We start from the raw sequence: 57,671 nt of genomic DNA, 5'->3' as shown, positions 1-57,671 counted from the left end.
ACCTGTTGGAAACTATTAAGGATGAAGATACTGCCATAAAAATTCAAACCAGTGATGCGGTGTTTAGGATTCAAAAGGACATGAGATTTGTTAAAGATGGTAAACCTTATAAGCTGTTTCAATCGGCTTTAATAAGTGTCAGGGGTAGGAAATCTAAGGAAGAACCTGGGTTTTATATAGAAATAGGGGCTCGGTACATAAAAGTAGCCTTAGGTTGCTTTAAGATTAAACCAGCTCAAATGAAAAGGCTCGCACTTGAAATGCACAAAATTGATGCTTTGACAGAACAGCCTCATTTTAAAAGCACCTTTGGAGCAATTATTAAAGGGAATAACAGTATGGTTTTTCAAACCCTATTGCCTGTACATATTATTGACAACGAAGGGTTGGACGAATTGTTACTCACCTACTGGCGTATGTCGAGAGCTGTGATAGATACTTTTAAAACTATTTTAAATAAATAATCATGAATGCGTTTAAAAAAATAAGAAATTCCGCAAACATGTTTGCCATTAAATGGGGCAGGTTTGTTATCAAACATAAATGGTATGTGTTAATTACATCCATTGCTCTAACTATAGCTATGGGGTTACAAGGAACGATGAAATTTGATGGCGATTATCATGTTTTCTTTAGTGAGTCTAATCCTGAGTTGGAAGCATTTGATGCATTGCAGGATAAGTACACCAAAGATGATAATGTTCTTTTAGTATTGTCTCCAAAAAACAAAAATGTATTTACCAGGGAGAACTTAATGGCGATAGAAGCCCTGACCAATAATGCCTGGAATACCCCATATTCTTCGAGGGTAGATGCCATAACAAATTTTCAGCACACCAGGGCCGAGAGTGATGACCTTTATGTTGATGATTTGTCATACGATTCTCAGAGCAAAAGTAAATTGGAGATACAGGCGATAAGGGATATAGCTTTAAAAGAGCCCATGTTGGTCAATAGAATTATCAACGAATCGGGTAGTGTTACCGCAGTTAATATTACGGTTAGGCTTCCTGGTAAGGACAGTGCTAAAGAAGTTCCCGAGGTTATGAGTTTTGTTAGGAAGATGGTAGATGAATTTCAAGAGGCCTATCCTCAGTTCGATATACATACTTCCGGTATGGTGCCTTTAAATACTGCTTTTTTTGAAGCTTCACTGAAAGATATGGGCTTAACGGGTATCATGCTGCTCATTGTTATAATAACGACTTTCCTGTTAACAAGAAGTTTGCAAAGTACATTCGCTACCCTGTTGGTGGTCTTGTTTTCCATAATAAGTACATTAGGCTTTGTGGGTATTATGGGCATAAAATTAACGCCGCCTTCATCGGTATTTCCTACCATGATTTTAACCCTGGCAGTGGCAGATAGTATACATATACTTATGACCATGCTTCAGAAAATTAAAAAGGATGGTCTGGATAAATACGATGCCTTAATAGAGTCTCTAAGGTTAAATTTTATGCCTGTTTTTATAACCAGTCTAACAACGGTTATAGGGTTTTTAACCATGAATTTTGGGGATGTACCACCCTTTTGGGATTTGGGAAATATAGTGGCTTTTGGTATGACGATGGCATTTCTGTTTTCTACTACTACATTGCCGGCACTTATGGCTATTTTGCCCTTTAAGAAAAGGATGGTAGAGGTAACCGGGAAGAATGGAGGTCGTGATCTTGATTGGTATACCGGTTTGTCCCGTTTGGTTATTGGCAGGCCTATAATGATTACGTTCATTTCATTTGGTCTTATTGGCAGTTTAACTTATCTGTCTACTAAAAATAGCTTTAACGATGAGTTCATTAATTACTTTGATAAATCGGTTGAATTTAGATCGGATACCGATTATATAAGTGAAAATTTAACCGGGGTATACAATGTAGAGTATTCCGTTGGTAGTGGAGAGAGCGGAGGCATAAATAGCCCGGAATACTTACAAAAGTTGAATGAATTTGAGAACTGGTTATATAGACAACCGGAAGTAATACATGTTAATGCCTTTAGTGAAGTGGCGAGACGCATTAATAGATCAATGCATGGTGATGATGAGGACTATTATAAAATTCCGGAATCACGAGAGGAAGCCGCTCAGTATTTATTACTTTATGAATTGTCCTTGCCTTTTGGACTGGATCTAAATAATCAGATTAATGTTGATAAATCTGAATCCAGAGTAACGGTTACGGTTAAAAACCTTGATAGCCCAGATATGATCGCATTTGCCAAAAGAGGAGAGGATTGGTTAAAGCAAAATACACCTAACGCCATGCATGCCATAGGGGTAAGCCCTATGCTCATGTTCTCTAAACTAGGGTTTAGGCAAGCCGAAAGTATGTTTAAAGGTAATATTGTAGCTCTACTACTAATTTCATTAGTGCTTATGTTGGCATTGAGGAATTTTAAACTTGGGGTCTTGAGTCTAATTCCTAATGTTGCGCCAGTACTGGTGGGCTTTGGTATCTGGGCATTGTACAAATCACAAATTAACACCGGAATGGTGATTGTGTTTGGAATGACACTTGGGATCATTGTGGATGATACCGTACACTTCATGAGTAAATTCCTAAGAGCCAGAAGAGAGTATGGGTATGGTCCTCAAAGGGCGGTCGAATATGCTTTTCAAACAGTAGGCAAAGCTTTGGTGACTACTACAGTGGTTTTACTCTCCGGATTCGCGGTATTATCGACATCGTCCTTTGCGCTAAATAGCTACATGGCCAGTATTACCCTAGTTATAATTATTGCAGCTTTAATAATTGATTTTCTCCTACTGCCTGCATTACTTATAATAGTGAGCCCCGTGAAAAAAGCAAAGAAGAAGTATACAGCACTTTTATATTACAGATAACAATTAAAAACGAAAAAAAAATGAAAAATGTTTTATTAACAGTAGTTCTATCGCTTGTCATTTATAATGCAATTCAAGCACAGGATAGAGGTTTAGAGATAGCAAAAGCAGCTGAAAGAGCTGATCTTGGATTTAGGAGTTCTACTTCCACATTAAAAATGGTCTTAAAGAATAAGAACGGACAGGTGAGTGAACGTGCTTTAGAAGTTAGTACCCTCGAGTTGGTTGAAGACGGAGATAAATCCTTAATTGTTTTTAGTAGTCCTAAAGATGTTAAGGGAACGTCTACCTTAACTTACACACATAAGGTAGGGGCAGACGACCAATGGTTGTATTTACCATCAATTAAAAGGGTGAAGCGTATTTCATCCAATAACAAATCAGGTCCCTTTGTAGGTAGCGAGTTTGCCTATGAAGATCTGTCATCCCAAGAAGTCGAGAAGTATACCTATAAATTTTTGAAAGAAGATGAGCATCTTTTGGTGGTTGAGCAATATCCGGTCGATCCAAAATCAGGTTATACCAGAAGAGTGGTCAACTATAATAAGGATGCCGGTTACCGTATAGAAAAAATTGAATTCTATGACCGAAAGAATGCGCTGTTAAAAACGCTAATCTATAGCAATTATAATATTTATAAAGGAAAATATTGGAGAGCATCTCGTCTTAATATGGTTAATCATCAAAGTAAAAAGGAAACCCTGTTGGAGTTTTTAAACTATGATTTTGATAGTAATTTAACTGATGAAGACTTTACCCAAAATGCTTTAAAAAGAAGTTAAAATCATGCTGCTCAGATTTTAATTAGTTGGTTGATTATTGAAATTGGGGACTGCAATTAAGTTCCCAATTTCTTGTAAATGTTTTTAAAATGCAATTCAGTTTAATAGTTATAATGATAGTCGCTTTTCTGAATTTGGGTCATGCTCAAAAAAGGAAGGGAATTGATTTGTCCAATCATACCTTAGATTTGGATGTTGAATTGGAAAACAGGTATTTTATGGAAGACCCTTCTTTCGATGGACAGAATAATTATTTTCCATCAGTTGCACTTAGGCCAAGATATACCTTTGAATGGAATGCCGATGATACTAGTTTAAATGTAGAAGGGTTTGTTAGATTTGACCGGGATAAAGAAAGGACACATTTCGATTTTAGGGAATTCTATTTTCTTAAGGTGAAAAGAAATTGGGAGTTGAGCATTGGCCTGAAGAAAGTATTCTGGGGCGTTACAGAAAGTAATCATCTGGTAGATATTATAAATCAAACCGATGCTATTGAGAGTTTTGATGGCGAAGAAAAACTGGGTCAACCCCTTTTGCAGTTTTCAATAAATACCAGGCAGGGTACTTTGGATTTTTTCTATTTGCCGTATCATAGAAAGCGAACCTTGCCAGGAGAGAAAGGACGATTTAGATTTCCAATAATCGTAAGTACTAATAATGTACTATATGAAAGCGCTGCTAAAGAATGGCATCAGGATATTGCCATAAGGTATAGTAACAGCTTTAATAGCTTAGATTTAGGAGTGTCTTATTTTTATGGTACGGGAAGGGAGCCTCTACTACAATTGAGTAGCGAAGTAGGCATTAGAGCAATTTATCCTATTATTCATCAAGTGGGTCTCGATCTGCAAATAACCAAAAATGCCTTCATGTGGAAATTGGAATCTATTTACAGATCTGGAAAGCTTCAAAGAGTCATGGCTTTAACGGCTGGTTTAGAGTATACTGTTAGTAATATAAAAAGTTTAGGGGTTGATATTGGTTTGATTTGTGAGTATCTTTTTGATGACCGGAATGAGTTTGCGTTAAATGCCTTGCAAAACGACATATTTGTGGGCTCAAGAATCGCATTTAATGATGTTCAGGATACCTCCATTTTGTTAGGAGTAATAAGCGATTTAGGAAAAAGTAGTAAAATAATAGGGGTTGAAGCCTCAAGAAGAATTGGAAGTACAATGAAGCTTGAATTAGAAGGGCGATTTTTTAGTAGTATTGCCGAAGATGAGACTTTTTTGTCGAATTTTAGAAATGATAGTTTTATAGGACTTACCATTATGAAGTATTTCTAAATCATTTAGCTCCTTTACTAAGGACTCATTTGGGAATTAAATTAAAAATATCTGGTTAGACGTTCAATTTTAAAATAGTATATATGAAAGATTTAGCACCAACCATTACAAGACAAAGACTCCTTATGGAAGGGTTTTTTAATGAAATAGTAGATAAATTATTAATTGAACACTATTTTAAAGAAATCACAAAAACATTGCATTTAAGAATGTATGGACAACCTATAATTTTTTCACCAGGCGGAGATGGCAAGGAGGAAAATCAAGGGTACGATGCTTTTGTGCCTTTAATTGATTCTGGAATTTCCTTGTATTATTGGTCATCGGAGAAATTTTTGTCAATAATTATATATACATGTAAGGGATTTGATAATAACATAGCTTTAAATGCTACAAAGGAATTTTTTGATATTAATAAAATGGAGTCAAAGGCATTTTAGTGCCATTTTGATTACGTGTTAGAGCTCGAGTACTTTTGTTGGGATAGAATACATTTTACAAGTTATAGAACTTTTGGTGTTTTGTAAATACCGGTGAATTATGGCTACTTGATGATAATTCTCAAGGTTTTCTTCTAATTGTTAACTCCCGAAGCAATTAAACATCTGAATACTACAAGAATAATTTTACTAATGATATTTTAATGTTTAGTTGTTTTGTCTTCATTGAAAATTAGCGCAGCTAAATGATATAAATCATTTCGTAAAATCATTTTAAGGATTAAATTACTTAGTCGAAGTTGGAAATTTGAAATAAGGATAGTACATAAACCTAGGAGTTTATCCTTAAGACAAAAATGGACTAGCTGTGTTGTTTTTTGAACTTTTCAGAAACCGGTGCATTGTTCTATTTACCATAAATTTTTAAATGCCAATTTCTTAAAACAATAATTTCACTTAACTTAAGAATAATGAAAAGTTTATTATTTATATGGATGTTAACATTAGTGGGTCTGGCTTCTTGGTCCCAAGCTGCAAATAACGAAAGCCAAATAAAAAGTATTGATGCCAAACTTTTTAAAGTTGAAGTAACAAATGGACAAATTATCAAAGAAAAGCCTGTTTTTAAAATAAGGTCAGATTACCCAATTAGAGAAAACTTTTTTACAGGAAAAATAGTGTATAATGAGCGTGGTTTGGCAACAGAAATATACTATCCTAACAATAAGGGAGCGTATTATTTAAAAGATAATTATTACTACGATGAAAATCAAAATGTAGTTAAGGCTGTGATGACAATGTTTGAATTAAATGATAGTATCGTATTAAAAATGACCTATGATTCTTTGGGACGTCTTGAAAAAACGAGATGGAATAAACGGTCTGTTCCAATCAAGGGATGGTTTAAAAAAATATTTTATAAATATTTAAGCAGGGATCTTACCGACGAAGATTATCACAGATATTATCTTTCAAATGATGATACAACAGCTGATTTGCAGCTCGCAGAATATGATAATATTGCACTTAAAAACAACCATCATTTTGAATTATTTGATGAAAGGGGTAGTTTATTGAAAGAGAAATATATGTATGTCGATACCACGCAAATAGGTCCTTTAGATCCTAAAACTATTGACACCATCGCTGTTCAATTGGAATATGAATATTTGGAAAATGGTCTATTGAAAAATAAAAAACAGATTTTAGAGAAAAGAGCGTTACAAAAGGGTATCCCACCAATGAAAATGTTTGATAAGAGCATGACGACTTGGAAGTATAAATATACAGAAGGAGATAAAATAAAAGAGGAAATTAAGATTGTGGAACAAATGCCAAGTAAAGCAGGGTTTTTGAAAATTAAAGGCAGTATAAAAACATTTAAGAGAGCGCATGAGTATGTGGATAACAATGAAAAGCATGTTATTTACGACTATGACGATAAGGGCGCTTTAGAGTATACTACCACTAAAATTTTTAATACAGATCATCAATTAATGGAAATGATAGTAGAAGGAGAGAAACGAAAATCTATAGACATCTATAATGAAAAAGGCAATCATATAAGCCATGCATTATTTAAAAAGGATAAAAAAGTATCAGAGTTTACAGCTCAATATACTTATGATCCCGAAGGAAATTGGATAACCTGTGTGCTTTCAGATAGCGAAAAAAATGAACCTCTTTATATGCTAATAGAAAGAACGATTGATTATTACTAATAAAGGAGTTTTACAGTTTTAATATGTCACCTTAGAATATATTTTAATCCTCTGTAGGTATTCTGTTTTAATAAATTATAGTCACTACTAATTTCAATCATTTCCTTCATCTCATTGAGCAGGCTTTCTATCTCATTTTTAGTGTAACCGTATTTATTAATACCATGCACTATTTTTTGAATGATTTGATAGTCGTTATGTTTATTTATTTCACAGTGAATGTGATCTAAATTATCAATGTTTGTTCTGGACTTAATAAATTCCGTTTCTTGGCTTGTACAGGTGTAGTTTGCCTTGGCACAATAGGTTAGAATAAATGCCTTTAGCCGGTTTTTATAGAATGCATTTTTAAAAGTTTTCATGATTAAGATGCTTTTAAAGTTTTGTTTACAGAATACAACCAGGCATCAAATAGCTTTTGGGCCCGTTGTTCTTTTTTCAACTCATTGATGAGATCTTCGCGTGATCCTGTTGTTCTGTGATAGACTACCTGCGCATTAGGTGTATCAAAAACGAATACATGTTTGCTGTCTAAAAAGTCCCTTATGTTATCCGATAATTTGTAATTTTTTGATTGTCTTGCTTTTTCACGCATAACAATGAGTTCGTCGATATAAATGTTTTCTAAATTCATAATGCATTGTTTAATGTTTATTTAATACTTTAAAAATGTAGGTGGTATAAAGGTTTGAATGCTTTATTCCCAGCACGAGATGAAGGGACGGGTAAACAAGGGGAAAGATTGTAACTAAGAAAGCGAATTAATGTTTCTTTTTAGAGGCTCTTCTGCTATTGCTCGAACTTACTTTATGTTTCATTAATGGACCGATCTTAAAGTTTCAGGAATATTAATTAGCCTCTAATAAGCGCTTTCCGGTAAAGGCATATTGTTCCCATTTGGGCAAAGGATGAAAAGGAGAGGCTTGCACATCTCTAAACAAGCGTTCTAAAATATTAGCACGATAGAAACTTTGCCCACCTATAGCTTCCATAGCATATGCTACTGTCTTTTTTGCCGCCTCACCAACGTTTGTTTTATGGGTTAAAATGTCTACAGTAGTGGATTCATTAGGACTAAAATCAAATTCGTTTGTAAGTGCATACATGGCTTTCCATTCCGTTTGAGCGCTTAACAAAGTATTATTTAAACGACCAATAAGCGTCGCTATATGATCTTGATTACGATGGTATTTTTTACCTTTTTCAATGGCAATCGCTTTTGCTTTCTCGGCTATGCCAACGTAGGTTGCCATTATTAAGGGCACGGCCACTGTTAAAACGACATGCCAAACGGGATGAAATTCATTTTTTGGTCTGGACAATGTGATGGCCGATTCAGGTACAAAAACATTGTCAAAAACAATAGAATTAGATCCTGTTCCCCGCATTCCCATAACGTCCCAATTGTCTAAAATTGAAACACCATTCGATGCCATTGGAACTGTAAAGTGTAGTACATCCCAGTCTGTATTATGGTTTAAATAGGTGCCGCTGGTAACAACAAGGTCACCTCCTGCAGATTGACTGGCAAAATGCTTGGTGCCTGAAAATAAATAACCGCCTTTGGTTTTTTTTAATTCGCCATTAGATCCTAACCAATCCCGTGCTCCCGTACTAATAAGTATAAGTTCATTTTTGGCTATGTTACGAAGTATTTCTTTACCAACGTTTTGGTGTTTGTATTTCCATACTGCGGCAGCAATTAAATGTTGGTGCATTGAAAAGGATAGAGCGGTAGAGCTACAGTAGTGAGCAATAGTCTTGATAATTTGACACATCTCAGAATGTGATAAACCGCCACCTCCTAATTCTTTGGGAATGGCAGCTGAAAAGAATTTGTGCTCCCTAAGTTGATTGTAGTTTTCTTTTACAAAGGAGCCTTCTAAATCATAATCTAGGGCACGTTGGGCAAAATCATTACCAATGTGCTTGGTTAATAGTTGCCAGTCGGAATGTTGAAGTGTTTGTGATGACATGATTTTTAAGATTAAATTATTACAGCAAATTTCGCTGAATCGTCATCATGATGCTTTGCTAAAAAGTTTAAAAGCTGGTTTTAAAAGTTCAGGGCTGTATAAATTACTAATTCAGGCTTTTAAATAGCTGCTGGGGCTCATTCCAAATTTATCTTTAAATGCTCTGCTAAAGTGCGAAACATCTTCAAAACCACATTCAAAGGCAACTTGAGTAATATTAGAATTGGAGTTTAGCAACAAGCCTGCAGCATGCTCCAGGCGTTTATTGGATAGCCATTTGCCAGGGGTGGTATTGTAATGGTTAAAGAAATCTCTTTTAAATTTCGAGAGACTGCGATGACACATTTTGGCAAACTCTTCTAACTTTAAATTGAACGTAAAATTGGTCTCCATGATATGGGTAAGTGACGGTTCGGGGTTAACAGTGACCGATTTTAAATAAGAGACCAAGAGATCGTTTTCACAATTATATAATATGTTTATCAAGAGCTCTTTTAATTTTAATCTAAGAATAGCTTCCGGCGGTTCCTTTTTATCCCTAAAATAAGGGTACATGGACCGAATAAAATCATTTATATAATCTTTCGGTAACAGTTTAGTGGCGGTAAATTGATGGACATCGATTTGGTTGTTAATCGGAACGTTATGGATAACATCTTTAAGAGCTTCACGAATAATGTCGTCTGGAAGGAAGAACCCGAACATGCAAAAATCATCATCGAAAAACTGACGAACAATAGCGGCTCCCTTTTTTACAAATATGGTTTGACCAGCCTCCATGAGCCACTCGTCTTCAATAGTACGCCAGGTCTTTTTGCCACTTAAAACATAGATAATATAATCAGACTGTGTGTAAATACCAACTTCTTCATCTACAACGCCACAGGTATATTCTACGCAAACAAGTTCGTCTAATGCGAACTTGTTAAAGACCAAACTTTCCTTTATGCTTTCAAATAAGTTATCCATTTATTATTTTAAGGGAGTTTAGGATAGTATTATTTTTGGGGATAATAAAGGGCTTTGAAACAAATTTAAGTATTAAATTTCATAAATAAAAAAGGTGTGTATGGAAAAGGAATGGACTACAATTGTATTAAAATTACCAGAATATATGATTTTTTTTCATATGTGAACGGGTATTTAGATCCCCGATTTAATGTATCCCCACCCTTTTTCTTGTTTCTTTACTATTTCGTCTATGGCGTTTTCAACAGTAAGAATACCATCTAAAAGTTGTTCTCTTTTAATATTGAATAGGGACATACTTACTTCACATGCCGTAAATGTAATGTTATCATTGTTTTGGTACTTTAATATTTGATCGGCAACAACCGATCGGTTTTTCATCATCATCGGAACTGCTTCTCCGTAAGCGATGACATCAAACTGAGTGTTCGGGTGACTTGCAGTCATAATTTTTAATGTGAGTAATACAGATTGATATACCTTAAAATTTGTGCTGGTTACATCAATAATAATTCTTTGGTTCGTGTCTTGTGCATTAGTGCTAAAAAGGGTAAAAGTTAAAATGATACCTGCTAAAATGTTTTTCATGACCTTAAAGTTTTAATGGTTCGATGCAAAGAAATAGCAAAGATGTACGGGGAATTTTGCTTAAAAGTTCATTGTTTTGATTTTGAAGTCATCATAGTAATATGATAGGTTCTCTTCAATATATTTAACAATACTTTTTGTGAAATAATTAAGCAAAGGATTTAACGATTTAAGGTATGCAAATCTATGTTGAGTACAGACTGCCGGAGACTAATGGGATTCCTGCATGCATGACAATGAGTTTAGCCTATCCTTTTGTATATGTGGTAAAAGCACAATAATAAATACATTAACATTATATAATTTGTAGGATGTGGGATATCCTTGTTTAGGCCTAGGCCACTGGCTTACCTGCGGGTTCTAGTAAAATACCGGAAGAATGTTTTAGACCTTTTTTCTGTAAATCCTGACAGTATACATTTAGTTTTTTTAAGGAGGTGTCATAGAATTGAACAAAACCTTTTTTCATGAATAAATTGAAAAGTATTTTTTTTAAAGGATTTATCTTTTTTAACACAGTTAGATTTGTTCTGGTAAGGCGGTTTCCAATACGACGAAGCGTAACTACCATATTGGCTTCGTGCGTGTGGTTGGTGTCTATCCAGATGATAAGATCTTTGCTTATTTCAAAACTATGAGAGGTGAAAAAGGGATCGTTTTCATCTTCATTCATAATGCATCTATGGGTACTGCCGTTTTTGACGATCTTGCCATTTGTCTTGTCACTTCCCTTAACATTTAGTACCCAAAGGTGTTTTGCATTAACATCCGAGACCACATCAAATACTAGTTCTATAGGTGCGGTTATTACGGATTCTACGGAAAGAATTTGACGCATGTTTGAATCGGTGGCGTAATCTTCAATACTCGGTTGAGGAATATGAGATTCCAAAGGCGCTAAGGGTAAATAACAATATTTAATGTCACCAAAATCGTAATGACCGTTACCGTGATTTGGTGCAGCCCAGGCTACCTGATCAATTTCAACCCAAGAGGCGCAAGCATCTATAAGTTGATCTGTAATTAAAACATATTCTTTTAATGGAACGTCATTTTTCATAAGGCGGTGTGCTACGATTAAATCGCTTCCAAACAGTTTGGATTGGGTTTTTACCTGATTAATAGAGATATTTCCATAGTGAATGATAAATTTTAAGCTTAAGCCATCAGAATTGGCACAGGCGCCACATTGGCATATACGCTGCGATTCATAGGTTCTCAGGCAGGTATGAAATTTAATATACATTCGTTGTACTTGAGCTAAGGTTTCGGCGGCCGTAGGCTTTTTACCTTTTCTATAAAACAAGATCGCATCACCTTCCACTTCAGATACTTGAAGATCCATTTCATTAGCGTCAATAAGTGTTTCAAGCAGTTCTTTTATAATATGCTCACTATGGGATATTTCGGTTTCGTGAACAAACTTGGTAAAGCCGCTAATATCAGGAATAAATAAGAGTGTTGGTTCAGCTGAAGAATTGTTGGTTGATTTCATAATGCTCAAATTTTAAATGAGTTACCTGATTTACAGTGTTATTGTAATTTAAATTTGAAGCAATGTAATTGGGTTTTATGTGCTATTTGATACTTTAAAGTTTAGATATCACGAAAACCAAATTTTTATAAATGAAGATGTGCTTACAACTATATAGTACATACCCCCATAATAAGATCTTAAAAAGGGGCATAGGCTATTAAAGCAACTATAAATATAGCGAAATAAATTGAGAAACAGAATTGTTAATTCCGGCTATCAAGTAATATATTTATGGCTTTTATTTTCAAAAAAGAACTTAAAGGATTTATTTCTGAACATAGTAAGGAAGCATTAAACATTTTACGGGGCTTATTCTCTGAAAAAAATAGGAGGAAACTCAGTCTAAATTTGAAATTTTATCGTAGATAATTATGTTAACCCAAATCAAATACCATGAAATACCTGTTTTTAGTCATTTTTTCATTTAGTTTTTATTTAGTACCGGCTCAAATTACCTTTAATACAGGGAGTGTGCAATTAGATTCAGATTTACAAAATATAAATACCCAGGCGCGACTGGATCTAAATCTGTTTAATAAAGAGATGCATGTGTCATATAATGTTTCTGAAAAAAATTGAATTATATGACTGTAAGTCTCGGAATGATACCCGGTGAGATCTACTTCTCATTAGAGGTTGCGAAGATTGCCAGGGTGTCTTTAGACAGAGTTTTGACAGTTTACAGGACGCATAAGTCAAGGGGCGGGGGAGTTATTGCCAAAGAACTTGGTATCAAACCGGGTTCTGCTGAATTTCATCAATTAAAACACAATGCAGGTTCAAAGAAAGGAAAAGGACCGGGGAAAAAGCATAATAATAGCCATAAGAAAAAGGGAAAGCATTAGTGTGAAGGCACCCCACCCAATGAGTAGTAAGTGGGGGCTTTTTGAATTAAGATGTTAGGCGTTACAGGGTTTTATAGTAATATCAAAAACCAAAGTTTAAACCTATCATTAAAGCTGCTGCGGTATATTTGTTTTCTATTATAAAGTCTCCACCTCCTTTTTCATTGATATGGATGTAAGATGCTACAAGTGATAGCTTTTCTTTTATGTGATACATCAGTAATGGACGAAAATAAAAACCAGTGTCCTCATCAATATTAACCGATAACCCGGTGTCGAGACCAACGGAGACTGCTTTTGAAAGGTCGATCCTCCCTGCTAATGCAATGGGAATGTAGCCATCGGGAATTGATGAAAATAAAGGCGCAGTATCGTCAGTATTATCGCCTAAATACAAAAGGAATCCTGATGTTATTCCTAGATCTATATTGTCTGTTACCTGAAAGAGGTAATACAAATTACCTTGTAATGCGAAGGTGTGGTAATCTCGCGATTCGCCCAAAGCGGGGCCTATATTGGCTTCAATCCTAAAACCTTTCTGTGCATTTATAGAATGACAAGATGCCAGAACCAAAATGACTATTACAAACAATCTGCTAAAATGTTTCATCTTTCCAGAAGTTTATGTAGGGAAAGTAAAATAGACGTGAAGGCAAAACCCTAATTTAATGTTTTTTTGAATATTTATTGGTGATTCATAGGATGTTTTTTGAGGGTGCTTCTGAGTATTGGTCTCATTATAAGCGTTTTTAAATAACGTATGCTCTTCTTTGTGAGCTAATTTTCGTATCTTTCTTTAAACCTTTTGAACCTGTTTTAAGGTTTGAAGCTAACTATTACGTATAGAGTGAGGGTTGCTCTGCAACAACCGATAACATGTTTTTAAGTTAAACAATTAAAGTGTATTTATTATGAAAAGAGGAACAATAAAAGTAAGTGTCCTTTATCCAAATGGACAAGGAAAAACATTTGATATGGATTACTATTGTAATAAGCACGTCCCCATGGTTGCTGGCTTGTTAGGCGATGCGGTTATAGGGGCTACCGTTGAGAAAGGTTTGGGCGGAGGAGCTCCGAATCAGGAAGCAACCTATGTAGCAATGGGGAATATATATTTTGAGACCGTGGAATCATTCGAAAACTCCTTCGGTCCGAATGCGGATAAAATAATGGGAGACATACCTAATTATACCAATATTGAGCCCGTTATACAAATCAGTGAGGTGCTGATTTGATGTAAAAATCCTGAAAGATATTTTAAAAAAACAACCAGGTAACCACCTCAGTAAAGCTTAACCTTAAATTGAGTATTTGCATTCTATTTGAGATCAAATAAAAACACCTGTTTCCAATAAACAGGCTGAACAATTGTTGGTCTTGTAGCTAAATTTTAACTAATAACAGCTACTTTTTAATAGCTATAAAATTAGAAGGTTTACTCCCGATAATCAAACTAAACAGATAACCAAAACAAAAGCAAGAGACTACTCCAAAGAAGGAATACATTAAAAAGTTAATATCCGTAAAAACACTAATATACCATATTAAAACAGCACTGAATAATAAGCCCAACAAGGTTCCAGTCGTATTTGCTTTTTTGGTAAGCATTCCCAGAAGAAACATTCCTCCCAAACCACCAGTAAAAAGACCTAAAAAGCGGTAAAATTGATCCCATAGGGATTTAATATTCGAATTAGCCATCCATAGCGCTAGAAGTAAACCTATTAAACCTGTTATTATTGTAGCGATCCTTGCAATTCTTAAGAGTTTAAGATCGGATAATTCAGGTTTAAAATGAACATGAAAATCATTACAATAGGCTGTGGATACAGAATTTAAACTGCTACTAATACTGGACATAGCGGCTGAAAATATCCCAGCTACCAATAATCCTGAAATTCCTATTGGTAATTCTTTGACAATATACCAAGGAAAGATAGAATCGTTATTGGAAATGGATGGCGAAAGAGCAGCAGGCATTTCACTATAAAATATGAACAAAAGTGTCCCAATACCAAAAAATATAATAGTAGCAGGTAATGTTAAAACGGCATTTGTATATAAGGTTTTTTGAGAGTCTTTAATATTATTGCTTGTTAAAAAACGTTGTACAATAGTTTGATCAGTTCCTTGAGTAACCATTGCTGATGCCAGTCCGCCTATAAATACTACCCAGAACGTTGATTCTGTAAAGTTGAGTTCCATATTGGCAACATTAAATTTGTTTCGTTCTAAAGCGTAAGACATCATATTATCAAATGAAGTTTCAGTATGTATTAGAATCCATATTACTGTTAAAATACTACCCCCCATAAGAACAATTACTTGCATAACATCTGTCCATATTACCGCTTCAATACCACCAAAAGCAGTATAAATAATGCATAGTATACCCATTATTAATATGCTGGCTTCAACTGGAATTCCGGTGACAATTGAAATTGCTAAAGCAGGTAATAAAAGTACAATGCCTATTCTTCCCAACTGGAATAGAATAAACGATAAACTTCCAAAAGCACGAGCTGTATAGTTGAACCTATCTTCTAAGTATTGGTATGCAGTTTTTATTTTTAACTTATTAAAAAAAGGAATAAAGATAAAGGCGATTACCGGCGTTATCAGAATAGCTGTGATATTAAGAAAAAAGAATGACCAGTCTGTTGTGAAAGACTTGGCGGGTATTGCCATAAAGGTAATAGCACTAAGTAATGTTCCAAAAACGCTTAAACCAGAAGCCCACCATGGAATACGGCCACCACCGGTAAAATAATCTTCAGTAGATTTTTGTTTGCGTGCGAAATATAAGCCTATTAACACCGATATTAATAAATACAATACAAGCACACTATAGTTTACCACTCCAAAAGTATGTGACTCATTGTCTGTTTGAAATGTGTGCACCTTGGGAGTGCGAATCCCCGGAGACACTTCTCCTGAAACAATTACAAAATCGTCATTGTTCTTAAATGCTAATGCGGTTACTGGAAGCGTTGTTTCTAAACTATCATAAACAAACCATTTATTGGTAATGGTATTATATGCCAAAACTTCCTTTGAAAACCCTGGATGATTATCAAGAATTTCATTTCTTCTGTTGGTTAAGACTTTAGCAATAGAATCGTTTGTAGTTACACCTAATTGCAGTGAAATATTTTCAAGCTCGTTAAAAAGAAGGTCATCGCTTCCTCCATAAACAGTTATATGCATTGAGCCTTTAGCTTCTGCAGAAGCACCCATTAAAACCCTGGGGGCCCCATTTATGGTAAGATTCCCTTCGTCATTCCAAATATGTTCTTTAAGATCATAAGATAAATAGTTAGTTGGCGTTTGTGATTTTTTACCTTCAATCTGATTTCTTCCACCTATTAGAAATAACTTTTTATTGGAGGAGGTTTCTTGAATAGCAATACAATGTAAAGCTCTGGGCATCCCGGGAAAGCTTGATAGTTTTTCCCATTTTTGTTTGTCTTTTAAGTTTAATCTGTAAAATGAGTTCGTTGTAGCTTTTGCATTTTTTCCACCAACTACATAAACAAAATCTTCATCTTTAATTGCAGCTGAAAAGGCCAGAGGTTCTGGTAGTGAGGGGTATTCCGCTATTTCTACATCTTTAATGTTTTTATTGTACGTTAAAAGCCAAACCTTATTGATAGTAGTTGTTGAATTATTGCCGCCAATACATAAAATCCCATTTTCTAAGGCAACTGAGGCAGAATAAGCAAGAGGTATTGGTAATTTAGTTTTAGATAAGCGCCATATATTGCTTTCAAGAATATAAATATTGTCGCTCCATACTTTTTTTCCTCCCTTCCAAGGTAATCCATTTGGAAAATTGGCGCCTCCGGCAGCTATAGTCACTTCTCCTAGTTGCCCTCCTATCATGCCTGCATAGCCATGAGATTTGGCTGTATTATTTTCGGCGGGTAAACTTTGCAAGTCAGTAACAACTATTTTGTGATTTGGTTCTTGACTATAGGAAAGCGTAATGAATAAAATAGCAAGTATTAATTTTGCGGTTTTTTTAGTTTTGTTCATTCTCGAAGAATTATATGTGTCAATTATTAGTTTAAAAGAACAAGCAATCGATATTTATTTAATTATTAATGAAAGTATCCATATTATCGGTTAAATCCTCCAAGTTAAATCTTTTAAACCTTAAAAGCGAATGGTTGACTTCATATAAAACACCTATTTTTCCATTAGGTAAAATAGCTATGCATGAATAATTTGAATCGCCTTCTTGATATAATTTTGAATGCGTCCAAGTTTGACCTTCATCGTAACTAATTCTTAAAGTGCCATTTTTTCTTGAAGACGTATTACCTGGATTGCTAAATAATATTCTATTTTTATCATAACCATCCAAAGTTGAAGTATACCTTGTTATATGCCCCTGACATATAGGGTCAATCAATATTGAATCGAAATGGTAAGGTTCCCACGTTGAGCCTAAATCTGAAGTATAGGTTATTAAGCGGTTAGAGGTTCCATAATGATTTCTTGCATTTACCATAATTCTACCATCGTTTAACTCGACTATTGTGTTTTCATCAAACCTATCATAGCTGTTTGTCGCAGATCTGTTCCAAGTTTGACCGTGATCTGCACTATATAATAAACCGCCGTAAATTACACCGGATCTTACAATAGCTATTGGAATTACCAAGGTTCCATTTCTCAATTGAATACCTGTTCCTCCGGATGCCCAATATGAGTTATCCCCAGGTTTATATAAATCGGCTGTTAAATCAACAGGGTCAGACCATGTTAGTCCATCATCATCACTATAAATATAACGGGATCTTAAGCAATTTACACTATTTGGGTCTCCATCTGATCCAAAAATATTTTTGAATTGTGAATAAGCATAGAAAAGGAATATCCTTCCCGTTGTTTTGTCAACAACAGTACATGCATCTCCGCCGTACATAGTATTGGATATTACAATACTATCCCCCCAGGTTGTCCCGTTATCGGTACTTCGCTTTATATAAAAGTCTATTCTATTTGGAACGTCGGCATTACTATTTAACCGGCCATCGCCAATCGCTAATAAAGTGCCATTTTTTGTGGTAACTAAAGACGGTATCCTAAATGTATGGGGAATGCCATCTGTTAAAAAAGTTGTGCCACTGCCTGTGAATAAGTCGTGTGTGACCTCAGGGGTTAAAACACTAAGGGGCTCTGGTGCCGGTTCAATTTTAACCGCATAGTCCTCAATTTCTCCATCATTAAAATTACTACAAGGCGATATTGAGGTAATTGGACTATTGGATGATCTCATTACTATTCTTAGAAAGGTTGAACCCAACTGAGAAATAATTCCTATTGGTTTATTGGAAAATTGAAGATCATTGGTGCTGTTTTCGCCATTCCAACTTAAGATAAGTTCTTGTGGATCATTGAAATCACCATCCTGGTTTTTATCTATCCAAATATGTACAATCTTATATTTTCCTTTAGTAGGATCGCCTATCCCAAAATTAAATTTGTAAGACCCGTTTGAGGTTAATGCTATGTCATTATCAATGGTTTTTTCATAACCCACATTGTTTGAGATATGATTAAGTAATGTGCCGTCATTTATCTTGAAATAATTAATGTAGCTTGTTGTAGACTTTGATGAGGTTAAGTTGCAATTATTTTCAGTTGAATTTTGGTCTTCTTCAATTTTAACATCTGCAGAGGATGAACATGAAAAGGCGAATAGAGAAAGTAATAATAAGACAAATTTTGAGTTAAGTTTCATTTTATCAGCATATTGTATGCTTCAAATGTAATAAAAAATGTATTATGTATAACATAATATTTAAAATATATTTTAGTTTCTAGTTGAAAATTGGGAAACGGCCTGTTTATTCATACATATCATTTAAATCGGCGTGATGTAATTCTTTGAAGAACAGGGCTATTTTGTCGGTAACCACATCAAAGAATTTCTCTCCCTTTTCCTTAGACGCCTTATAAGGATTTCCCACTCCGGTATCACTTGTAACCTCGGTCCATTGGCGTTGTGCAGTAACCCATCCTTCCTTTAAACCTGATATCTTAAATGTTTTGGCAGCTCCATCTCCTGCTAATTCGAGGGGTAACACAAAATTGGGTGTTAAATGCATGACCACTGCCGTTTCCAATTCACCGGCATGATCTCCGGGCGTATCGAAAAAATGATCCGCATCAGTAACTTTCCACCAGTCTAAAGCACAAATAAATACATCCGGATAGCTTATCGAAAGCTCCCGAATCATTTGTTTAAAGTGATTACCACCATGGGCATTAACAATAACGAACTTATTAATGTTTTGTTTATTCAGAACAAAACCAATATCCTTTAAAACCGCCAATTGGGTGCTCGGGCTCATATTTATACATAATGGGACATCAATTTGCCCTGTATTTACTCCAAACGGAATAGTGGGAAGTACAATAACCTTGGCATGATTGCTCCAGGCTTTCTCAGCGGATTCTATGGCAACCGATTCAGCAAGAATGTTGTCGGTGGCATACGGTAAATGATAATTGTGAGCTTCGGTAGCTCCCCAGGGCAAAATGGCAACAGTATACTGCTCATCTTTTACATGTTTCCAGTTCGATTCTGCTAAAACATAGGGTCTTGGCTGATTACTCATTTTAATTGACGTATTTATTAATGACTTTCTTCCATTTTTTATAGCCTTTTTCACTTAGATGCAATCCGTCGTAAGTGTACTCTGATTTTAAATGCCATTTGCGATTACGCATAAATTTATGAAGATCGATATATGTTAAATGATATGTTTCTGCTAAAGCTTTTATGCGTTTATTGGCCTCTATAATTTTTTGATGGTTGTTTTTATGTCCGGAAAATTTATGGCCTACATTTGGATTGATTGGGAGTATGGTTTGTAAAAATATTTTTGTGTCTTTTGATTGTTCTTTAATTTGAGAAACGATTTTTACAATACCGTCGATAACATAATCAATGCTTTTTCCGCGCGCCATATCGTTAGTCCCGATCATTAAAAAGATTTTTGAAGGATTAGAGGAAGTAACTTCTGCTAATCTAAATAAGATACCGTCCGTAACATCACCACTAATACCGCGGTTGATAACATTTCTGTTTGGAAACAGGGTTTTCCATTGACCCCCTTCAGTAATACTGTTTCCTAAAAAAATAATTTCGTTTTTAGTATCTGGTTCGCTTTCGAATAATGCTTTCCTTTTGTAATAATGGTCGGAATAAGTTTGGGCTAATCCGATTTTAACAGTAGTAATTAAAAGTATGATTATGAGCTTTTTCATTATTTAAAAGAGTCTTAATTATTCTCAAATGTAGTGCTAAATTTTAATTCGTCTACTTCTCTAACACCATTTTCTGTAACGTTTACAGGTATACAGGTAAACATCCATTTCCAGGAGTTTTCGCCATGAGGAATTTTTAGTAATACGGTATTCCAGCCTTTTTTTAGTTTAATTTTCGTTGGAGCTCTATAAAAATAATCTTCATCAATAAACGGAATCTCATGCGTATCTGCCCCCAAGTTTGGTTGTTTCCATATAGGAGGCGCTATTTCCTGGTTGTTTACCCAAATTTTAGGATTGGTGGTATGCCATTGTCCAATATTGGGTGTTGGCCCACCTCTGCGTCCGGATCGTGACCATCCTTGAAAGCCTATCCAAAAATCTTGTGTTCTGTCATCTGGGGAGAATATGTTGGTATAAGCATAGAAAGTACCTGATTTGGCAGTGGTAACGGCGGGAAAACCAAAAAAATGTTTTAAATGGATCGTCCCGCCAGTATGAGTATTTGTCCAGGTGAATAATTGGTTGTCAATTGTATAAGAGGTGTGTATACTTTTTTCTGCCGGGAATGATTTTTGGTAATCACCCAGGTGGTCAAAGGGGCCGATTAGTTTCCAATAGTTATCAGTTTGTGCAATATATTGGAATTCTTTTCCCTTAAAAAACAAATCTCTATGTGTAATTACCTTTTGTTCAAAGGCTTTAAAAGCATTAAATTCGGGGGTGTCTTTAGGCGGTAGTTGAGCCCAATATTCGGGATAATCTTTGGTTCTGCCTTTCCAAATGGCATCGGCATAAAATACCATAGATGGGTAAATGGGATTTTGCCTTAGTATATCACGTTCATGGCCAATGTTATTGTCTGGCCAGGCACATAAAATGCCGCCTAGGGCTAAATCAGTTCCTTGTTCTTGCCGGCAAGGTTGTTGAAAATATAATCGGGCCATACCAGCAAAAGGGTCAAGATGATTAATATAGTTACTTCTGGAGTCTATAAATCGATGCCCCTTTCTTGGTTTGTGTTGTGCCCACAATTGATTTATTGAGGTTTTGTCTTCTTTCACTTGGATGCCTTGTTTCCATACGATAACATCTCTATCGGCACTTTTAATCAAGTTGATAATATCAAGTAACACCTCATTAGAAACGTGTTCGATATTAGCCTTAACTTCATCGGTTCCAATATGGATATAAGGCACATCCCTGGGGTTGGTCCAATCTAAAAGCTCTTTAAAAAGATTTATAAGTATGGGTTTTACCCTGGGATCGCTCATGGTTTTTATCTGAAACGCTTTTCTGAATGCTTCGGTATGCCCGGGAATGTCCAGTTCGGGAATTACAGTAATGTGTCTGGATTTACAAAAAGTAAGAATATCGTTAAAATCCTCCAGGGAATAAAACCGTCCTTTTTGTCTCGTTGTTGCGGCTTCCGATTGTAACCCGGGGTACATTTTACTCTCTAAACGCCAACCGGGATTATCGGTTAAATGCCAGTGAAATACATTGTATTTGTAATTTGCCAGTACCTCTATTTGCTCTTTAAGTTGGGCAACCGACTGAAAATTTCTCCCCGTATCATGCATAAATCCACGAATTTTAAATGCGGGCCAATCCGTTATTTTTACCTTAGGAAAAATGCCTTTTTCATTGTGCATTCTAAATAATTGCTTTAAGGTTTGGATACCATAAAAGATGCCTTCGGAGGTTGCTGCAGAAATAACTAGTTTGTCTGAAATGGTTAAAGTGTAGGCCTCATTACTGCTGGTGTTTGCTATAGGCGTTTTATGCAATTCAATTAATAAGCCATTGGGGTTATTTTGTAGTTGATTTGTTTTGAAAAACGCTAATAGTAACTTGCCTTCGTTTTCAAATTCATTAGATTGAATATTGATATGGTTAAATTCTATTTCTTCATTACCATAATTAATTTCTTGGGGTGTAGGAATGATAGGGTAATTATGTTCTAATGCAGTTGTATGATTAGATTGTGAATATGAAATAGAATGTAAAATAAAAATAAAAGTTACTAATAATAGTTGTAGTGCTTTCATAGTTAATCTGTTTATTTAACTCCCTTGTGCATTTTGATGAAATTTTTGCCAATTCGAGTGATTTAATCACTCGAACTGACATTTTTAAAATGGTTTGACCCCAGAATGAATTGGGGTTATTTGTTTTGAGTTAATCTATACACGACTACATCCCGAGCAGGAACATCAATTAAATACGTTGTTTCAGTGGTTCCAATAGTTTTGTGATTCCATAGGTTTTGCACGGTATATTCTCCCGAGAAATCCTTGATTCTTATTTTCTCCCAGTCGATTTTGTACTTTTTGTTATTGGTGTCCCTATTAAAAAAACATAGTGCGATATCGCCGTTTGATAGGGGCTTTTGCCAAATTTCAAAGTGGCCAAAATCTTCAATTTTAAATCCTTGTTTGCCTAAGGCATCTTGGTTTACTGCAATTAAGGCTTTGTTTGTTAAAATATCCTGGTCGTTTACGGTCATAGACCTTAAATCGTTACCGGCCATTAAAGGAGCGGCCAACATGCACCACATGCTAAAATGGGCTCTTGCTTCGTTTGTGGTCATATGGTTGTTGCCAACAGCCAGCATATCCGGATCGTTCCAATGTCCGGGACCGGCGTATTTTTCTAAACCTACTTGTTTGTCGAGTATGGTTGTCCACCCTAATTGATTCCCCCAAATATCACCATCGAACCTACCTTTCATATCAATGTCCAAAGTCGTTCTGTAAAGATGCGCCACGTCTTGTGCCCATTCCCATGGTTTGTTAGTACCCCATTCGCACATGCTAAAAACAATGGGTTTACCTGCCTTATAGAGCGCATCCCTCATGGTTCTGTAGGATTGTTTGGCATCTTGCCCTTCGGTAAAACACCAATCATACTTTAGGTAATCTACGTCCCATTTGGCATAAGTTTCGGCGTCTTGGGTCTCAAAATCTTTACTTCCGGGGCGACCCGCACAAGTTTTTGTTCCGGCATCGGAATAGATGCCAAATTTCAATCCTTTGGAATGGATATAATCAGCCAGCGCCTTAATGCCTGAAGGGAATTTTTCTTTATCAATAATAATGTACCCGTTTTTATCGCGTCCTATCTGCCAGCAATCATCAATAACAATGTACTCATAGCCTGCATCTTTTAAGCCTTTACTAACCATGGCGTCGGCCATTTCTTTAATTACGGTTTCGTTAACGCCTTCGCACTCAAATCGATTCCAGCTGTTCCATCCCATTGGAGGTGTTAATGCGAGATTTTCAAATTTTTGAGCGTAACTAATGCTGGATAAAAATAGAATGGTTAAAAGAGAATAAAATGTTTTCATTTAGTTTAGTTTATAATGTTTGAAAATGTTGATGCAGGTAAGTTAGCTTTATTAACGAGGTTACCTTCTGTAAAAGGGCTATAGCCATACCGGACGAACCGTGGGTTTTTAATCTGCTTGGACCAAACAATGATCCTGTTCCCTTTAATTTTGGTCATAGCCTTAACAAATACTTTATCTTCGCCGGCAATCTCTATGTCTTTTATGGGAGCACCATCTACTGTTTTTAGGCCATCTCCATATTTGAAATGAATTTCCAGGGAATCATTTCGAATATTTACATAATCCAACAAAGGTCCGGAAAAGCTTATTGATTTTTCGTATGTTTTATTTAATGCAATTTTAGCCAGCCGTTCTCCAACGATCCATTTTTGCTTTGGATGTACATCGGTTTTGTGACCAACATCAGACGATACCGCCATACCTGTATGGGGTATGGAAAGCAGTTGTCGTTGCGAATCCCTAAATTGGCCCCATGTAGGCCTGTTAATGCTACTTAGCTGCACATAGTAAAAAGGCATTTCGGGCTTTTGCCAATGCAAGCGCCAATCGTTTACCAACATATTAAATAATCGAGAGTGAAGAGTTATTCGCTCGGCATTCGATTCCCCCTGATACCAAATAACCCCTTTAAAGTTATAATCTACCAATGGCAAAATGCCAGAATCAAATAAAAAAGTGGGGTCGTAGGGATGTCTCATGTTTGTATGTTTATCACCTCCGAAATTTTCAGATTTTCGTTCTGAAACCCATGTGTCTATTAAAGGATTAAACCATGAGTCGTTAAGCATACTAATGGTCTCATGAGTAGCCTCCATACGTTCCCGACTAATCCATGCCTGGGTTGGCGATCCCCCCACAGCATTACAAATAATGCCAATAGGAACATTCAGTTCTTTTTGAATAGTATAGGCGAAAGCGTAAGCAACTGCTGAAAAGTTTTCTAATGTTTCGTCGCGGGTATTACTCCAATTAGAGTACTCAAAGTAATCGTTTGTATTGCAAAGGGAACGTTCTTTTTCAGTAAAAGGGTTTCCTTTTAAAACCTTAGGATCCATTGATAAAACAAAAACATTCGGGCTTAAAGAATCTTTTAAAACACTTTCATAAGATTGCATTTGATTCACCTTAAAGTCCATATTCGATTGGCCTGAGGCCAGCCAAACGTCGCCAATGTATACTTGGTTAAAGTGAATGTCTTTAGACTCTTCTGATTGAATGTTAAGAGTATATGGCCCGCCTGCATTCATGGCGGGAATAGTAACTTGCCAAATGCCGTTTTTTGCCACTGTTGTTGAGGCACTTCTGGTGTTTAAGTGAACCGTAATACGATCGTTAGCATTTGCGATACCCGAAATAACAATGGGAGCATGACGCTGAAAAACCATGTTTTCTCCATAAAATTTTGGTAACTGCAATCCGCCATAATCTCCGGTAATTGTTGTGTATACTTTTTGGGCTATAATGGCAGCACCATCTTTTGTGGGGTGTAAATTATCCGGGAAATATTCAGGAAAGCGATATAGGGGTTCGTGCAGATCTATAAGTTCTACATTTGCTGTGGAAGCAATTGTTTCAATTTTGAACTGAATGTCTTTAAAACTTTCGCGCATACCTTCTTCAAACCAATGATGTCCTGAGAAGGTGGGTGTCATTTTACAGATCATAACCTGAGGTTTGCTTGGGAGATTTTTATAGGTCGTGATCATCTCCAGATAATCGGCAACAAACTCATCTTTATGCTCCGGCCAATTGTTATTGCCCTGATCGTTCAGCCCCAAATGAATGATTACTATATTGGGAGCAAAGTCTTTTGATCTTTGAAATTCTGGTTTTTCCCAATAGGGCTTATGCCCGTTTTTAAGCAGGGTTGCACCTGAGTGTCCAAAATTCGCCACCTCATAATTGGTGCCAAGTAATTTTTGTAATTGCGAAGGATAGGAGTTGATATCTCTATCCTTTATACCGGCGCCATAAGTAACAGAGTTGCCTACACAGGCAACCCTTATTTTTTGAGCATGTATTGGTAAAGTTAAATTGAATGCGAGCAGTATGAATAAAGCAAATTTAGTGGACATTTAATTAAGGTTATTAAGGCTTTTTTAAAGCGTCTTTGCCATTGGTTAACCACTCGAGCGAAAAACTGGTAAATTCATTTTTTGTATGATCATCTTTTTCAAAGAACAACCCAATGGCTCCATTTTGTAAAATTGTTAATGATGAATAGGCCGATGACCCTTCATAAACCGTTTTGCCTTCACTCCAGGTTTTGCCTTCATCGTAACTAATGCGAACCGTCATATTTATACGCCCTTTTTCAGATTTGGCATTAGAAAAGAGCAACCGGTTTTTAGCGTACCCATCTTCTTTTGAGGTATAACGTATAATACTGGCATTGCAACCAGGATCTATTAATTCTGCAGCCGGTTTGGTAGCCCATGTTTTGCCTTCGTCTTGGGAAGTATGAACATATCTAATCCCTTTTTTATTCACACGGGCATTGATCATTAAAGTGCCATCGGCCAACTCTACAATTTTTGACTCATCAGCAGGTTGAATAGGGGTATCAATAAAATACCAGGTGTCTCCGTGGTCGTCACTTCCAAACACGTGCAATCCACTATTTAAGTTTACCATAGTATGCAGTAGTTTTCCTGAGCGCGTTTGAATACCTCGACCGGATGTTATAAACTTAAAGTCTTTATGCCATTCTGGTTTGGCTATTTGAGAAGTGATATCACGAGGGGTACTCCATGTTTTTCCATTATCCGAACTTTTCATAACATGTAAATAGTAAATATCTTTTTCGGTATCCAGATTCATATAGTTGTAAAACAGAAAAATGGCTCCGGTCATTTTATCTACAATCATTGAAGGATCTGAAGCCGATTGACCTTCAGGAAAGTCAATGACAGTTTCAATAGGAGTCCAGGTTTTACCATTATTGCTGCTCCTACGCATAATGATATTAATGTTTTTACTCCACTTTAAATCGCCACAAGAGGGGACGCGTTGATCAATAGCAGCAACCAAATCCCCATTTGGAGCTGTTACGATTGCTGGAATTCTATAACAGGAAACACCTTCTTGCATGCCCGTGTTGAATAACGATACAAATTCCGGGTTTTCAACATTGACTTTATTCGTATTGCGTGTTTTAGTTACGCAAGAATAAAGTAATGTGGCTGTTATAAGGATGATGAGGTTTTTCATAATATTTAAATTTATTGTATTTGTGTTTCAATGTTTTCAAAAGATTGCCAGCATTGGTACATGGCTCTGGGGACATGAAAGCATCCTTTCCATTTACCACCTTTCAAATTTAGTAATACTTCCCCCTGACGATTCAAATAACCAAACCATTCACCATTTTCAGGATCATGGAAATGTGACCAGGCGTACTCATGTACTTTATCATACCAATTTAAAAGCGCTTCGTTGCCGGCATACTGATAGGCTTTTGCTAAGGCTACTAAAGTCTCCAGATGGACCCACCATAATTTTTGATCCCATTCTAATTGTTGAGGTGGATACCCTTTTATATCCATAAAGTAAAATATGCCCCCGTGTTTGGTGTCCCAACTATATTCCAGAATTGTAATAATAGTTTGAGCGGCTTTATCTATCAGAGCTTTGTCTTTGCGACGTACACCTATGTCAATCATAAACCACATGGCCTCAATGCCGTGCCCCGGGTTTATTAAACGACCGTTAAAGCTATTATCGTGCGATCCGTCCGGAAATACATTTTCAAAGATCAAACCGGTCTGCTTATCCAAAAAAACGTCCATTACCTGATGCACACTGTAATCAAGCGTTCTCTCTATTTCTTCCGGTTCCAGGATATCTTCCAGTTCCAAGACGAGATTGGACAGGATCATGGGAAGTGAAAAACCAATCAGTGGTCTTGTAGCCGTATTTTTTTCATACATCCCTTTGGGGTTATCTTTTCTTTTTAAAATATTAAAATACGTTTTTATAGCCAGTGCTCTAACGGTTTCATCACCGGAAGCTTTGGCGTATTGGCTGAAGGCCATGGCCGCGAAGCAATCAGAAAATATGTTATAAGCCTTAACCAATGGTTGTCCTTCGGCTGTCACAGAGAAATAGAAATCCCCGTTGTCGTCGGAGCCATATTTTTTTAAAAAGTCAATACCGTTTTTAGCAATGGCTAACCAGTTTTCATTTTTTTCAACCTTATTGTATAGCATCGAAAAGGTCCAGGCCTGTCGGCCTTGAAGCCAAATAAATTTATCGGTGTCGTATACATTTCCTTTTGAATCAAGACATGTAAAGTAGCCGCCGTTTACAGGGTCGATGGCATATTTTTCCCAAAAGGGAATAACGTTATTTAACAATGTATCTTTATAGAGCCTGGAATATTTCATCTGTTAATATTTTTAGTTTTTTAATGGTCAGATGTAATGCCTTGATTATCTTTTTGGTTGGTTTGCAACATATTGTTAATGGGCATTTCATGTTCTTTGGTAATATTTTATATATTCGCTTTTGTTATTAAGTAATATATTATATCTTTATATGTATAACATAATACAAAAATATAAAAATAAATATTAATAATAGCTTTTAATATTTTAATAATTAGGATTTAACAATGAAGAAGCTTACAAATATTACGCCCTTAGAGAATTTATCGTTAGTAGATAAGGTGGAGCTTAGACTAAAGGAATATTTCAAGGAGAATAATTTAAAAATTGGAGATTCCATTCCAAAGGAGTTAGAATTTGCCGAAGCATTAGGGGTTAGTAGAACGGTTATTCGAGAAGCACTTTTGCGTTTACGAACCATTGGAGTTATAGAATCTAAAAAGCGTAAGGGTATGGTGCTTACACAACCAGATATCATTCAAAATTTTGAAAAGGCGATTGAGTATAATCTTTTGGGAGAGCAGACCTTAACCGATATTTTTGAGCTTCGGTTGATCCTGGAAATGGGTATGGCCGATCTGTTATTTGCAAGAAAGACCAAAGAGGATGTGGATGCGTTAGATACTATTGTTGCTGAGCAAGAAAGAGATGAGATTAATACCAGTTTTTTTAGCCTGGAACATGAAATTGCATTTCACGGTAAACTTTATGAAATGTCTAACAACACGACCTTACAGCGTTTTCAGGATTTGCTGCTACCGGTGTTTAGTTATGTGCACGACAATATGTCGCCCGAATCCAAAGATTTTAAATATTCAAAAGGCACTTTTGTGACGCATAGGGATTTATTAAATATTTTGAAGACAGGTACTCCGGAGCGGTTTAGGGAAGCTATGAGAAACCACTTGGAACCTCATTTCGAAAGGGTGCTTAAAATCATTAAATCCTAACTTTTACAACTACTTTTTTAACGGTAGAAGGGTTGCCCATTTTAATGCCCGGCATGTGTAAATCATCTGGAAAGAAAATGGCAAATAGCCCTTTTTTCAAGGAGATCAATGAATACGTTTCGTCGAACAATTCGTAGTCGTCAGCACTGTTGTAGGTTTTTACAGCTCGTTGGTTTTCCAATGTTGTAAGGCCAATTTGTTCGATGCCTTCAAAAATGTATTGAATATCTATATAATTGCGATGGGCTTCTAAAAAGCTATTATCCGGGTGCTTTGTAGTATATTCATAAACAAGGGCGTAAATGGTATCACCATCAATGTTATGTTTTCCCAGATCCAGTTTCTTAAAATCGGTTTGTTGAATATAATTAAGTGCCTTTTTGATACGATCGTTTATACCAAAGTATAGGGTCGCGTTTTCTAGTTTATCTATAATCATGGGTTAAAAAATAAAAGCTAGTTTAATAAATCTTAATCTAGCTTTTTTAGTCTTAATTTTTTTTGCTATTTATATACTAAACCAGGGAGTCAATCCCATGTCATGCAATGTTTTCTTAATTTTAGCGTAATCCCCATCGGTTAAGGTCGTATGCGGAAATCTGCTAGGACCGCAGTCGACACCCAATACTTTCATAAAGCCTTTCGCTACCCCGTTAAATCCACCATTGCTATCTAAAAATTCAACAAATCGGATGGCTTTTGACTGTAAATCGGCAGCGGCCTCCATATCGCCATTTTCGAACAACGTTTTAATCTTATAATATAAAGGAGCCAAATGGTTGTAAGTACTGCCTACCCAGCCGTTAGCTCCTAATGGAAGGCTGTTAATAAACAGTTCATCATAGCCAAATAAAATATTGTATTTGCTGTTAGCCTTAGACTTGCAATGCCCGTAATCGATCAGGTTATTATTTGTAAATTTGATACCTGCCAGGTTAGGTATTTTATCTTTTGCTTGTTCTAAGAACGAGGCCATATTTAAATGGGCTCCGGATAGTACGGGGATGTGATAGTAATAAAAGGGCAGGTTGGGAGCACAGGCAGCAATCTCTTTGCAATACTCAATAAGTTTATCAATACTGTTCAACCTGAAGTAAAAAGGGGCAATGGCTGCAATGGCGTCTACTTTGTCCGCGGCATACGTTGCCAGGTTTTTAGCCACTTTAAGACTCGGATCTCCCACGTGATCAATTAAATAGAGATCGTCCGATTTGTTTTCAGACCAGGCCAAAGTTATGGCTTTGCGCTCCTCTATGGTTAAAGAGGTGAAGTCTCCGGTCGATCCGTTCATGAATACACCCGCGACATGGTTCCTTATTAAAAATTGGGTGTAGTCTTTAATACGTTCTGTATTTAATGAACCGTCGTTATGCATAGGAGCATAAGTAGCTGCAATGAGGTTTGATATCATGAATTGTAATGATTTAGTACTTTTCTCTATTTAATGGAAATGTTTTAATGTGTTCAATTTATAAAATAATTAATAATTGTAGCTTAATGAAGTGCTGAAGAAAGCGTATATACTCTGAACGGTTCCATACGCTATCTCCAACACTCTCAAATTAACTCAAAACTAACTATATGAATGAAAATATGTGATTAATTGGTATATCCCGGAGTTTGCTCCAATAAAGGGTTTCTACCTATCATATCCGTGGTTATTGGTAACAATAACTTGTATTCATCACCAGAATTTAGAAAGCTTACTTCATTAATTACAAAACTATCACCAGCTCGTCTTAAATCCCACCAACGTTTACCTTCACCAATAAATTCCTTGTAACGCTCGTTTAAAATGGCGTTGGCATTATTGGTTTGTGTACTGTTAACATAGGCATGGGTTGCAGCTACATAATTAGCCCCATAAGCTCTTTGGCGTATTTGGTTAATTTCCCCTGACGGATCTTCGCCAAGTAAATTTTTGGCTTCAGCTAATAATAAAAGTACATCGGCATATCGATAGAATGGAACGTCGTTTTCAAAAATGCGCTCCGAACCATCTACACGCCCCAAAAACTTATTAAATATAGACCCAAAGTAATTTGGTTCGTTATAGGTTGGGTAACCTGCACCACCATTATCATTTTTGTATAACCTAATAAATGTGGCATCTTTACGAGCATCATTATTATCGTCTAATAAAAGGATGGTTTTCTCCGATTGTCCGTACCGATTTGCACCTGCAATAATAAAACTGCTCATGGATTCACCAGCAGCATTAAACTGTGGGTTTATCTCAGTAGACCTTCCTGTAAAACTATTATAGATGTTTGAGGCTTCATCGCGTTTATATTGTATTGCAAAAATGAACTCATTAGTGCCTTCATTTGCTACACCCCAAAGGTTGTCTACACTTGAAGCTAAACCAACCCCTAATGATGCAATTTGCTGTAATGCGGTTTTTGCTTCGGTAAAGTCGGCACTGCCTCCGCCCATCAAGTTTCCAGACCAAATATATACATCACCTTTTAAGGCTAATGTAGCTGCTTTAGACCAAAAGTTTCTATTGCCTTCCCAATAGCTGTTATCTGAACCAAAGGCATTCAAAGATGCTGCAATATCAGATTTTATTTGTGCCATAACCTCAGATTGAGGTGACCTAGGCTTGCTTATGCCTTCAGGGTTTATATCAGCAATAGGCTCTAATATAATAGGTACATCACCCCAAGTTTTTAACAGGGTATAATAGTATAATGCCCTTAAGCCATAGGCTTGACCCATTAAATGGTTTTTGTCTGACTCGTCGTTAAAACTTACATTAGGAAGATTAATCAAGAAATCATTGAGCTTGTGCATGTTTGAATAAAGTCCTGCCCAGCCACCATAAGGTGCTGTGGAAATGGTAATATTCGATTCAATAAAATCTACACTTGCAGGCGATTCATAAGTCCTCCCACCCCAAATATCACTTCTGAGTTCACCCAATCCCCATAGTGTTGAGGCAGATGACCTCAAGTTCGAATATAATCCCGTATGAGCTGTAAGGGCACCTTCTTCGGTGTCCCAAAAGCCTGCCGCTGTTAATTCACTAGGGCTGGTTAGTTCCAGTTCATTTTCACAAGCACTAAACGATATAACGGCTATTAATAGATATATAATTTTTTTCATTTTTATAAAATTTAAAATGTTACGTTAAGACCAATAGTAAAAGTTTTAGGCATTGGAAAATTTCCATATTGCACACCACCAAGTTCTGGTGTGTCTCCAGACATGCTCTTAAAGTAGTGCAGATTAGAACCTGTTATATATACACTAAACCTTTTTACTACATCCTTAAAGTATTTAGCTGGTACATCATAACTTAAAGTGACTTCACGTAATGCCAAATAATTGCCCTTTTCCCAGAATTTTTGATTTCCAAAGTTTTGTAAGCTACTTGCTGATTCACTGCCTCTCCATACGTTTTTAGAACCATTAACAAATACAAAACGCGGCCAATCGGCATCAGTGTTTGTTGGTGTCCAAGAATCTTTCACTTCAATGGGTTGCGCCAAGTTACCCTGGGTTTGAGCATAACCTTTGGCTCTAATGTGGTTCCATACTAAATGACCCGTAGCAAAGTCTGTTTTTACAAATAAGCTAAAGTTTTTGTATTTAAGGCTAGAGGTAATACCACCAACAAAGTCAGGAGTTGTACGGCCTATCACTTTACGGTCCAATTCATCTATAACTCCATCGCTATTCATGTCTTTCCATTTTACATCACCAGCCCAACGCTTATTACGGCTAGCTCCTGGTACATATGTGTCGGTAATCGAGTTATCGGCATCAGCTTCGGCTTGAGTGTCATAAATGTCTTCTTGTACAAAAGCAACCACTAAATCTAGGCCATTACGTTGCCCTTCCTGTAAGCCTCCAACCCATTCTTCTTGACCTGTACTAGGGTTCCATATTCTAGTACCACCTTGTCTGTTGAGGTCATTATCATTTTCGGGCAGATCAATTACATAATTTTTATTAGTGGTAAATGTTGCTCCAATATTCCAAGTTAAATTATCATTTCTAATGATATCACCATTAACCTGTAATTCAAAACCTTTGTTTCTTATAGTTCCATTATTGGTTAAGATGCCACTAAACCCAGTATAATAAGGGAGTGTTAGGTTTGCCAATTTGTCTTTAATATCTCTTGAATATACATCGGCAATAAGTGATAATCTATTGTTAAAGAATGAGATGTCTAGACCAGTATTAAAGGTGGTGGATTTTTCCCAAAGCAAATCTAATGTTGGTAAACCACTATTGCCATAACCAGTTTGCCCGTTATAAACACCTTGAGAACCATAGGCTCCATATACACCATAATTACTTAATACATCTTGATTACCATTAACCCCATAACTTAATCTAGGTTTCAATCTTGAAATAGTTTTGCTTAAAGACGATTCTTGAAAAAATGATTCGTTATGAGCGTTCCAACCAAAAGAAACGCCTGGAAAGAAATCAAACTTATTATTTCCTAATCTGGAAGAACCATCATTTCTAAATGTAAAACTGAATAAATATTTGTCATCATAATCGTACAACAATCTGCCAAAGGCCGATGTTAAAACATATTCTGATTCAAAACTGGATGGGACTCCATTAGCTTCAGCTCCTGCATTAAGGGTTTCAATCAAATCTGTTGGAGAGTTTCTTGTTCCAGCAGAGGAAGAAAATACATTGTCCTTAAAGTATTCTGTGCCTAATAGGGCATTAAAGTTGTGGGAGCCTATTTTTTTAGTATAGTTAAGTGTGGCAGTTAATTGGTTTCTCAATGTTCTTGTTAAGCTAACTCCAGCTTCTCTACCAGTACGTAAAGGGCCTGTAGTACTGCCAACGCGGTAAGCTCTATTAAAACTTTCATTATGGTTGTTTATGGTAAAATGGCTTCCTTTAACAGATAAGGTTAAATCATCGATAATATCCCAATCAATGTTTACAGATGCTGATAAACGTTGCTCAAGGTTTTTTCTAACAAATTTGTCTTGATAGTATAATGGGTTACCAAAACCTTGGTTTTGTCCTACCGCATATTGATCAGACCAAGTACCATCAGGATTGCTATCATATGTTCTTTGAGTTGGCGCTTGTCCTTGGAACCTCCTAAATATGGTGCTCTCTGCTCCTAATGGACTCAAGCTTAGGTTTGAATGTGAGTATAAAATGTTTGAGCTTACCTTTACATTGTTGGTTACTTGGTAGGATCCACTAAAGTTTCCAGAATATCGCTTAAACCCTGAACCTAAAACTAACCCATCATTATCAAGTAGGCCTAAGCCTAAATAGTAGGATCCATTTTCATTACCACCATCGAAGGATAGATAATGGTCTTTTGTTTCACTATCTTGATAGATCCTGTCTCCCACACCTTTGTTGTCGTAAAATAATATGTCCTGTGAAGGATTTAATATGTCAGGAATAGTTTGCCATCCAGGTATATTTAATAGATGTTGGTTGGCTGATGATAAAAGTTGCGTAGTGAACGGATCGTTTGTACTGTTGTTACCTGTTCCTGCACCATGATTTCCGTCTACAAAGGCACTAAAGGCTCCTGAGTTTCCAGCAACCTCTCTATACCACGCTATACCTTGTCTATTATAATCGATATGGTCTGCCGCACCAAGGTATTGTTGGTCGTTTCGTTCTTTATTGGTGCTGTATTTATATCTATAGTTAATAGATGATTTACCTACTTTACCAGTTTTTGTGGTTATCAAAATCACACCATTGGCCGATCTTGCTCCATATATGGCGGTAGCTGCTGCATCTTTCAACACTTCGATGGATTCTATATCATCTGCGTTTAAAGCATAGAATGAGCCAGGAATGCCATCAATTAATATTAACGGAGAACCTGTCCCGTTAAAATTGGTTCCACCTCGTAAAATAATTTGAGGTGTCGAACCTGGTTGTCCAGAATTATTGGTAACCCTTAAGCCCGCAATGGTTCCCTGTAAAGCTGTTGCAGCATTGGAACGGGTAGACGTCTCTAAAATCTCTGTATCAAGTTTAGATACTGATGTTGTTAATGTGGCCCTAGTTTGTTTACCGTAACCCGTAACAACGATTTCATCCAACAATGCGGCATCCTCTGATAAGGATACATTAATTGCTGTTTCGTTGGCGATAGCAACTTCCTTTGTGGCATACCCGACATAGCTAAATACAAGAATGTCGCCCACATTAGCAGTTATAGAGTAATTACCATCAAAATCCGTTGATGTCCCGGAAGTGGTGCCCTTTATTATAATGGTTACTCCTGCTAATGGTAAGTCTTCTTCCGAGGAAACGACAGTCCCCGTGATTGTTTTCTCTTGACCAAAACTCAAAATTGGTAAAGAAAAAAACAAAATGAATATCAAATAATTGATATTAAAGTCTTTTTTTTTCATACTTAATAATTTGAATTAGTTAAAATTTTTTGGTTAATGTATAAAATATTATGTCATACATAATGCAATATTAGAATAATAATTTTGAATCACAAAACTTTTTAACATATTTTAAAATGATAAGGGGCTGGGTAATGGTTGATTAAATAGTTGAAGAACAGGGATATTAATAGTTCTCTTGTTGCGAAGCTATGAATGGAATATTGCCGTTAAACAATTAGATAAGCATTTCATCTAGTTTAATTATCTTTAATAGACATACAATTTATATTTAAAGCACCATAACATAAGTAGGTTAAGTTTATGGTAGATTTGGGGCAAAGAAAGGTGAACATAAGTTCGCCTTTCTTTATTTTAATTGAAATTCACAAATGTTGTAGTGTGTATTTTTAAAATACTATCTAAGACTTACATTACTCATAAAAATATGACGGAAGAAAAAAGCTCTATAGTGACTTTTTTTAAATAGGTGTGTCGTAATTATAAAACAATTTAGAAATTAATTTACAGTAGCATGGCAAAATTTGAAATCTATACTGATAAAAAAGAAGAATTCAGGTTCAGACTTAAAGCAAATAACGGCCAGATTATTTTGGCCAGTCAGGGTTACAACACAAAAGCAGGATGTAAAAAAGGTATTGCATCGGTGCGATTAAACGCTATTATCGATGGCAGGTTTGAGCGCTTAACTTCTAAAGGCAGGAATCCTTATTTTAATTTGAAAGCCTATAATGGGCAAGTTGTTGGAACCAGTGAGTTCTACAATTCTGTTAGTGCTATGGAAAATGGGATTACTTCGGTTGCTAAAAATGCCCCTGAAGCTTCCATAGTGGATTTAACAAAGGAATAATTATCTCCTGAATTTAGTTTGCTATTATCAATGGTAAAAAGAGTTGCCTAGCAGAGCAACTCTTTTTTATTTAATACATTACATGTTTCAATTAGAGCTTCCGTTTAATGAATCACTTTTAAAGGGCTTATACTAAATGAGTATTTGTAAACTTTATTAGCTGGGATGGTATATTCTGGGTGTACAAGGCGCCCCCAGGAGGTATCTCCTCCAACCCCCATCTGTAAATAATCAATATTCCATTGTAACGTTTCTCCAATTTGTATATCGGCACCGTGCTTTTTTGTTACAGGAACCAGCCCGGATGCCGATTGTGAAGCATCCCCACTTTTAAAATCGATCACGTCCATATTAAATGGCCAAATGCTGCTGTTTAGAAGTGTTTTGTTACCTGTGACTCGCAAGGATAGATCTTTTGATGTTACTTCCATCCAACGGATATCGGTTTTGTTACCTGTTTCCTGCGGACGTGGATAACGATGAAATTGTGAGTTGCTTTTCGCTGAATACAGTCCAATTTTACTGCCTGTTTTCCGATCCCAATAACTTTCTTCAGGCCCTTGGCCATACCAAGAAACCGTTTCAAAATCTTTTGGTAATGTCATGTACATCCCTAGCCTTGGAATATTGGGTAAGCCTTCCTGTTTGGGAGCGAATTTAAAATCCACCTGTATTGTACCGTTGGGAGTCAGAATGTAATTCACTTTGATGTCTGCGTTAACATCGGGTAGCTTATATGCGACTGTATAACTGATACCATTTTCTTTTTGATGGGGCTTGGATAACAAAGTAGCCGAATAGTTATAGGTGGCATTTTGCCATATTTTGGCCCATTGCTGCATGTTGTTTCCCAGGTCATTATCCGTAGGGGGACGCCAAAAATTTGGACGTATAGGTTGATCCGTAATTTTTATGTGATTAACTGTCCAGGAGGTTATTTCCCCCGTTTGGGCATCAATGTGCAATTGCGTTATGTCGTTTTTAATTTCTATGATTGATGCAGACATCGTAACGACTAAATTACCAACCTCCGATACCGACTTTTCTTTTTTTCCTTTTTGAAGTATAAATTGATCCCAGGCAATTTCATGATCTTTAGGTAGTAGCTTTGTCGTTGTTTTTTGTAGCAAGCTAAACTCTATAATATATTCCGACTGAGGGTTTAAAGCTTCAGGGATATCTTTAATCGAATAGTTGATCGTTTTCTGAGGAGGGATGCTTGAAATTTCAACAGTTCCCTTCTTTACAATCTTACCGTTTTCCAGCAATTTCCATAGTACGGATTTGTCTGAGAGGTCTTCAAAGAAATTCTTGTTTTTTATTTGAAGAAGACCGTATTTCATAGTAGGAGTGAAATAGAATTGTACCGGTTCATACACTTTTTTTACCTCAGACAGATGGGGATGCGGATTCCTGTAAGGGTCCACCAGACCATTGTTTAAAAAATTCCCGTCAGAAGGTAAATCGGGGTGATAATCCTGTCCGTATGCTAAATAAGGTTTTCCACTGGCATCTTTATATTCCAAAGCCTGATCGACCCAGTCCCATATATAACCACCCTGGAGGTTGGCGTAGGTTTCAATAATATCCCAGTAATCCTGTAAATTTCCAACCGAATTCCCCATAGCATGAGCATATTCTATCATAATGGAAGGCTTGTCTGAGTTAGATTTACCATGTTGTATAAGGTATTCCGGTTTGGGGTACATGGGACAATAAATGTCGGTATAGTCCTCTTTTTCGGCAGGTTCGTATTGCACGATACGATTGTTGTCATGTGTTTTTAACCAGTCGTAAGTCGACTTAAAAACAGCTCCTGTGCCAGCTTCGTTGCCTAGGGACCAAGCGTAAATGGAAGGGTGGTTTCTGTCACGGTAAAACATACGTTGGGTACGTGCCATGTGAGCTGGTAACCAACTCATTTCATTACCTATTTGGGTGTTTTTGTCTATAGCTAACGGATGACTTTCTATATTGGCTTCGTCAATGACATAAAGCCCGTAAGTGTCACAAAGATCCAGCCAGTAAGGATTGTTTGGGTAGTGGGAACTACGTACAGCATTGATATTGTTTTGTTTCATCAAGGTAATGTCCTTTAACATGGATGCTTTTGAAACCACATGCCCGGTAAAGGGGTCGGTTTCATGTCGATCCACACCGCGAATGTAAACGGCTTTACCGTTAATCAGAACCTGACTGTTTTTTATCTCCACGCGTTTAAAGCCAAGTGGTCTTTCAATGAATTGATTATTATTCGGGTTGTTTGTGTCATTTAACCATATCTTCAGTGTGTATAGGTTAGGGGTTTCAGCCGTCCATTGTTTTACGGATTTGATGAGGCTTTCCGAAATGTATTCCGAGCTGCTGTTTGAAGCTATTTCAATGGTTTCCGAAGCTTTGAAAACGGATCGTCCGGTATCTGAAATCTCAACATTTATAGTTCTTCTGGTGGGTTGTTCTGAGTTGTTTTTAATGGAGACTATACTTTTGAAAATCCCATCGGTATAGGTGTCATCCAAATTCGTATAGCCATAATAATCCGACACATATACTTTAGGTTGGGTATATAGATATACATCGCGTTCTATACCACTCATGCGAAGCATATCTTGACTTTCCAAATAGCTGGCATCGCTCCAGCGAAACATTTGTAAAGCTATAAGGTTATTGCCTTCGTGTAAGTAATTGGTAATATTGAATTCGGCTGGCGTCTTACTGCCTTGGGAATACCCAACATAAGTGCCGTTAACATAGACGTACATAGCCGATTTAGCGGCTTCAAATTTTAGGATGACATCTTCGGATAAAAAGGCGTTGTCCAGTACTATTTCCTTTCTATAGGTTCCCACTGGATTGTAATCTGCTGGAGCATCGGGCCATTGGGTTGTGAACGGGTAGCGCTCGTCTAGATAAATAGGGTGGTCGTAGCCATAGATCTCCCAGTTTCCTGGTACAGGAATGGTATCCCAATGGCTATCGTCAAAATGGGGATTTTGAAAAGTGGTCGGACGTAGCCCGGGATCTTTTACAAAATGAAATTTCCAAGGACCATTTAAGCTTATAAAACGTTTTGATTCCTCTTTTTGAAATAGTGTGTCCGTTTCAAAACCAAAAAAAGTAGCTCGGGGAGGTAGCTTGTGGTCTTCAAATATTTTGTGATTGTAATGAAATGCTTGTTTAGGAACAGCTTTCAATGGTTGTTCGCTACAGCCAATCAGTGTCATTAAAAAAATGCTTAACAGGATATATTTAGAGGTCATATGCTTACAATTAAAAAGAGTTCATAAAATCTTCGTTAAAAATTTTGCTTAAGTAGAATATCAATTCTTTGGCTTGTGCTTTACTGAAAATAATAGGCGGTTTTATCTTTAACACATTGTAATCGGGACCATCGGTACTCATTAAAATGCCATGGTCTTTCATGCGGTTGGCAAGATAATCGGTATGGTCTGGTAACGGATTCATGTGTTGGTCGACCAATTCAATGCCCAAAAAGAGGCCCTGACCGCGAACATCGCCTATAATCGGGAATCGTTTGGCCAGTTCTTTTAATTCAGCTTTTAAGAATTCACCGACTTTTAAGGCATTGTTTTGAAGGTTTTCGCGCTTTACCGTCCTTAAAACTTCGGCTCCAATAGCGCAGGATACGGGGTTACCACCAAAGGTGTTGAAGTATTCCATGCCATTTGCAAAGGCATTGGCGACCTCCTGAGTACAGGCTACAGCAGCTAAGGGATGCCCGTTACCTAAAGGTTTGCCAATAGTAACAATATCGGGGATGACGTTATGAAGCTGAAAGCCCCAGAACGTTTTTCCCACTCTGCCGCATCCCACCTGTACTTCATCTGAAATACATAGCCCTCCAACTTCTCGAACAGCCTGATAGGCTTTTTCCAGAAAACCTGTAGGTAGTTCTATTTGCCCGCCACAGCTTATAATAGGTTCGATAATAAAAGCACCGACACCACGCCCTTTTTTATGAATGGTATCGATTTGTTTCTGAACCTCTTGAGCATAGTGTTCACCGGCATTTGCTCCCCTGTATTTGCCTCTAAAAGCATCGGGTAAGGGAAAAATATGTGTGTGTTCCGGCGCACCGCTGCCGCCTTTGCCATCAAATTTATAAGAACTGATATCAATACACATATTGGAATTACCATGATAGCCCACCTCGGAAGCAATGATATCACTTTGCCCCGTGGCAGCTTTTACCATACGGATAGCCAGTTCATTAGCTTCGCTGCCCGAATTCACAAAATGTAGTACACTGAGCTCCTGAGGAAGTGTGGCCAATAATTCTTCTGCCAGGGTATTGATATTATCGTGTAAATAGCGCGAATTGGTATTTAACAGGCCCATTTGATCCTGTCCAGCCTTAACCACGGCAGGATGCTCGTGTCCAACATGTGCTACATTGTTAACAGTATCTAGGTATCGTTTGCCGTTTTGATCTATTAAAAAAGCTCCATCACCACGAACCATTTTTATAGGCACTTTGTATTGCAGACTTAAACTTTTTCCAAGGTGTTGTTTCCGATAGAGAATCAAATCCTCATTTGACACAGATGTATGCTTTTGAAGTGCATTCGATTTAAAGAGTAAGTTAGGATCGGGACACAGACTTTTCCATATACCTATTTGTCTATGGTAGGCCACGCCAGGAAAGTCCGTTTCATAATTTAGCATAGACAGCAATACCTGAAAATGCAAATGTGGCACCCAATTGCCATTTTCTTCAGAGGAGCCTAATGTGGCTATTTTATCCCCTTTTTTAATAACATCGCCCACTTTATGCTGCGTAATACTGGCTATTGCGTTATGACCATACAGGGTAAAGAAAGTGATCCCTTCAATATCGTGTTTTAAGATGATTAGTCCCCCATAGCCTTTATTACCAGCACCGTTAACAGCAGTTACTACTGTGCCGTCAAATATGGCATGCACGGGTGTGTGTGCTGGTAGCCAGAAATCAACACCCAGGTGAATGGTTCTGTACTCTTTGCCGTAATTTCCCGTTTTTTCGTATTCGGATGTGTCATATAAAGGACGTGGCTCCAAATAACCACCGGCAATGATCTTTTCGGGATATTGATTTTGAAGCTGGTTGATCTTAAACTCAAAGCGGGTCAGGTCATTGAACGCTTCCCGGTGGCCAATCCATTTACTGGAGACGCTTAGATCGATAGGGTGAATACCGGTTTTTTGTATGGACGGGAAAAGATCCGAAAGGTTAAAGTGTTGTCTTAAAGCCCATTTTTCGAATGCCTTTTCGTTTGGATGTGCTGTAAATCCGCAGGCATGCCTGAAACTGTAATGCGCAAAATCCGAGCTAATGGTTTGCCATTTTTTAAGAAGTTCCCAGGCAGGTTTTTCACTAATTAAAAGGTATTCGTTGTCCGGTTCTTTAATCTTATTGATAGCCGATTTAGTTACCGAAATAACCAATCGCATGGCTATGGCCTGATACAAATGGGCCAGTTCTTCCTCCTGTAGTGGGAACGCTTTGTGATACCCTTTTACAATGGGTAAAGCCGCTTCCAACGGATCATTATGATGCATAATGGTATAGGCGCAGGCAATGGCCAAATCGTTGATGATTTGAGTGTGTATGGCATCACCGTAATCAATGGCTGCTTTTACTTTTGGGGACAGTAAATCGGTTGAAACGATGACATTATTATCATTAGCATCGTTATGCACTATGGCTTTTCGGAGTTTTGAGTAGCTAGGCTGAATGGCTTCAAACAGTTGTTGGAAGTAGATTATCGTATTTTTATCATGTGTATTAAATACGTCCAAATGTGCTTTAGTCCAGAGCGACTGAGCAATATCCCATTCAAAATCTCGATGCGCCATTTTATGGTCAAATCCCTGAAGTGCCTTTGTAAGCTCACCGCAGGTTTCACCCAAACTAAAACGCAAGGTATCTAATTGAGGGTTCACACTACTCCAAACACGTCCGTCCACCCAGGTAAGCAGTCGTATATGGCGCATATTTCCAAGCGTGTCTGTTATTTTGGAAATGGCGTGACCGTGCTTGTCTTTAATAACCTTAGGTGTTGTTAAACTGGAATCATAAGATGCAACATGTTGCAGTAATTGTTGCTGGAAATCCAGATAATTTTCATCTGCTTCGGGACGGGATATTTTTAAGATATAACCTTCTTCATGATCCACTTTAACTCTAAAGTTAAAATCGACTTCTCCCGGAAGTTCCGATGCTTTTCCTTTAATATTAAAACACTCGAAAAGGATCTTTTCGGCTTGCTGAACTGTTATTTTTATGTGATTGTAATTCATTGTTCGTTTGTTAATAGCATGATAATATGAGCAGCGCTCCAACTAAAATTTTCAGCATTTAAACCTTCCCCTGTTATCGGGTGGTAATTTTCTCTGATAGACGGACCGGGTTCCATAATACCGGAAGCGCCTTTTAAAATTTGAATGGTAGCACTATCGGCTTCCGCTTTAAAACCATAATTAAGTAGACCTTTAACACCAAAATAAGCCTGGTCCAGCCAATTGGGACCACGCCAATAGCCTTTTAACGGGTTGAACTTGGGATGGTCGGCACTCATAGTTTGGAACGGGACTTTTGTATAAAACTTCGTTGGATCCATCATTTTATTTTTTACAGCTTTAGCCTGCTCCTGTGTCGCAGCATGAGCCCATAAAGCAGTCCATCCCTCGCTACCTTCACCTTTTATAAATTGAGTCCCTTTAAGGTTGGTGTCGTAAAACCAACCGTCTTCAGGATCGTAAAACTGCTGCTGGATTTTCAACTTTAATGTTTGGGCATCGGCTTTAAATTGATCTGCCTCCACTTTATTTCCTATAGCTTCAGCTAAAGTTACGAGAAATAACTTTTCGGCGTAGAGGTAGGCATTTAAATCAATGCTTTCCTGATCTAAAGAATATGCATCTTCAGTATTTTTTAGAATGCTTGAATTGTCGAACCGAATGGCATTATCCATGCCGCTTTCCCACTTGGCTGCTATTAATGTGCCATCTGTAGAACCATATTCACACAAGCTATCTTGGTCATGATCCCGCTTTTTATACCACCAGGTATGGTACTTTTTTAATTTGGGATACATCGATCTGATAAAGCTTGTATCAGTATCTCTTTTAAAAATTTGGGTCACAGCCCAAGCTGCCAGTGGTGGTTTGGTGTCTCTGTAATTGTGCTTTTCAATAAGGGTATCCCTATAAATGCAATCAACAATAAAACCATCTTCCTTTTGATAGTCAAACATGGCACGTATTTGGTCTTTAGCTAGTTGGGTATCATAATAGGATAAGCCGACAGCATGTTTCCAACTGTCCCAGGACCAGAAGCCATTAAACCATTCATAATGATAACTAGGGAATAGTCCGGCATGTTTTAATTCACCAGCAGGAATGCGCCAATTGTTCTGCAATGTAATATAGGCTTTGGTCAAGGCTTTTGTATAAACGCTATCTTTAAATAGGGCTTTTCTGTTTTTTATCAGTTGACTTAGTTGTGCGTTCTTTTCCGACTTTCGGGCATTTAAAACGGAATCAAAATTGATTGATGTAATGCGTCTTTTTTCTTTTTCCCAGTTATATTCAGGAAAGATAAAGGTATGTGATACCACCGTTTTTTTAGATGCTCTGGGACTTAGCATATAAGTCTGGTTGTTTGTCTGATAAGAAACGCTGTCTTTAGCAAAAACAGCGTTTAATTCATTTACGAACATTATATAACCCATAGCCTTACTTTTTGTTGACTGCAACTTAATGTGATCATTTTCAAGTGTTAGATGAATGCCTGTGTTATATAAATCTCCCGTAAAGCCAGAATTCACATTAACAGGGCTATCGGATAGATTTGTAATGATGGTTTGTTGTAATACGGTGTGTCCGGATAGAAAAACCAATTGCTGTTCAACCCTTAAGGTTTTGTCCTCATAGGTCTGTTCCAAATGACTGGCGTAGCTGTTTTGACTTACCAGGTTGTTTTTCCAATCGACTATAGCGTTGTTGTCAGGTCCGTAACTAAGATGGAGTTGTGATAAGCTAGGGGTAAGCCATGTGCCGTTATCCTGAGTCATTAAGAAAGGCCCGGAGAACCCACAGGAATTAGAGGTGCTGTCATGCAAACTATAAGCAAACCATGCGCCCTGGTCGGAGAACATCAATCCGGATCTGTCCTGTGCGTGTTTTGGAGAAATCCGATAATTTAAAATATGATTTGACGTTGCAAGATATTCAAGCGGATGAGGTTTGTTGTTTTGGTGGTTAGATTTAGAGCAGTTTAATAAACCTAAAAATAATATAATTACAAGTATGCATTTGTTGTCCATGATCAAAATGGGATTAAATCTCGATAACAATTTGAGGTACCTTATTTAATGAAATAAGCATCTCTCTTTGATAAAAAGTGAAGTAAAATTGCAACTAAAGGAAAAAGGAGTTGCTTCGTATTTGGACGGGGGCAATGTACAAATTTTTTTTTACTTTTTTAAATAAGGGATTTTGATATGATGGAATTCTGAATTTTTATCATTAATATTATTCTTAACTTTTAGTTAACTTTGATACATTATTTGAATATTTTGGATTCTAATTCTGTTTTACAGGAAATACAAAAGAAAAATCGTTTTGTCTTCAAAAAGCTTTTCGATGAGCTCTACCAGGATATGGTAAGTTATGCTATGGGGTATCTTTTCGATAAAGGAAATAGTGAGGACATCGTTCAGGATATTTTTGTATATCTCTGGGAAAGATCTGAATCTATCAATATCGAGTCTTCACTAAAAGGATATCTGTTTGTAATGGTTAGAAATAAGTGTTTAAACCATTTGAAATCCATCAAAATAACAGATCATGCAAATGTACTGGCTATGGGTACTATACTTGATGAAGCCTATGATCTGGAAGGTTTTTCGGCGGAAGACAAATCAATAATTTACAATCAGGTTCTTAAAATTATTGAAACCTTACCAGGTAAAATGAAACAGATTGTAAAGCTACGATTTATAGATAACTATAAATATGCTGAAATAGCAGACGAAACCGGAGTATCTGTCAATACGGTTAAAACACAACTTAAAAGAGCCAAAGAGAAGATTACACATTCTTTAGTGTCAGTTGTTGTTTTGTTGCTGTCTAGTCAATAATAGGGCTTCTTTTTTATTGAATTGACATTTTTTTCTAATTAAAATTATTTTTTTTAAATTTTTTTGTCACCCATTTTGTTTATCTGTTGTCGTATTGATATACGGTCGGTTAAATTGGATTGATATTATGGAGTTTAAACTCATCCTAAAGAAAATAAATAAAACGCTCACAGAAGAAGAAACCTTAATTTTTGATGCATGGTTTTCTGAAAGTGAAACGCATAGAGAATACTTTTATAAGGTGCAGGAGCACTATTTGACAGCTCCTGATACAGTGGATATTCAAAAAGGGTGGGGTGAAGTTTCTTCTAAGATTGCCCCGAAGTCAAATAAGGCGGGATATTGGAAATATGCAGCAGCTATTGCGGCAGTTTTACTTTTAGGGATTTTTGTTTTTGTTCAAAAGCCAGAACATCCAGTTGAGGTTACCCCGGAAGTTGTAGAAACAAATGCCATTGAAATCGGTACGGATAAAGCAACCCTGACCTTAGAAGACGGATCGCATATTGTACTCGAAAAAGGTGCTTCTTTTAAGGGAGAAAACCTTACCAGTAATGGCGAACACATTGTTTATAATACGACACCTAAAAGTGCCGAAGTAGATAAACCAGTTGCTTATAATGTGTTAACAATACCGCGAGGGGGACAGTTTTTTATAACCCTTTCCGATGGTACTAAGGTCTGGTTGAATTCGGATTCGCAGTTAAGATATCCGGTTACATTTGCTAGCAATAAACCAAGACACGTGGAGTTGGTTTATGGTGAAGCCTATTTTGATGTGTCTCCCAGTCTTGAACATAATAATACCCATTTTATAGTTAATACCCATGAGCAGGATATCGATGTCCTGGGAACAGAGTTTAATGTTAAGGCTTACAGGGAAGATCCTGTTATAGCGACAACGCTGGTTGAAGGTAAGGTGTTGGTTACGAGTGCTGACGTTTCGGAACAATTGGTGCCGGGGCAACAATCAAGATTGCATATTGGAACCGATCAAATCGATATTTCAGAAGTGAATGTATCCGATGTGATATCCTGGAAAGATGGCTTTTTTAGCTTTAAGGATAAACCTTTAAAGGAGATAATGCTAGTGCTTTCGCGTTGGTATGATATAGAAGTCTTTATGGAAAATGAGGCTGCGGGAGATATTAAGTTCAACGGCGTATTCAATAAAAAGCAACATATAGAGAACATTTTAAAAATTATAGAAAACACACATGAAGTAAAATTTGAAACTAAAGGAAAAACAGTCAAAGTCAAGTAAAAAAAGGGAATGAAGTTTAGATCTGGACAATTTAGAACTTCATCCCCAAGGATTATTAATTATTTCTAACTAATACTAACAAATTTATGAAAACTAAATTTATTGAGGTACCTATAGGGTATAGAAAAAAACTTTTAATTACGGTTATGAGAGCTTTTATTTTTTTATGCTGTATGGCGACCTTTGGATTGGGATCCAATAACGGATTTTCCCAAAACACAAAAATAATTATTAAAGCCGATGCAGAACTCACAGTAGAAGAAGTATTCGATCTTATAAAGGAACAAACCGACCATCCCTTTATTTATAGATCGGACTTATTTGTTAATGCACCAAAAGTGCGTGTGAAGAAGGGGAAGATTGATGCAGGCGATTTACTGAGAAAAAGCCTGTCTTTTGGTGATTTTGAATACAGATTCTCCGAAGATGGCTCCATTCTTTTGAATAAAAAAGAAGCTACGCCGATCGGGCAAATACAGCAAGTTACTGTAACTGGTTTGGTTTCCGATACCTATGGAAATCCGTTACCGGGCGCTACGGTAACCGTAAAAGGCGATGAAACAAAAGGAACCCAAACAGATTTTGACGGTAACTATTCTATTGAGGTTTCCGGTACTCAGGTGGTTTTGGTTTTTAGGTTTTTGGGCTTCGTTACTAAAGAGGTGCCTGTAGGTAACCAAACTAAAATTGATGTTGTTCTGGAGGAAGATGCTCAGAGTTTAGCCGAAGTGGTATTGGTTGGATATGGTACCCAAAAAAGAGAAGAAGTAACAGCCGCCATTACATCCGTAGACGTATCAGAAATTCAAAAAATACCTACTGCCGATATTGCTACATCCTTACAAGGTCAGGTAGCGGGAGTCAATGTAGCCGTGGCTTCCGGAGCTCCTGGGAGTGATCCGGTAATTCGCGTTAGAGGTTTGGGAACTATTGGAAATAACAATCCGTTATTCGTAATCGATGGTATTCCCGGAGACTTGTCGTATGTGAATCCTGCCGATATCGCAAACATCAGTATTTTAAAAGATGCATCAGCAGCCACAATTTATGGATCCAGGGCTTCCAATGGGGTTGTTATTGTAACAACCAAGCGCGGAACAAAAGGCGATCCCAAAGTAACTGTCAACTCTTATATAAGCACACATGCCATTACAAATAATCTATCTGTTGCTAATAGAAGTCAGCATGATCAGATAAAACTGGAAGCTTATAGCAATGCAGGTGTGACTCCAGCCCCATATTTAACCAATGGGATGGCATATGCGGATTCTGATTGGGTTGGTGCTTACTTAAATAATGCTTTCGAGCAAAAACATGACATAGGTATATCTGGAGGTTCCGACAAAATGACCTATAATTTTTCTGGGGGTTATTTTGAGAATACAGGAACCGTTATAAATACTGGTTTCGATAGACTAAACACGCGCTTGAATATGGATTTTAAACTTTTAGACGGTAAACTAAAAGTATCTCCCGGAATTGGTTACACCAGGGAAAATAAACGTGATATTTTTGAACCTATTGGAGGAGGAAATGCCAGTTTTTCACCGTTTTTAAGTATTTATTCGCAATTACCCCATAAATCCATTTACGATCCTAATTCAGTAAATGGGTTTGCCACACCGGCAGATGGATTGGGGTCTGAAAACCCTATAGGGGTTGGTGAATTGACAGATCGTACCAATCAGGATGATTACTTGCAGTTTAATTTGTCAACTACTTTGGAGATAATGGACGGTTTAACTTATCAATTCCAATACGGTGCCAACGTGGAGAATACGCATTTTTCATTTTTCTTGCCAACCTATAATTTTGGTCCTCAGTCAACTAACGAAGACCCGTATTTAACAGAAACAAGATCAAGAACCAACGATTGGACGTTGAACAATACTTTGAACTATCGCAAGGCCTTTGGGAATCATGATTTGGATATTTTGTTGGGCGTGTCTCGAGAAAAGAGTGAATTCAGATCGGTAGGTGGATCCAATAATACACTGGCATCAGACCAGTTGTTGGCGCTTAGCGCCGGTATTGGTGACGAGTCGGCTTTTGGGTTTAATTCAACCAATACCTTACAGTCGTATTTTGGACGTTTAAATTACGATTACAATAACCGGTATTATATCCAAACAAGTGTAAGACGCGATGGTTCCTCTCGTTTTGGTGCCGATAATAAGTATGGGACATTCTATTCATTGTCGTTGGGTTGGGCTTTACATAATGAGAATTTCTTTAATTCAGGTTTAGTAAGTCAGTTAAAACCGAGATTTAGTTATGGTACGTTAGGGAATCAGCTTATCGGAGAACATTTATTTTTAGCCCGCATTGGTTCCGGAGGACAACAGTTAAATTATCCGTTTGGAGAAGGTGTAAGTCAAAATGTGTTGGTAGGTGCTATAGCCAATTCATTACCAACACCGGATATTCAGTGGGAAGAAACAGCGACCACCAATATTGGTGTGGATTTAGGGATGCTTGATAACCGTATTAAAGCCACCTTTGATTACTTCATGTCCAAAACAACCGATATGCTGGTGTCTGTGCCTATTCCAGCAAGCTCTGGAATCACCTCATTTCCATTAACCAATGGTGGGAATCTTGAAAATCAAGGTTGGGGGCTGTCAGCCTCGTACAGTAGTAATCAGGATAAAGAATTTACATTCGATATCAGTGCCAACATAAGCCACTCTAAAAATAAAGTGACCAAACTAGGTATTGCGGACGAATCGTTTACAGATGGTTTTATAGAGTTTAATAACTTCCCGACTACGCGTACCGAAGTAGGAGGCGAAATAGGTCGTTTTTATTTATTTCAGGCTGATGGCATTTTTCAAAGTCAGGCGGAGGTCGATGCGCATGGTATCCAACCCGATGCCGCTCCGGGCGACATAAGATTTGTGGATATAAATGGCGACGGTGTTTTAGGAGATGATGACAAAAAGTATATGGGAAGCGGATTGCCCGATTTTGAATACGGAATCACATTTAATGCCAGGTATAAAAACTTTGACGTCAGTGTGTTTTTCCAGGGAACGCAGGGGAATGAAATTTATAACGGTGTGAGGATGTGGTTGTACAGAACCGATCGTAATAATATGTCTTCCGACCTGTTAAATGCCTGGACACCTGAAAATTCCGGAAGTACTATTCCAAGAAATGTTTTTGGAGATCCTAATAATAATATTCGTCCATCAAGCTACTTTTTAGAGGATGGCTCTTATTTGAGGCTAAAGAATATCCAGATCGGATATACAATACCGGAAGGTGTCACATCTAAAGTGAAACTTTCAAGAGCCAGAGTTTATATTACAGCCAATAACTTGTTTACAATTACCAACTATTCAGGGTTCGATCCGGGACTTGGTAATGGAGGTACATTTACAAGAGGGGTAGATAGAGGGTTTTACCCGTTAACCAAATCATTCATTTTTGGTGTTAATCTATCTATGTAATTAAGCATTAATTTAAAAAATAATAAGATGAAAAAAATCAATTATATAATACTCGCGATTCTATTTTTTGGGTTTGCAAATTCATGTAGTGATAACTTTATTGATGTCGAAAATAAAGAGGTATTAACAGAAGAAAGTTTTTGGCAAACTGAAGACCACGCTTTGCAGGCCTTGACAGCCGCCTATGCTGCAATGCAGGGCGCCGATGGAAGTAAGTGGACCTTTTTTGAAGAGATGTATACCTCTATGGCATACCGGGGAGATGATGTAACGAACAATACGGCAGAAACCTATGGACGCTCTCTGGCCAGTTTTTCTAATACAACAGAAGAAAGCGGACCTTTTAATATTTGGAAAGCCTGCTATGCTGGTATAGGCAGAGCCAATCAAATATTGCAGAAAGTGCCGGAAATGGAAGCCCTTTCGGAAGCTACTAAAAAAGGATTGGTTGCAGAAGCCAAGTTTTTGAGAGCCTATTACTATTTCTGGTTGGTAACTGGTTTTGAAAATGTACCACTTGTTACAACATTCAGCGGCGAACTGGATAATTTATTCCCGCAGCAAGCTGCTGCTTCGGCCGTGTGGGGACAGATTGAAACAGACCTGTCTGAATCAGAGACCGATTTGCCGATGGAGTATGCATCCGAGTGGAAAGGAAGAGCTACCAAAGGAGCTGCCAAAGCTTTGCTCGGTAAAGTCTATTTGTTCCAGGAAAAATGGGGACCGGCAGAAACGAAGCTGGCCGAAGTAACAGGAATGGGGTATGAATTACTTCCAAACTATGCCGATAACTTTAACGGGAATGCCGAAAATGGATTGGAAAGTATTTTCGAAATTCAATTTTCAGGAGACAGATCCAATGGGAATGATGAGCGTCAAGTGTTTAACTTTCAGGTGTCACCGTATGCCTTTGGTGGATGGGAGTTGTTTTATCCGTCACAATGGCTGGTAGATGAAATGAAAACAGATGTAGATGCTTCCGGAGATCCTAGTGAGCGTGTTTACGAAAGTATTTTCTTCGACGATCCTAATTCTGAAATGTACAACATGGATGCTGGTGAGAATCAGTCATACAGCGATGTGGCAGATGCCTTAAATCACCCTAAATACTTTAAGAAATATTCATGGAACGCCGATGAGAATTTTTATAATGGAACCAACATTTCCGTAATTCGCTATGCCGATGTATTGCTCATGTATGCCGAAGCATTGAATGAGAACGATAAAACCATGTTGGCGATCGATCAGGTTAATTTGGTTAGAGCTAGGGGAGGAGCCGTTCCTTTGGGAAGTATGACTAAAGAAGCATTGAGAACACAGATTAGACACCACGAGCGCCCTGTGGAACTGGCTATGGAATTTGGTATACGTTGGTTTGACCTGTACAGATGGCAACGAGGCAGTACTGCTACCGAGTCTATAAAAACCACTTTAGAAGATCATAATAAACCGTTTGCAGAGAATTTTCAGGAGAAACACATTGTGTTTCCAATTCCGTTGCAGGAAATTAATATAAATGCTAATCTGGAACAAAATACAGGTTGGTAAGTTACTTTAATAGTAATATTTGATTAGTTTTTTTAAGTGGATCACCTAAAGATGAAAAACGTCTTTAGGTGATTTCTGCTTCTTTTTAAATGTGTTCAGTTATGACCTTTGTTCAATACCTTCAAGTTTGTATAATCAGTATAATGATGCTGTCATGTCGCGATAATGTTGTCATGAAACCGAATGCTACAGCTCCAGTATCAGAAACTTTGTTTACTCAGTTGTCTGCATTGCAAACTGGTATCGATTTTGTGAATGAGATACCAGAAAGTAGTGTGATGAATAGCATGGTCTATGAGTATTTTTATAATGGAGGAGGAGTGGCCATTGGTGATATCAATAACGATGGCTTACAGGATGTTTATTTTACATCAAACTTAAAGGAGAACAGGCTATACCTGAATAAAGGGCGTTTTAAGTTTGAAGATGTCACCGAAAAGGCTAAGGTAAAGGGAAGCTTTGGCTGGACTACGGGAGTAACTATGGTAGATATAAATGCCGATGGATGGTTGGATATTTACGTATGCAAATCGGGGAAAGGAAAAGCAGAGAACCGACAAAACGAACTGTTTATTAATAACAAGAATGCCTCCTTTACCGAAGCAGCTAAAGATTATGGTTTGAATTTTTCAGGATATAGTACGCAGGCCGCTTTTTTTGATTTTGATAAAGATGGCGATCTGGATATGTTTCTGTTAAATCATAATGTAAGCCCAGTAAGCACAAATAACCCTGAAGATTATAAAATGCGGGAAGATGACATGGTTGGAGATAAACTATACCGTAATGATAACGGGAAGTTTATCGATATTTCCAAACAAGCAGGTATTATAGAAAATGCTTTGGGTTTTGGGTTGGGAGTTTCTATTGGTGATTTAAATCAAGATGGTTGGCCGGATATTTATGTGGCAAATGATTATATAGAACAGGATTATCTGTATTACAATAATGGTGATGGTACATTTAAAGAGTCGTTAAAGACCTCGGTAGGACACGTTTCTAATTTTTCAATGGGAACCGATATAGCTGATATTAATAATGATGGTATGCTGGATGTGATGACCCTGGATATGGTGGCCGAAGATAATTATGGAATTAAAACAAGTATGAGTGGTATGAATCCAAAGGTGTTTAATCATGCCGTCAACAATGGGTTTCATTACCAGTATATGTATAATACCCTTCAGTTAAATGCTGGACAAGAAAAGTTTAGTGATGTGGCACAAATGGCGGGTGTTTCCAATACCGATTGGAGCTGGGCGCCTCTTTTTGCCGACTTTGATAATGATGGATTCAAGGATCTGTTTGTTAGTAATGGTCTTAAGCGCGATTTTAGAAACAACGATTTCAGAAAATATAAGCTGAAGCGTTTGGAGCAAGCGCATAAAAATGGAGAGAAATTGGCGGTTGTTATAGAAGAACTAGTAAAGAAAACACCCCAAAGAAAGACTAAGAACTATTTTTTTAAAAATAAAGGAGAGCTCACGTTTACAAAAAAAAGCGAAGCATGGGGAGTGACCGATGCAACGTTCTCCAATGGCGCTGCCTATGCCGATCTGGATAATGATGGTGACCTGGATCTGGTAATCAATAATATTGATGAGGCAGCCACCGTGCTAAGAAATAATTCAAACAAAAATTACCTCCAGTTTAAGTTAAACGGATCGGCTAAAAACCCGTATGGTATTGGTGCAAGGGTAGAAATACGTTTTGAAGGAAAACAACAGGTTATCGAAAATTATGTGACACGGGGATATCAGTCCGCAGTGCAGCCCTGGGTTCACTTTGGACTGGGGGATGTAGAACAGGTTGACACCGTAATGGTTACTTGGACAGATGGTAAAACCCAGGTTTTAGATCATGTAAAAGCCAATCATATAATGTCCCTGAACTATCAGGATGCAACAGATAAGTCATATCGGGATGAAAAAATAGTATCCCCACACTTTAAAAACGTTACGGAAGTTTCTAAAGTTGATTACGTGCATATAGAAAATGATTATGATGATTTTGAGAAGGAGAGTTTACTGCCCCATAAAATGTCGCAGTTCGGGCCGGCACTGGCTGTAGGCGATATTAATAAAGATGGACTGGAAGATTTTTATGTTGGAGGTGCCAAAGGGCATACAGCTGCTTTATATATTCAAAAAGAAAATGGGGCGTTTGAAATATCTAATACAGCAATTTGGAAGCAGGATAGCAGTTTTGAAGACATTGCAGCCGTTTTTTTTGATGCCGATAACGATGCCGATTTGGACTTATATGTTGTAAGCGGTGGTAATGAATGGCCGGAAAAACATGCCATGTATCAAGATCGTTTGTACATTAATAATAAGGGGGTTTTTAAAAAGGAAAATGTTAGATTACCTAAAATAGAGTCCAGCGGAAGTTGTGTAAAACCATTTGATTATGATGGCGATGGCGATTTGGATCTGTTTGTGGGAAGCAGGTTGCTACCCCAAAAATATCCGTACCCTGGAAAAAGTTACCTCTTGCAAAACAATGCCGGGCACTTCAAAGATGTGACCCGGGAGGTCATTCCCGAAGTGGAATATTTAGGCTTGGTTACCGATGCGGTTTGGGTCGACTTCGATAACGATGCACAAAAAGAGCTTGTTGTGGTTGGAGAATGGATGCCAATAACTGTTTTTAAACAACAGTCAGGTACTTTCAGGATTCAAAAAGACGTATTTGCTAACACAAACGGATGGTGGAACTGCATCAAAGAAGCAGATCTGGATAACGATGGCGATATGGACTTTGTAGTGGGTAACCTGGGATTGAATTACAAATACAAGGCCAGTCCAGAGGCGCCGTTTGAAGTATTTTCAAAAGATTTTGATGCCAATGGAACAAACGACATCGTATTAGGGTATTACAATCAAGGGGACTTATTTCCTTTGCGGGGACGCGAATGCTCATCCAATCAAATGCCCTTTATAAAAGAGAAATTCCCAACCTACGATAGCTTTGGAAGTGCCAGACTTATTGAAGTCTATGGCGATAAGCATTTGGAGGATGCACTGCATTTAAAGGCCTTTGCCTTTGCTTCAGTGTGTTTGGAAAATTTAGGAAACGGGCGTTTTAAGACAAGAAATTTACCAAACCAGGTACAGATCTCATCAATAAATGATATGTATATAAAAGATGTCGATGGCGATTCACTTAAGGACATTGTTGTTGTGGGTAATTTGTATCATTCGGAGGTAGAAACTCCTCGTAATGATGCCAGTTTCGGTCACTTATTAAAAAATAACGGACAGTTTGGTTTTACTGCTATTCCTGCTTTGGAAAGTGGTATTTTAATTGACGGACAGGTCAATGTAATACAACCCGTAAAAGGGGTTTCGAAAGAGAAGGTAATCTTAGCAAGAAACAATAAATCTTTACAGGTTATTGAAAGCAACGATTGATTGTTCTAAATTAAATAAGCTGATATCCTTTGGTTTTATACTCCAAAAAGTTATTCCCGATCGGGACAACGAACTACTCTATAATCTCTCAAAACACTAAATAAGATGTGAATAATTACATCTAACCAAAAAACAATAAAAAATTACTAAATGAAAAACGTTTTGATTTTGGGTGCGGGAATGGTTGTCAAGCCAATAGCACATTATTTATTAGATAACAATATACAGGTAACCCTGGCAAGCAGGACTAAAGCAAAGGCAGAAAAGGTGTTGGAAGGCTATAGTCAAGGTAAGGCGGTTACATGGACGGTGGATCAATTAGATGTTCTGGATACGTTAATTGAAGCGCATGATCTAATTGTGAGTTTATTACCCTATACCCATCATGTAACTATTGCAAAAAAATGTATCGCTCACAAAAAGAATATGTTGACGACCTCTTATGTGTCTCCCAAGATGAAAGCGTTGGATGCAGAGGCAAAAGAAGCCGGTATTCTGATCCTGAATGAAATAGGTGTTGATCCCGGTTATGACCACATGACGGCAATGAAAATTATAGACGAGGTGCATGCCGAGGGAGGAAAAGTGGATGCGTTTTATTCGTTGTGCGGGGCGCTTTGCGCTCCAGAAGCGTCTAACAATCCCTTTCGATATAAATTTTCATGGTCGCCAAAAGGCGTTGTTATGGCAAGTAATAATAACGCAAAGTATCTTAAAGATGGTAAAATTGTTCATATAGATACATCAGATCTATTTAAAGATCCACTAGTAATTGATTTCCCTGAAGTTGAAGAAATGCATGTGTATCCTAATCGCGATTCACTATCCTATATTGACGTTTACGGTATCCCTGAGGTTAGTACAATGTACAGGGGGACGTTTCGCTATAAGAATTGGTGTGCAGGACTGGATTTGTTAAAGGCACTTTCGTTAACCAGTTACGACGTATTGGAACTAAAAGGAAAAACCTATGCACAAGTGACCGCCGAACAAAACGGGTTTAACAGGGAAGGTCTTGAAAACGAAATAAAGAATAAATTCGGTATCGATGCAGAGCATGCAGGTTTAAAAGCTATTAAATGGTTAGGTGTATTGGACGAGATACCCGTACCTCTGGAAAGTGGTTCTACATTCGATTTGGTATCCGATCTCATGATAGAAAAAATGATGATGGATGCCACAGAAAGGGATATGGTCATTATGCAACATATATTTAATATAACAAATGCCGATGGTAGCCGCGAAACCATTGTGGCAAGGATGCTGGATTATGGAAACCAATCGTATACCGCTATAGCCAGAACTGTTGCTTTACCGGCAGCTATAGCAGTTAAAATGATCCTTGACGGAACTATTAGCGAAACAGGTGTGCATATACCCATTCAAAAAGCTATTTATCAACCTGTTTTAATCGCATTGGAAACCTATGGAATTACCATGACAGAAAGTAAGGAGCCTATGTAAATGTATTTGTTCTTTATAAATCCATTACCTTTATTAGCTGTCTTAAAATTGTTTGTGTAAATTTTATAGAAATAAACTTGATTTATAATATTGAGAACTCAAACGAAGATAATCGTACAATAACATTTTTATATGTGTTCTTGATACAAATGCAAAATTTAGGGAAAACATTATGGCAAGAATAACGTGTTTTGGAGAGGTGTTATGGGATGTATTCCCAACACATAAGAAAATAGGAGGCGCCCCGTTAAATGTAGCTAGCAGGTTGCAATCGTTTGGACATGATGTAACCATGGTTAGCGCTATTGGTCGGGATAAGAATGGAACCAAAATCATGCAGTATCTTAAAGATAGAGACGTCAATACAGGATGCATTCAGGTGCACGACGAATTTAAGACCGGAAAGGTTAAGGTGATGCTTAACGAAAAAGGATCTGCGTCGTACGATATCAAGTATCCAAGGGCTTGGGATAAAATTAGATTAACTGAAATAAATAAAAAAGTGGTAGAAAGCTCCGATGCCTTTGTTTATGGAAGCCTTGTTGCAAGGGACGATAGTTCTAAGAATACGTTATATGAACTTATAAAGCGGGCAAAATATAAAATTTTCGATTTAAATTTAAGACCGCCCTACTATACTAAGGAAGTACTATTCCACTTAATGGAAGCGGCAGATTTTATAAAGTTTAATGATGATGAACTTTATGAGGTAAGTAAATATATGGGATCCAGATATAACTCTTTGGAACAAAATATAAGGTACATTGCAGAGAGAACAAACACCAAACATGTTTGTGTTACCAAAGGGGAGCATGGCGCAGTGCTACTGTACAATGGTAAATTCTATTATAATAGCGGCTATTTAATAAAGGTTGTGGATACCGTAGGGGCCGGAGATTCCTTTTTGGCATCACTTGTAAGTCAGCTATTAAATAAAGAACACCCTCAAAAAGCAATTGATTTTGCTTGTGCTGTTGGTGCCCTAGTAGCTCAGAGTGAAGGAGCTAATCCAGAATTGTCAGATACAGAGATTACAACATTTATAGCCCCTTATTAAAAGATCTTAAGTTTTTCTGGATTTATAATAAGGAGCGGTTAAATGTTTAAAAAGTTAATAAGTTGAGGCAGGGCAATTTCATTTAAAAAATTAGGGAATTGATTTAGATAATAATTATCTTTCCCAAGTCTAAGTTTTCT

The 57,671-nt window shown here is 37.2% G+C and carries 40 protein-coding genes (1 of these 40 running past the window's edge); 17 read left to right on the top strand and 23 right to left on the bottom strand.

Annotation, left to right across the window (positions count from 1 at the left end; genetic code table 11):
* From ABD792_RS15275 to ABD792_RS15250, 6 genes are all read left to right on the top strand, one after another.
* A protein-coding gene (locus ABD792_RS15275; protein WP_345007186.1) for a DUF2461 family protein crosses the window boundary here: on the top strand, nucleotides 1-464 show its 3' portion. 145 nt of this gene lie to the left of the window's left edge; the window shows 464 of its 609 coding nt (coding positions 146-609); its start codon lies beyond the left edge, outside the window; it ends in the stop codon at nucleotides 462-464.
* A gap of 2 nt (nucleotides 465-466) precedes the next feature.
* Nucleotides 467-2,845, top strand: a complete 2,379-nt coding sequence (locus tag ABD792_RS15270; RefSeq protein ID WP_345007184.1) for an efflux RND transporter permease subunit — start codon at nucleotides 467-469, stop codon at nucleotides 2,843-2,845.
* Between the two features lie 20 nt (nucleotides 2,846-2,865).
* On the top strand, nucleotides 2,866-3,627 hold the full coding sequence (locus tag ABD792_RS15265; RefSeq protein ID WP_345007182.1) for an outer membrane lipoprotein-sorting protein: 762 nt from the start codon (nucleotides 2,866-2,868) through the stop codon (nucleotides 3,625-3,627).
* 113 nt (nucleotides 3,628-3,740) lie between these two features.
* Entirely contained in the window at nucleotides 3,741-4,919 is a 1,179-nt protein-coding gene (locus tag ABD792_RS15260) for a hypothetical protein (protein ID WP_345007181.1), read from the top strand.
* A gap of 83 nt (nucleotides 4,920-5,002) precedes the next feature.
* On the top strand, nucleotides 5,003-5,359 hold the full coding sequence (locus tag ABD792_RS15255; protein WP_345007179.1) for an S-adenosylmethionine decarboxylase: 357 nt from the start codon (nucleotides 5,003-5,005) through the stop codon (nucleotides 5,357-5,359).
* Between the two features lie 470 nt (nucleotides 5,360-5,829).
* On the top strand, nucleotides 5,830-7,080 hold the full coding sequence (locus ABD792_RS15250) for a hypothetical protein (protein WP_345007178.1): 1,251 nt from the start codon (nucleotides 5,830-5,832) through the stop codon (nucleotides 7,078-7,080).
* Nucleotides 7,081-7,106: 26 nt separating this feature from the next.
* Here ABD792_RS15250 and ABD792_RS15245 read toward each other — a convergent pair whose 3' ends face one another.
* The 6 genes from ABD792_RS15245 to ABD792_RS15220 form a co-directional block, all read right to left on the bottom strand.
* Nucleotides 7,107-7,442: a hypothetical protein gene (locus ABD792_RS15245; protein ID WP_345007176.1), complete on the bottom strand. Its 336-nt coding sequence runs from the start codon at nucleotides 7,440-7,442 to the stop codon at nucleotides 7,107-7,109.
* Between the two features lie 2 nt (nucleotides 7,443-7,444).
* On the bottom strand, nucleotides 7,445-7,714 hold the full coding sequence (locus ABD792_RS15240) for a hypothetical protein (RefSeq protein ID WP_345007174.1): 270 nt from the start codon (nucleotides 7,712-7,714) through the stop codon (nucleotides 7,445-7,447).
* A 214-nt stretch (nucleotides 7,715-7,928) separates the two neighbouring features.
* Nucleotides 7,929-9,056 carry an acyl-CoA dehydrogenase family protein gene (locus ABD792_RS15235; protein WP_345007172.1) on the bottom strand — a complete coding sequence of 376 codons (1,128 nt, stop codon included), beginning with the start codon at nucleotides 9,054-9,056 and terminating at the stop codon, nucleotides 7,929-7,931.
* Nucleotides 9,057-9,167: 111 nt separating this feature from the next.
* Complete coding sequence (locus ABD792_RS15230; protein ID WP_345007170.1) at nucleotides 9,168-10,025, bottom strand: helix-turn-helix domain-containing protein; 858 nt, start codon at nucleotides 10,023-10,025, stop codon at nucleotides 9,168-9,170.
* Nucleotides 10,026-10,199: 174 nt separating this feature from the next.
* On the bottom strand, nucleotides 10,200-10,613 hold the full coding sequence (locus ABD792_RS15225) for a DsrE family protein (RefSeq protein ID WP_345007168.1): 414 nt from the start codon (nucleotides 10,611-10,613) through the stop codon (nucleotides 10,200-10,202).
* 334 nt (nucleotides 10,614-10,947) lie between these two features.
* Nucleotides 10,948-12,108 (bottom strand): DUF2652 domain-containing protein, encoded by a 1,161-nt coding sequence (locus tag ABD792_RS15220; protein WP_345007166.1) that lies wholly within the window; start codon nucleotides 12,106-12,108, stop codon nucleotides 10,948-10,950.
* Between the two features lie 626 nt (nucleotides 12,109-12,734).
* Between ABD792_RS15220 and ABD792_RS15215 the strand changes: the two genes are divergently transcribed.
* On the top strand, nucleotides 12,735-12,995 hold the full coding sequence (locus tag ABD792_RS15215; protein WP_345007164.1) for a hypothetical protein: 261 nt from the start codon (nucleotides 12,735-12,737) through the stop codon (nucleotides 12,993-12,995).
* A gap of 82 nt (nucleotides 12,996-13,077) precedes the next feature.
* On the opposite strand, the gene ABD792_RS15210 is transcribed toward ABD792_RS15215, so the two are convergent.
* Nucleotides 13,078-13,605, bottom strand: coding sequence for an outer membrane beta-barrel protein (locus tag ABD792_RS15210; protein ID WP_345007162.1), 528 nt, complete (start codon nucleotides 13,603-13,605; stop codon nucleotides 13,078-13,080).
* A 301-nt stretch (nucleotides 13,606-13,906) separates the two neighbouring features.
* Here ABD792_RS15210 and ABD792_RS15205 point away from each other — a divergent pair, with 301 nt between their 5' ends.
* Complete coding sequence (locus ABD792_RS15205; protein WP_345007160.1) at nucleotides 13,907-14,230, top strand: EthD family reductase; 324 nt, start codon at nucleotides 13,907-13,909, stop codon at nucleotides 14,228-14,230.
* Nucleotides 14,231-14,399: 169 nt separating this feature from the next.
* On the opposite strand, the gene ABD792_RS15200 is transcribed toward ABD792_RS15205, so the two are convergent.
* The 9 genes from ABD792_RS15200 to ABD792_RS15160 form a co-directional block, all read right to left on the bottom strand.
* On the bottom strand, nucleotides 14,400-17,030 hold the full coding sequence (locus tag ABD792_RS15200; protein ID WP_345007159.1) for a sodium:solute symporter family protein: 2,631 nt from the start codon (nucleotides 17,028-17,030) through the stop codon (nucleotides 14,400-14,402).
* A gap of 58 nt (nucleotides 17,031-17,088) precedes the next feature.
* Complete coding sequence (locus tag ABD792_RS15195) at nucleotides 17,089-18,744, bottom strand: exo-alpha-sialidase (protein ID WP_345007158.1); 1,656 nt, start codon at nucleotides 18,742-18,744, stop codon at nucleotides 17,089-17,091.
* Nucleotides 18,745-18,850: 106 nt separating this feature from the next.
* On the bottom strand, nucleotides 18,851-19,624 hold the full coding sequence (locus ABD792_RS15190) for a creatininase family protein (protein WP_345007157.1): 774 nt from the start codon (nucleotides 19,622-19,624) through the stop codon (nucleotides 18,851-18,853).
* A 1-nt stretch (nucleotide 19,625) separates the two neighbouring features.
* Nucleotides 19,626-20,276, bottom strand: a complete 651-nt coding sequence (locus tag ABD792_RS15185; RefSeq protein WP_345007155.1) for a GDSL-type esterase/lipase family protein — start codon at nucleotides 20,274-20,276, stop codon at nucleotides 19,626-19,628.
* 14 nt (nucleotides 20,277-20,290) lie between these two features.
* On the bottom strand, nucleotides 20,291-22,327 hold the full coding sequence (locus ABD792_RS15180; protein ID WP_345007153.1) for a family 20 glycosylhydrolase: 2,037 nt from the start codon (nucleotides 22,325-22,327) through the stop codon (nucleotides 20,291-20,293).
* Nucleotides 22,328-22,443: 116 nt separating this feature from the next.
* Nucleotides 22,444-23,628 (bottom strand): glycoside hydrolase family 27 protein, encoded by a 1,185-nt coding sequence (locus tag ABD792_RS15175; protein WP_345007151.1) that lies wholly within the window; start codon nucleotides 23,626-23,628, stop codon nucleotides 22,444-22,446.
* 5 nt (nucleotides 23,629-23,633) lie between these two features.
* Complete coding sequence (locus ABD792_RS15170; protein ID WP_345007149.1) at nucleotides 23,634-25,706, bottom strand: GDSL-type esterase/lipase family protein; 2,073 nt, start codon at nucleotides 25,704-25,706, stop codon at nucleotides 23,634-23,636.
* A gap of 13 nt (nucleotides 25,707-25,719) precedes the next feature.
* Nucleotides 25,720-26,841, bottom strand: coding sequence for a sialidase family protein (locus ABD792_RS15165; RefSeq protein WP_345007148.1), 1,122 nt, complete (start codon nucleotides 26,839-26,841; stop codon nucleotides 25,720-25,722).
* An 11-nt stretch (nucleotides 26,842-26,852) separates the two neighbouring features.
* Nucleotides 26,853-28,016 carry a n-acyl-d-glucosamine 2-epimerase gene (locus tag ABD792_RS15160; protein ID WP_345007147.1) on the bottom strand — a complete coding sequence of 388 codons (1,164 nt, stop codon included), beginning with the start codon at nucleotides 28,014-28,016 and terminating at the stop codon, nucleotides 26,853-26,855.
* Between the two features lie 227 nt (nucleotides 28,017-28,243).
* Here ABD792_RS15160 and ABD792_RS15155 point away from each other — a divergent pair, with 227 nt between their 5' ends.
* On the top strand, nucleotides 28,244-28,966 hold the full coding sequence (locus ABD792_RS15155; protein WP_345007146.1) for a FadR/GntR family transcriptional regulator: 723 nt from the start codon (nucleotides 28,244-28,246) through the stop codon (nucleotides 28,964-28,966).
* On the opposite strand, the gene ABD792_RS15150 is transcribed toward ABD792_RS15155, so the two are convergent.
* The 4 genes from ABD792_RS15150 to ABD792_RS15135 all read right to left on the bottom strand — a co-directional run bounded on the left by ABD792_RS15150 (nucleotide 28,956) and on the right by ABD792_RS15135 (nucleotide 35,340).
* The gene (locus ABD792_RS15150; RefSeq protein ID WP_345007145.1) at nucleotides 28,956-29,405 is read right to left on the bottom strand and encodes a NanQ anomerase/TabA/YiaL family protein; all 450 of its coding nucleotides are present in this window, start codon (nucleotides 29,403-29,405) and stop codon (nucleotides 28,956-28,958) included. The two genes, ABD792_RS15155 and ABD792_RS15150, sit on opposite strands and share 11 nt — an antisense overlap.
* A 69-nt stretch (nucleotides 29,406-29,474) precedes the next feature.
* Nucleotides 29,475-30,377 carry a dihydrodipicolinate synthase family protein gene (locus ABD792_RS15145; protein ID WP_345007143.1) on the bottom strand — a complete coding sequence of 301 codons (903 nt, stop codon included), beginning with the start codon at nucleotides 30,375-30,377 and terminating at the stop codon, nucleotides 29,475-29,477.
* Between the two features lie 188 nt (nucleotides 30,378-30,565).
* The gene (locus tag ABD792_RS15140; RefSeq protein WP_345007141.1) at nucleotides 30,566-32,074 is read right to left on the bottom strand and encodes a RagB/SusD family nutrient uptake outer membrane protein; all 1,509 of its coding nucleotides are present in this window, start codon (nucleotides 32,072-32,074) and stop codon (nucleotides 30,566-30,568) included.
* 11 nt (nucleotides 32,075-32,085) lie between these two features.
* Nucleotides 32,086-35,340 (bottom strand): SusC/RagA family TonB-linked outer membrane protein, encoded by a 3,255-nt coding sequence (locus tag ABD792_RS15135; RefSeq protein ID WP_345007139.1) that lies wholly within the window; start codon nucleotides 35,338-35,340, stop codon nucleotides 32,086-32,088.
* Between the two features lie 514 nt (nucleotides 35,341-35,854).
* Between ABD792_RS15135 and ABD792_RS15130 the strand changes: the two genes are divergently transcribed.
* Entirely contained in the window at nucleotides 35,855-36,190 is a 336-nt protein-coding gene (locus ABD792_RS15130; RefSeq protein ID WP_345007137.1) for a YegP family protein, read from the top strand.
* A gap of 104 nt (nucleotides 36,191-36,294) precedes the next feature.
* Here ABD792_RS15130 and ABD792_RS15125 read toward each other — a convergent pair whose 3' ends face one another.
* The 3 genes from ABD792_RS15125 to ABD792_RS15115 are packed head-to-tail and all read right to left on the bottom strand — an operon-like array spanning nucleotide 36,295 to nucleotide 44,517.
* Nucleotides 36,295-39,414: a glycoside hydrolase family 2 TIM barrel-domain containing protein gene (locus tag ABD792_RS15125; RefSeq protein WP_345007136.1), complete on the bottom strand. Its 3,120-nt coding sequence runs from the start codon at nucleotides 39,412-39,414 to the stop codon at nucleotides 36,295-36,297.
* Between the two features lie 46 nt (nucleotides 39,415-39,460).
* Complete coding sequence (locus tag ABD792_RS15120; protein ID WP_345007135.1) at nucleotides 39,461-42,490, bottom strand: aminotransferase class III-fold pyridoxal phosphate-dependent enzyme; 3,030 nt, start codon at nucleotides 42,488-42,490, stop codon at nucleotides 39,461-39,463.
* Nucleotides 42,487-44,517 (bottom strand): MGH1-like glycoside hydrolase domain-containing protein, encoded by a 2,031-nt coding sequence (locus tag ABD792_RS15115; protein WP_345007134.1) that lies wholly within the window; start codon nucleotides 44,515-44,517, stop codon nucleotides 42,487-42,489. Before ABD792_RS15115 ends, ABD792_RS15120 begins: the two co-directional genes overlap by 4 nt.
* A 231-nt stretch (nucleotides 44,518-44,748) precedes the next feature.
* Between ABD792_RS15115 and ABD792_RS15110 the strand changes: the two genes are divergently transcribed.
* The 7 genes from ABD792_RS15110 (at nucleotide 44,749) to ABD792_RS15080 (ending at nucleotide 57,531) form a co-directional block, all read left to right on the top strand.
* Nucleotides 44,749-45,333: an RNA polymerase sigma-70 factor gene (locus ABD792_RS15110; RefSeq protein WP_345007133.1), complete on the top strand. Its 585-nt coding sequence runs from the start codon at nucleotides 44,749-44,751 to the stop codon at nucleotides 45,331-45,333.
* A 127-nt stretch (nucleotides 45,334-45,460) separates the two neighbouring features.
* On the top strand, nucleotides 45,461-46,597 hold the full coding sequence (locus ABD792_RS15105) for a FecR family protein (RefSeq protein ID WP_345007132.1): 1,137 nt from the start codon (nucleotides 45,461-45,463) through the stop codon (nucleotides 46,595-46,597).
* An 86-nt stretch (nucleotides 46,598-46,683) separates the two neighbouring features.
* Complete coding sequence (locus ABD792_RS15100) at nucleotides 46,684-50,049, top strand: SusC/RagA family TonB-linked outer membrane protein (protein ID WP_345007131.1); 3,366 nt, start codon at nucleotides 46,684-46,686, stop codon at nucleotides 50,047-50,049.
* Between the two features lie 27 nt (nucleotides 50,050-50,076).
* Entirely contained in the window at nucleotides 50,077-51,597 is a 1,521-nt protein-coding gene (locus ABD792_RS15095) for a RagB/SusD family nutrient uptake outer membrane protein (RefSeq protein WP_345007130.1), read from the top strand.
* 101 nt (nucleotides 51,598-51,698) lie between these two features.
* On the top strand, nucleotides 51,699-55,010 hold the full coding sequence (locus ABD792_RS15090) for a VCBS repeat-containing protein (protein WP_345007129.1): 3,312 nt from the start codon (nucleotides 51,699-51,701) through the stop codon (nucleotides 55,008-55,010).
* A 150-nt stretch (nucleotides 55,011-55,160) separates the two neighbouring features.
* Complete coding sequence (locus ABD792_RS15085; RefSeq protein ID WP_345007128.1) at nucleotides 55,161-56,474, top strand: saccharopine dehydrogenase C-terminal domain-containing protein; 1,314 nt, start codon at nucleotides 55,161-55,163, stop codon at nucleotides 56,472-56,474.
* 172 nt (nucleotides 56,475-56,646) lie between these two features.
* A complete protein-coding gene (locus ABD792_RS15080) occupies nucleotides 56,647-57,531 on the top strand; it encodes a carbohydrate kinase family protein (RefSeq protein WP_345007126.1) in 885 nt (294 codons plus the stop codon).
* Nucleotides 57,532-57,671: the final 140 nt, after the last annotated feature.

Source organism: Snuella lapsa (assembly GCF_039539345.1).
GTDB lineage: Bacteria > Bacteroidota > Bacteroidia > Flavobacteriales > Flavobacteriaceae > Snuella > Snuella lapsa.
Note: the sequence above shows the minus strand (reverse complement) of the source record. Positions and strands in the feature narration are given on the sequence as shown.

Excerpts from the sequence above, each read along its gene's own strand:
- ABD792_RS15180 (WP_345007153.1), bottom strand. The coding sequence starts at position 22,327 with ATGAAAGCACTACAACTATTATTAGTAACTTTTATTTTTATTTTACAT.
- ABD792_RS15245 (WP_345007176.1), bottom strand. The coding sequence starts at position 7,442 with ATGAAAACTTTTAAAAATGCATTCTATAAAAACCGGCTAAAGGCATTT.
- ABD792_RS15155 (WP_345007146.1), top strand. The coding sequence starts at position 28,244 with ATGAAGAAGCTTACAAATATTACGCCCTTAGAGAATTTATCGTTAGTA.
- ABD792_RS15170 (WP_345007149.1), bottom strand. The coding sequence starts at position 25,706 with ATGTCCACTAAATTTGCTTTATTCATACTGCTCGCATTCAATTTAACT.
- ABD792_RS15080 (WP_345007126.1), top strand. The coding sequence starts at position 56,647 with ATGGCAAGAATAACGTGTTTTGGAGAGGTGTTATGGGATGTATTCCCA.
- ABD792_RS15175 (WP_345007151.1), bottom strand. The coding sequence starts at position 23,628 with ATGAAAACATTTTATTCTCTTTTAACCATTCTATTTTTATCCAGCATT.
- ABD792_RS15190 (WP_345007157.1), bottom strand. The coding sequence starts at position 19,624 with ATGAGTAATCAGCCAAGACCCTATGTTTTAGCAGAATCGAACTGGAAA.
- ABD792_RS15185 (WP_345007155.1), bottom strand. The coding sequence starts at position 20,276 with ATGAAAAAGCTCATAATCATACTTTTAATTACTACTGTTAAAATCGGA.
- ABD792_RS15130 (WP_345007137.1), top strand. The coding sequence starts at position 35,855 with ATGGCAAAATTTGAAATCTATACTGATAAAAAAGAAGAATTCAGGTTC.
- ABD792_RS15220 (WP_345007166.1), bottom strand. The coding sequence starts at position 12,108 with ATGAAATCAACCAACAATTCTTCAGCTGAACCAACACTCTTATTTATT.
- ABD792_RS15140 (WP_345007141.1), bottom strand. The coding sequence starts at position 32,074 with ATGAAAAAAATTATATATCTATTAATAGCCGTTATATCGTTTAGTGCT.
- ABD792_RS15160 (WP_345007147.1), bottom strand. The coding sequence starts at position 28,016 with ATGAAATATTCCAGGCTCTATAAAGATACATTGTTAAATAACGTTATT.
- ABD792_RS15135 (WP_345007139.1), bottom strand. The coding sequence starts at position 35,340 with ATGAAAAAAAAAGACTTTAATATCAATTATTTGATATTCATTTTGTTT.
- ABD792_RS15115 (WP_345007134.1), bottom strand. The coding sequence starts at position 44,517 with ATGGACAACAAATGCATACTTGTAATTATATTATTTTTAGGTTTATTA.
- ABD792_RS15210 (WP_345007162.1), bottom strand. The coding sequence starts at position 13,605 with ATGAAACATTTTAGCAGATTGTTTGTAATAGTCATTTTGGTTCTGGCA.
- ABD792_RS15270 (WP_345007184.1), top strand. The coding sequence starts at position 467 with ATGAATGCGTTTAAAAAAATAAGAAATTCCGCAAACATGTTTGCCATT.
- ABD792_RS15095 (WP_345007130.1), top strand. The coding sequence starts at position 50,077 with ATGAAAAAAATCAATTATATAATACTCGCGATTCTATTTTTTGGGTTT.
- ABD792_RS15165 (WP_345007148.1), bottom strand. The coding sequence starts at position 26,841 with ATGAAAAACCTCATCATCCTTATAACAGCCACATTACTTTATTCTTGC.
- ABD792_RS15250 (WP_345007178.1), top strand. The coding sequence starts at position 5,830 with ATGAAAAGTTTATTATTTATATGGATGTTAACATTAGTGGGTCTGGCT.
- ABD792_RS15205 (WP_345007160.1), top strand. The coding sequence starts at position 13,907 with ATGAAAAGAGGAACAATAAAAGTAAGTGTCCTTTATCCAAATGGACAA.
- ABD792_RS15260 (WP_345007181.1), top strand. The coding sequence starts at position 3,741 with ATGATAGTCGCTTTTCTGAATTTGGGTCATGCTCAAAAAAGGAAGGGA.
- ABD792_RS15100 (WP_345007131.1), top strand. The coding sequence starts at position 46,684 with ATGAAAACTAAATTTATTGAGGTACCTATAGGGTATAGAAAAAAACTT.
- ABD792_RS15105 (WP_345007132.1), top strand. The coding sequence starts at position 45,461 with ATGGAGTTTAAACTCATCCTAAAGAAAATAAATAAAACGCTCACAGAA.
- ABD792_RS15235 (WP_345007172.1), bottom strand. The coding sequence starts at position 9,056 with ATGTCATCACAAACACTTCAACATTCCGACTGGCAACTATTAACCAAG.
- ABD792_RS15150 (WP_345007145.1), bottom strand. The coding sequence starts at position 29,405 with ATGATTATAGATAAACTAGAAAACGCGACCCTATACTTTGGTATAAAC.
- ABD792_RS15200 (WP_345007159.1), bottom strand. The coding sequence starts at position 17,030 with ATGAACAAAACTAAAAAAACCGCAAAATTAATACTTGCTATTTTATTC.
- ABD792_RS15265 (WP_345007182.1), top strand. The coding sequence starts at position 2,866 with ATGAAAAATGTTTTATTAACAGTAGTTCTATCGCTTGTCATTTATAAT.
- ABD792_RS15225 (WP_345007168.1), bottom strand. The coding sequence starts at position 10,613 with ATGAAAAACATTTTAGCAGGTATCATTTTAACTTTTACCCTTTTTAGC.
- ABD792_RS15240 (WP_345007174.1), bottom strand. The coding sequence starts at position 7,714 with ATGAATTTAGAAAACATTTATATCGACGAACTCATTGTTATGCGTGAA.
- ABD792_RS15120 (WP_345007135.1), bottom strand. The coding sequence starts at position 42,490 with ATGAATTACAATCACATAAAAATAACAGTTCAGCAAGCCGAAAAGATC.
- ABD792_RS15145 (WP_345007143.1), bottom strand. The coding sequence starts at position 30,377 with ATGATATCAAACCTCATTGCAGCTACTTATGCTCCTATGCATAACGAC.
- ABD792_RS15230 (WP_345007170.1), bottom strand. The coding sequence starts at position 10,025 with ATGGATAACTTATTTGAAAGCATAAAGGAAAGTTTGGTCTTTAACAAG.
- ABD792_RS15085 (WP_345007128.1), top strand. The coding sequence starts at position 55,161 with ATGAAAAACGTTTTGATTTTGGGTGCGGGAATGGTTGTCAAGCCAATA.
- ABD792_RS15255 (WP_345007179.1), top strand. The coding sequence starts at position 5,003 with ATGAAAGATTTAGCACCAACCATTACAAGACAAAGACTCCTTATGGAA.
- ABD792_RS15125 (WP_345007136.1), bottom strand. The coding sequence starts at position 39,414 with ATGACACTGATTGGCTGTAGCGAACAACCATTGAAAGCTGTTCCTAAA.
- ABD792_RS15195 (WP_345007158.1), bottom strand. The coding sequence starts at position 18,744 with ATGAAACTTAACTCAAAATTTGTCTTATTATTACTTTCTCTATTCGCC.
- ABD792_RS15090 (WP_345007129.1), top strand. The coding sequence starts at position 51,699 with ATGACCTTTGTTCAATACCTTCAAGTTTGTATAATCAGTATAATGATG.
- ABD792_RS15215 (WP_345007164.1), top strand. The coding sequence starts at position 12,735 with ATGACTGTAAGTCTCGGAATGATACCCGGTGAGATCTACTTCTCATTA.